Annotated in this window: 41 protein-coding genes, 1 tRNA gene and 3 pseudogenes (1 of these 45 running past the window's edge); 23 read left to right on the forward strand and 22 right to left on the reverse strand. The window is 72.3% G+C overall.

Going from position 1 to position 57,671, the window contains the following annotated elements; translation table 11 throughout:
• Positions 1-273 precede the first annotated feature (273 nt).
• From E4U92_RS35280 to E4U92_RS35290, 3 genes are all read right to left on the reverse strand, one after another.
• Positions 274-1,827 carry a pectate lyase family protein gene (locus tag E4U92_RS35280; protein ID WP_137304539.1) on the reverse strand — a complete coding sequence of 518 codons (1,554 nt, stop codon included), beginning with the start codon at positions 1,825-1,827 and terminating at the stop codon, positions 274-276.
• A gap of 701 nt (positions 1,828-2,528) precedes the next feature.
• Positions 2,529-3,023, reverse strand: coding sequence for a lamin tail domain-containing protein (locus E4U92_RS35285; RefSeq protein ID WP_137304540.1), 495 nt, complete (start codon positions 3,021-3,023; stop codon positions 2,529-2,531).
• A gap of 129 nt (positions 3,024-3,152) precedes the next feature.
• Positions 3,153-3,542 carry a hypothetical protein gene (locus E4U92_RS35290; RefSeq protein WP_137304541.1) on the reverse strand — a complete coding sequence of 130 codons (390 nt, stop codon included), beginning with the start codon at positions 3,540-3,542 and terminating at the stop codon, positions 3,153-3,155.
• 233 nt (positions 3,543-3,775) lie between these two features.
• On the opposite strand from E4U92_RS35290, the pseudogene E4U92_RS36965 reads away from it, so the two are divergent.
• A pseudogene (locus E4U92_RS36965) lies at positions 3,776-4,878 on the forward strand (hypothetical protein).
• A gap of 106 nt (positions 4,879-4,984) precedes the next feature.
• On the opposite strand, the gene E4U92_RS35300 reads toward E4U92_RS36965, so the two are convergent.
• The 5 genes from E4U92_RS35300 to kdpF all read right to left on the reverse strand — a co-directional run bounded on the left by E4U92_RS35300 (position 4,985) and on the right by kdpF (position 10,391).
• Entirely contained in the window at positions 4,985-5,347 is a 363-nt protein-coding gene (locus tag E4U92_RS35300; RefSeq protein WP_338326465.1) for an AQJ64_40280 family protein, read from the reverse strand.
• Between the two features lie 442 nt (positions 5,348-5,789).
• Positions 5,790-6,458 carry a potassium-transporting ATPase subunit C gene (locus tag E4U92_RS35305; RefSeq protein ID WP_137304542.1) on the reverse strand — a complete coding sequence of 223 codons (669 nt, stop codon included), beginning with the start codon at positions 6,456-6,458 and terminating at the stop codon, positions 5,790-5,792.
• Positions 6,459-6,463: 5 nt separating this feature from the next.
• Positions 6,464-8,599, reverse strand: a complete 2,136-nt coding sequence (gene kdpB / locus E4U92_RS35310; RefSeq protein WP_137304543.1) for a potassium-transporting ATPase subunit KdpB — start codon at positions 8,597-8,599, stop codon at positions 6,464-6,466.
• 32 nt (positions 8,600-8,631) lie between these two features.
• Positions 8,632-10,293 (reverse strand): potassium-transporting ATPase subunit KdpA, encoded by a 1,662-nt coding sequence (kdpA, locus tag E4U92_RS35315; protein ID WP_137304544.1) that lies wholly within the window; start codon positions 10,291-10,293, stop codon positions 8,632-8,634.
• Between the two features lie 8 nt (positions 10,294-10,301).
• Positions 10,302-10,391 (reverse strand): K(+)-transporting ATPase subunit F, encoded by a 90-nt coding sequence (kdpF, locus tag E4U92_RS35320; protein ID WP_067241407.1) that lies wholly within the window; start codon positions 10,389-10,391, stop codon positions 10,302-10,304.
• A 433-nt stretch (positions 10,392-10,824) separates the two neighbouring features.
• On the opposite strand from kdpF, the gene E4U92_RS35325 reads away from it, so the two are divergent.
• Positions 10,825-11,568, forward strand: a complete 744-nt coding sequence (locus tag E4U92_RS35325; RefSeq protein WP_137304545.1) for a VOC family protein — start codon at positions 10,825-10,827, stop codon at positions 11,566-11,568.
• 45 nt (positions 11,569-11,613) lie between these two features.
• Here the strand turns inward: E4U92_RS35325 and E4U92_RS35330 are convergent, their stop codons facing one another.
• A complete protein-coding gene (locus E4U92_RS35330; protein WP_241681801.1) occupies positions 11,614-12,720 on the reverse strand; it encodes an ABC transporter permease in 1,107 nt (368 codons plus the stop codon).
• A 381-nt stretch (positions 12,721-13,101) separates the two neighbouring features.
• Between E4U92_RS35330 and E4U92_RS35340 the strand changes: the two genes are divergently transcribed.
• Together E4U92_RS35340 and E4U92_RS35345 are read left to right on the forward strand one after the other, a co-directional pair.
• The gene (locus E4U92_RS35340) at positions 13,102-14,742 is read left to right on the forward strand and encodes an alkaline phosphatase D family protein (RefSeq protein WP_137304547.1); all 1,641 of its coding nucleotides are present in this window, start codon (positions 13,102-13,104) and stop codon (positions 14,740-14,742) included.
• 202 nt (positions 14,743-14,944) lie between these two features.
• Complete coding sequence (locus E4U92_RS35345; RefSeq protein WP_137304548.1) at positions 14,945-15,679, forward strand: D-Ala-D-Ala carboxypeptidase family metallohydrolase; 735 nt, start codon at positions 14,945-14,947, stop codon at positions 15,677-15,679.
• Between the two features lie 79 nt (positions 15,680-15,758).
• Here the strand turns inward: E4U92_RS35345 and E4U92_RS35350 are convergent, their stop codons facing one another.
• Complete coding sequence (locus tag E4U92_RS35350) at positions 15,759-16,040, reverse strand: amphi-Trp domain-containing protein (RefSeq protein ID WP_137304549.1); 282 nt, start codon at positions 16,038-16,040, stop codon at positions 15,759-15,761.
• 417 nt (positions 16,041-16,457) lie between these two features.
• Here E4U92_RS35350 and E4U92_RS35355 point away from each other — a divergent pair.
• Positions 16,458-17,687, forward strand: a pseudogene (locus tag E4U92_RS35355) (DUF2252 domain-containing protein).
• A gap of 170 nt (positions 17,688-17,857) precedes the next feature.
• Positions 17,858-18,817, forward strand: a complete 960-nt coding sequence (locus E4U92_RS35360; RefSeq protein ID WP_241681802.1) for a hypothetical protein — start codon at positions 17,858-17,860, stop codon at positions 18,815-18,817.
• Positions 18,818-19,138: 321 nt separating this feature from the next.
• On the opposite strand, the gene E4U92_RS35365 is transcribed toward E4U92_RS35360, so the two are convergent.
• Positions 19,139-19,744, reverse strand: a complete 606-nt coding sequence (locus E4U92_RS35365; RefSeq protein WP_137304550.1) for a hypothetical protein — start codon at positions 19,742-19,744, stop codon at positions 19,139-19,141.
• Between the two features lie 463 nt (positions 19,745-20,207).
• Between E4U92_RS35365 and E4U92_RS35370 the strand changes: the two genes are divergently transcribed.
• Positions 20,208-20,282 (forward strand) — tRNA-Arg (locus tag E4U92_RS35370).
• Between the two features lie 127 nt (positions 20,283-20,409).
• Here E4U92_RS35370 and E4U92_RS36970 read toward each other — a convergent pair.
• The 4 genes and pseudogenes from E4U92_RS36970 to E4U92_RS35395 all read right to left on the reverse strand — a co-directional run.
• A pseudogene (locus tag E4U92_RS36970) lies at positions 20,410-20,655 on the reverse strand (transcriptional regulator); the annotation flags it as partial.
• Positions 20,656-20,936: 281 nt separating this feature from the next.
• Positions 20,937-21,281 carry a VOC family protein gene (locus tag E4U92_RS35380; protein WP_137304551.1) on the reverse strand — a complete coding sequence of 115 codons (345 nt, stop codon included), beginning with the start codon at positions 21,279-21,281 and terminating at the stop codon, positions 20,937-20,939.
• A 232-nt stretch (positions 21,282-21,513) separates the two neighbouring features.
• Positions 21,514-21,669 carry a DUF6131 family protein gene (locus E4U92_RS35385; protein WP_099054574.1) on the reverse strand — a complete coding sequence of 52 codons (156 nt, stop codon included), beginning with the start codon at positions 21,667-21,669 and terminating at the stop codon, positions 21,514-21,516.
• A gap of 564 nt (positions 21,670-22,233) precedes the next feature.
• A complete protein-coding gene (locus E4U92_RS35395) occupies positions 22,234-22,821 on the reverse strand; it encodes a TetR family transcriptional regulator (RefSeq protein WP_137304553.1) in 588 nt (195 codons plus the stop codon).
• 115 nt (positions 22,822-22,936) lie between these two features.
• Here E4U92_RS35395 and E4U92_RS35400 point away from each other — a divergent pair, with 115 nt between their 5' ends.
• On the forward strand, positions 22,937-23,794 hold the full coding sequence (locus tag E4U92_RS35400; protein WP_137304554.1) for a class I SAM-dependent methyltransferase: 858 nt from the start codon (positions 22,937-22,939) through the stop codon (positions 23,792-23,794).
• A 350-nt stretch (positions 23,795-24,144) separates the two neighbouring features.
• Here E4U92_RS35400 and E4U92_RS35405 read toward each other — a convergent pair whose 3' ends face one another.
• The 3 genes from E4U92_RS35405 to E4U92_RS35415 form a co-directional block, all read right to left on the reverse strand.
• Entirely contained in the window at positions 24,145-24,552 is a 408-nt protein-coding gene (locus E4U92_RS35405) for a TipAS antibiotic-recognition domain-containing protein (RefSeq protein ID WP_137304555.1), read from the reverse strand.
• Between the two features lie 419 nt (positions 24,553-24,971).
• On the reverse strand, positions 24,972-25,385 hold the full coding sequence (locus E4U92_RS35410; RefSeq protein WP_137304556.1) for a hypothetical protein: 414 nt from the start codon (positions 25,383-25,385) through the stop codon (positions 24,972-24,974).
• 169 nt (positions 25,386-25,554) lie between these two features.
• The gene (locus E4U92_RS35415; RefSeq protein WP_137304557.1) at positions 25,555-26,451 is read right to left on the reverse strand and encodes an AraC family transcriptional regulator; all 897 of its coding nucleotides are present in this window, start codon (positions 26,449-26,451) and stop codon (positions 25,555-25,557) included.
• Positions 26,452-26,666: 215 nt separating this feature from the next.
• Between E4U92_RS35415 and E4U92_RS37110 the strand changes: the two genes are divergently transcribed.
• Positions 26,667-26,792 (forward strand): hypothetical protein, encoded by a 126-nt coding sequence (locus E4U92_RS37110; protein ID WP_277754773.1) that lies wholly within the window; start codon positions 26,667-26,669, stop codon positions 26,790-26,792.
• 118 nt (positions 26,793-26,910) lie between these two features.
• Here E4U92_RS37110 and E4U92_RS35420 read toward each other — a convergent pair whose 3' ends face one another.
• Positions 26,911-29,163, reverse strand: coding sequence for a SpoIIE family protein phosphatase (locus E4U92_RS35420; RefSeq protein WP_241681803.1), 2,253 nt, complete (start codon positions 29,161-29,163; stop codon positions 26,911-26,913).
• A gap of 7 nt (positions 29,164-29,170) precedes the next feature.
• The gene (locus E4U92_RS35425; RefSeq protein WP_168725283.1) at positions 29,171-29,572 is read right to left on the reverse strand and encodes an STAS domain-containing protein; all 402 of its coding nucleotides are present in this window, start codon (positions 29,570-29,572) and stop codon (positions 29,171-29,173) included.
• A gap of 175 nt (positions 29,573-29,747) precedes the next feature.
• On the opposite strand from E4U92_RS35425, the gene E4U92_RS35430 reads away from it, so the two are divergent.
• Complete coding sequence (locus tag E4U92_RS35430) at positions 29,748-30,143, forward strand: thiol-disulfide oxidoreductase DCC family protein (protein WP_137304559.1); 396 nt, start codon at positions 29,748-29,750, stop codon at positions 30,141-30,143.
• Here E4U92_RS35430 and E4U92_RS37190 read toward each other — a convergent pair.
• Positions 30,127-30,759, reverse strand: a complete 633-nt coding sequence (locus tag E4U92_RS37190) for a hypothetical protein (protein ID WP_338326466.1) — start codon at positions 30,757-30,759, stop codon at positions 30,127-30,129. The two genes, E4U92_RS35430 and E4U92_RS37190, sit on opposite strands and share 17 nt — an antisense overlap.
• A 970-nt stretch (positions 30,760-31,729) precedes the next feature.
• On the opposite strand from E4U92_RS37190, the gene E4U92_RS35440 reads away from it, so the two are divergent.
• From E4U92_RS35440 to E4U92_RS35455, 4 genes are read left to right on the forward strand one after another with little or no spacing between them, the layout of a single operon-like run.
• Complete coding sequence (locus E4U92_RS35440) at positions 31,730-32,515, forward strand: type VII secretion system-associated protein (protein ID WP_137304574.1); 786 nt, start codon at positions 31,730-31,732, stop codon at positions 32,513-32,515.
• On the forward strand, positions 32,512-33,819 hold the full coding sequence (locus E4U92_RS35445; RefSeq protein ID WP_137304561.1) for a ricin-type beta-trefoil lectin domain protein: 1,308 nt from the start codon (positions 32,512-32,514) through the stop codon (positions 33,817-33,819). The genes E4U92_RS35440 and E4U92_RS35445 overlap by 4 nt, the downstream gene beginning before the upstream one ends.
• A 2-nt stretch (positions 33,820-33,821) precedes the next feature.
• Positions 33,822-37,139: a right-handed parallel beta-helix repeat-containing protein gene (locus E4U92_RS35450; protein ID WP_137304562.1), complete on the forward strand. Its 3,318-nt coding sequence runs from the start codon at positions 33,822-33,824 to the stop codon at positions 37,137-37,139.
• Positions 37,136-38,386: a S8 family serine peptidase gene (locus tag E4U92_RS35455; RefSeq protein ID WP_174864153.1), complete on the forward strand. Its 1,251-nt coding sequence runs from the start codon at positions 37,136-37,138 to the stop codon at positions 38,384-38,386. Before E4U92_RS35450 ends, E4U92_RS35455 begins: the two co-directional genes overlap by 4 nt.
• 277 nt (positions 38,387-38,663) lie before the next feature.
• On the opposite strand, the gene eccCa is transcribed toward E4U92_RS35455, so the two are convergent.
• Positions 38,664-42,656, reverse strand: a complete 3,993-nt coding sequence (gene eccCa / locus E4U92_RS35460) for a type VII secretion protein EccCa (RefSeq protein WP_137304576.1) — start codon at positions 42,654-42,656, stop codon at positions 38,664-38,666.
• A gap of 456 nt (positions 42,657-43,112) precedes the next feature.
• Between eccCa and eccD the strand changes: the two genes are divergently transcribed.
• The 9 genes from eccD to E4U92_RS36975 all read left to right on the forward strand — a co-directional run.
• Positions 43,113-44,513: a type VII secretion integral membrane protein EccD gene (gene eccD, locus E4U92_RS35465; RefSeq protein WP_137304563.1), complete on the forward strand. Its 1,401-nt coding sequence runs from the start codon at positions 43,113-43,115 to the stop codon at positions 44,511-44,513.
• A 44-nt stretch (positions 44,514-44,557) separates the two neighbouring features.
• Entirely contained in the window at positions 44,558-46,171 is a 1,614-nt protein-coding gene (gene eccB, locus E4U92_RS35470) for a type VII secretion protein EccB (RefSeq protein WP_137304564.1), read from the forward strand.
• A 542-nt stretch (positions 46,172-46,713) separates the two neighbouring features.
• Positions 46,714-47,049, forward strand: coding sequence for a hypothetical protein (locus E4U92_RS35475; protein ID WP_137304565.1), 336 nt, complete (start codon positions 46,714-46,716; stop codon positions 47,047-47,049).
• Positions 47,050-47,137: 88 nt separating this feature from the next.
• Positions 47,138-47,446 (forward strand): WXG100 family type VII secretion target, encoded by a 309-nt coding sequence (locus E4U92_RS35480; RefSeq protein ID WP_137304566.1) that lies wholly within the window; start codon positions 47,138-47,140, stop codon positions 47,444-47,446.
• Positions 47,447-47,563: 117 nt separating this feature from the next.
• A complete protein-coding gene (locus tag E4U92_RS35485; protein ID WP_137304567.1) occupies positions 47,564-48,034 on the forward strand; it encodes a type VII secretion system-associated protein in 471 nt (156 codons plus the stop codon).
• A gap of 97 nt (positions 48,035-48,131) precedes the next feature.
• The gene (locus E4U92_RS35490) at positions 48,132-51,797 is read left to right on the forward strand and encodes an AAWKG family protein (protein ID WP_241681804.1); all 3,666 of its coding nucleotides are present in this window, start codon (positions 48,132-48,134) and stop codon (positions 51,795-51,797) included.
• A 160-nt stretch (positions 51,798-51,957) separates the two neighbouring features.
• A complete protein-coding gene (locus E4U92_RS35495; protein ID WP_137304568.1) occupies positions 51,958-52,413 on the forward strand; it encodes a YbaB/EbfC family nucleoid-associated protein in 456 nt (151 codons plus the stop codon).
• A 3-nt stretch (positions 52,414-52,416) separates the two neighbouring features.
• A complete protein-coding gene (locus E4U92_RS35500) occupies positions 52,417-52,794 on the forward strand; it encodes a hypothetical protein (protein ID WP_137304569.1) in 378 nt (125 codons plus the stop codon).
• 81 nt (positions 52,795-52,875) lie between these two features.
• Positions 52,876-57,671: part of a WXG100-like domain-containing protein coding region (locus E4U92_RS36975; protein WP_241681805.1), annotated on the forward strand (this coding region is incomplete at its 3' end). The annotated region continues 8,051 nt past the right edge of the window; the window shows 4,796 of its 12,847 annotated nt.

Raw genomic sequence — 57,671 nt, forward strand, 5'->3', positions numbered from 1 at the left:
ACAACGACACAAACCAACCAACGCCAACCGCCGACCACACACAGCCGACCGCCGACCACACAACAAACCCGCGAGAACCGGCCCACCCACCCGACCACCCCCACACCCCACACAATAAACCGGCCCCCCGGTATCAACAACGGTCCAACACCGACATCACGTTGGTCCCTCCCCCTGCCGCCCTTCCTCCCCAGCTCAGCAGGCACCAGCCCTCTAAAAAACTCACCCCGCTACCCGCCACATCCGAGCAGCGAGGTGAGCTCAACCCCCGGTCTAGCCCGCGTAGGTCTCCAACTCCGCGATCCTCGGCGTCCCCGAAGCCCCCGTGATCTGGAAGGTGAGCTTCTTCAGCGAGGTGGTGGGGAAGCTGATCGCCCCCGTGCTGCTCCCGGAGGCCAGGACAGCGCCCGTGTCGGCGTTGACCAGCTTCCAGGCGGTGACGGCGCTGCCCGCGGCCTCCCGGACGACCGCCCTGGACACCGTCGTCGCGGCATCCCACTTCACGGATACGGATCCGGTCGCACCGGCCGGCGACCAGTACGTGCCCAGGTCACCGTCGCGTACGTTGCCGTAACTCGTGCCGCTCGCCTTGGAGGAGCCGTCGGCGCCCGCCGTCAGGCTGAGGTTGGTACCGGTGGGGCCCGTCGGCGTAGGCGTCGGGTCCGTCGGAGTGGGTGCTGGAGTGGGGGTCGTGGGGTCGGGTGACTGGGCGGAGCAGCTCCCGTCCGACACTCGCAGGCCCTTGTTCGCGCCGGCCGTCTGACTCACGATCCCCGGCACGCAGGACGCCTCGTCGAGCGCGTAGGAGTAGGGGATGCTGACGCTGGTGTTCGACTGCGGATTCGGGCCCGCCGGGTTGTTGTCGGCGGCGCGCTCGGACCACGTCACGTTGTCGAAGATGTTGCCGTTGACCTGCCAGGAGCCGGCCTCGTCCGTGTAGAACGTGCCGAGCACGTCCCTGGAGTCCTCGAAGTAGTTGTTGTCCACCCTCGCCTTCGCTCCGGCCCGGGAGTTGATGCCGGACTTGGTGAGGTTCACGTAGTGGTTGTTGTAGATGTGGGCGATGCCGCCGCGCAGGAGGGGCGCGCGGGAGTCGATGTTCTCGTACAGGTTGTGGTGGAAGGTGACGTAGCCGTTGGAGCGGTCCGTCTCGCTGGAGCCGATCAGGCCGCCGCGGCCGGAGTTGCGCAGCACGCTGTAGGACAGCGTCACGTACTGCGTGTTGTCCTTCATGTCGAAGAGGCCGTCGAAGCCCTCCGCCTCGCCGCCGGACGCCTCCAGGGTGGCGTGGTCCACCCAGACGTTGCGGACGTCGCTCTCCATACCGATGGCGTCACCGCCGTTGGAGGTGGGCGAGCCGGACTTCTTGACGTTGCGGACGGTCACGTTCTGGATCACGATGTTGCTGGACTCCCGTATGTGGATGCCCAGTTGGTCGAAGACGGCGCCGCTGCCGACGCCGACGATCGTGACGTTGCTGACCTGCTTCAGCTCGATCTTGTCGGCGGCCGTGGAGCAGCTGCCGCCCGACACCTTGCTCGTGTTGCCGTGGTTGATGGTGCCCTCTACCTGGATGATGATCGGGGTGGTGCTGCTGGCCCGGCTGCACAGGGCCTGGTGTATGGCGGTGCCCGTGGTGGCGCGCACCGTCTGTCCGCCCGCCCCGCCGGTGGTTCCGCCGTTCTGGGACGCGTAGCCGGTGGCGCCGCTCGCTGCGGCCGCTGCCGTCGATGCCGATGCCGATGCCGACAACGCCGCTCCGGTCGCCGCTGCCAGAGCCAGGGTGGCCGTGGCCGCCGAGAGTCGTATCGCGACTGGTCGTCTCATCCTCGCCTCGCTTGTCGTCGTCGCATGGCGGCGGTCGCCGCGCATGCCGGGTCGTTCGATCTGAGCGGGCCGCCGGTGGCCGGTCTTGGGAGGGGGGCCGGTCGTACGCCGGGAAGGGCGAGCGCGGCGCGACGCGGTACGGCCCTGGGTGGGTGCGGGTCCTCATGAGGAATCCGCGCGCAAGGCATCCATGCCCGTACTCGACCATCAAGCGGTTTCTTTGGATTCCTCTTCTTCCGGTTCCTCAGCGCTTGGTGGGCATGGAGAGAACCGAGTCGCGCGTGGGCTGGTCAGCCAGGATGCCGTTTCCCCACTGGGTTGTGTGAGGTACAGACATACTGAAAGCGCTTTCTATCAACCGCCAACGCGAGGATAGGGCGACGTTCAGAAGGAGACAAGGGTTCGCGCACGAGTCGTCGGCGCCCTTGGGCACACCTTGCACTTGAGGGGGCGACTCCCCCCACGGATCACCGCGGGTTCCGGTGCGGGTACGCGTGCCCGGAGCTCGGCCAAGTGGCTGCGCGTCGCGCGGTTGCCGTCAGGCGCAAGTCAAGCGGTGTTTACGGGGCGGGCGACGGGCGGACCGCCGTCGAGGACGGTCGGTCGAGCAGAGGCGAGAGCGGGGACCGGCGGCGTGGGGCGGGTCCGCCGCGCCTCCGAGGCTGGGCAGCACCGGGTGCCGCCCAGCCTGGGGCCGGCGGTCAGCCGTGGTAGTTGATGTAGCCGTTGCCGTCGCGGTCGTTGGCGGACTTCGTGTAGGAGTGCACGTCCGCGCGGGCGCCGCCGGGCTTGAGCAGGTAGATGGTGTCCTTGTCGTTGTTCCAGATGAAGTTGCAGTTCTGGCGGTAGACGACGTTGCCGGCGTCGGAGTTGGTGCCGCGACCGCCACGGAGCTTCACGTAGTCACCGGGCTCGAGCCGGTGGGTGGAGGTGAAGGTGAACTTGTTGCCGGTGGCGTCCTTGACGACATACCCCTTGAGGTCGACGGTCGCCGTGCGCGAGTAATTCTTGATCGTCAGGTACTCGTCCTTGGTGTTGCCCCCCGAGCAACGGTTGGAGTCCCGGCCCGGCGCGTCGTACTGGACGCCCTTGATCTTCAGCGCGGACGAGTACTCGGCCGCCTGGGCCGGAGCCGCGGTGACGGCGGCGAGCGCGCCGGCCGCCGCGGCGACCGTCAGGATGTGGCGTATGTGCATGGGTGAAGTACCCCCCTGTGTGGTGCGGTTGGAGCGGTGGGGAGCCTACCTAAGTCATCGCACTTCATGACGACCGGGTGACCAAATCGTGAAGGAAGGGAAAAGGCGCAGGTACGTTGAGCCCTGCCCTCAGGAACTGCTCCCGTCGCGCGGCTCCGTGCGGTAGTCGAAGTAGGCCCACGCGAAGATGCAGAGCAGCGCCACGACACCCACGGTCGGGAACTGGACGGCTACGGGCGCGTTCCGGGTGAAGTACGCGGCGAATCCCGTCACCAGTGCGCCGCACATCATCACCATGCGGCTGGTGAGGTGTTGCAGCGGAGCGTTGCTCCGGCGCTCGGAGAACAGGCCCCTCGCCGCTGCTTTCGCCGGGCGCGCGACGCCCCTGCGCTTCTTCGACCGGTACTCCAACGCGTAGCCGATCAGCAGGTACAGCACGAAGATCGCGGCGATCCATCCCCAGTCGGACGGGTCGTCCTTGTGGCCGTACGCCAGCGAGCTTGCCAGCCCCGCGTTCATGCATGGCCCCCTTTCGTTTGAGGAGCCGGATGCCCCGACTTGGGGTTCACATGTCGGAAACGGCAGGGGGAGCAAGGGACTTCAGGCCGACGACGGTGCTGGGTGATTCCCCCCGGCCAGCGGCCATGGCGACGGTGTGACAGTGCGACGGCGCGCTTCGACGGGACGAGAAAATAGGTTGGTCGGCGGTCGGCGCGGTTGCGACGATGCCACTCTTTGATCCCGGAGGATGCTTGTTCGTTTTCGTGTGTGTCGGCTGTGGCGCCGAGTTGACCACCTCGCTGTCCCAGGTTGCGCTGCCGGTGCACGCCCGCCAGAAGTACGGGAGCGGGGTGCAGCTTCCGGTTCTCATAAAGTCCGGGACGTTCGCCGTCGACCCGGACCCCTGGGGCGGTCCGTGGCGGCTGTGGAAGGACCTCGGTCCAGGTGAGGCGGAGGCACGCGGCATCTACGCGCCGGTCCACGCCGTGTCCGACGGTGCCCCCGGGGCGAGCCTCATCGCACCCGGCGATGTGCGCGGGACCCGGCTCGTGCCCGAGAGGCTCGGCGGAAACTGCTGCGGCCTCGACGGGCGCGACGGACCCAACCTGGGGTGCGAGGCGTGCGGCCGTCCCGTGGCAACGAGGATCGACGACTGCTCGCTCTGGCAGGCGGTGCGGCTCGAGGCGGAGGCGGTGCGCCGCGTCCCCGTCGACGGTGGCCGCGCCGTGCCCCTCTCCTGGGCGGGGCTGGCTGCGTCGAGGGAGAGAACACCTCCGTTCGAGCCAATCGCCACGTGGGGAGGGCGGTGGGGGACGAGTCACTTCTGGTCGTGGAGCCCCCGGTGGGAGGCGGCAGCCGGACATGCGCTCGCCCATCTCCTGGTCGCCTCCCAAGGGCAGCCGGTGACGGTCCCGAGCGGTCTGACCGCGGACGTCTTCCAGCCCGCGCTCGACGCCCTGCTCCCGCCGGGCGCCCCGGTGCGGCTGACCGGTCTGGCTGGACCGGGGTGGCCTTCGCCGAGTGCGGGTGCCGACATCCTCCTCGTGCCGGTCCATCCCCAGACGGGTCAGATGTGGGCACCGGGCGGGTCGGCCGGATCGGCCCGGCTGGTGCCTCTGCCGTGGGGGGTGTGGTCGTGGCTGGTGTCTCCCCAGCCGCAGTTGCCCGTTCCCGCGTCAGGCCACCTGCCGAGGTGCTCCGCGACGACCCTCTCCCTCCGCTCCCCCGGCGTCCGTTCCGGGCGGACTGGGGAACGTTCGAGCACACCCTGGTTCGGCTGCCCGCGGTGCGCAGCGCGTGGCTGCGTACGATCGTCCAAGACCTCAACCACGGCGGCTGGTTGCGCATGTTCTAGAGGTCTGACGTCGACAGGACCAGGGCTTTGCACTCGCCTCTACGGTCGCCTCCAACGCTCCCCCGCTCCCCGCCCCCTCACGCAGGCGCAGGAGACCGAGGGTGCGTCACCTGCTCCCGCCGTACGCTTCACGAAGCGCCGGCTGGACTTCCGGACCCATCACCAGCGTGTGCGGGCTGCCCGGAAGCGTGGGCAGCGCCGCCCAGTGCGTGACGGCCTCAGCGCTGCCCCCTCCGGGCGGGAAGCGGATCACACCGTCGGAGTCGACGAAGCAGTTGTAGTGGGTGCTGCCGTCCGCCGCGATGTGCCGGTCGGTGAAGTACATGGCGAGCACCAGCCAGAACTCGGCGCCGGGAGCATCGCCGTCAGGGGTCTCAGGAGGGTAGAAGCCGTGCGTCGCGGCCGCCACCGGAAGGCCGGAACGGGGAAGTCTCTCGCGTGCGTCCACCCACTCGACCGCAGCCTGCAAACCCAACTCTCCTTCATCCCTCTGTGTGTGCCCTGTTCGCCCTGTGCGGCTTGTACGTGCACAGACGCGCGGCGACTTCCCGGGGTTGCCTGTTCCGCCCGTGGCCCCGACGGTGCCGGGCCTCAGCGACGGGTCGTGGGCGGGGCCCGGGGTGGACGTCCGCTCTCCCCGCACCTCCGTCCGGCGGAGGAAGGCCCAGCACGGGCGGGCTCCCGCCCCGGCTCGGGGGGTCACGGGACGGGAGCCCTGTATCTCCTTCTGCCGGACCCGGACGGACGGATGCACCGGGCGCTGCACGGCCGTCACGGCTGGGCCCGCTCGCGCCCCGGCTCCGGCTCACCTCCCGCCCCCGCCGCGGCCCCGGCTCAGGTCGTGGCAGCAAGAGGTGATGGACGAGGGGAGAGCCCCCGTCCGTCACCTCCCGTGTCCGGTCCGTCGGTCGTCAGTGCTCGGCCACCAGGTTCTTCAGGGCGATGTTGAGTTGAAGTACGTTCACCCGGGGCTCCCCCAGGAAGCCGAGAGTGCGGCCCTCGGTGTGGTCCGTGACCAGCTTCTCCACCTGGGGGACGGACAGGCCGTTGCGGGCGGCGACCCGGTGGACCTGGAGCCTCGCGTACTGCGGGGAGATGTCGGGGTCGAGCCCGGAGCCGGAGGACGTGACCGCGTCGGCGGGGACGTCGGAGGCCCGGACCGGGTGGCCGGGCACCGAGTTGTCCCTGACGACGGCGGCCTTGGCGTCCCTCACCTGCCGCACGAGGACCGTGTTGTCGGCGGCGAGGTTGGTCGCGCCGGACAGCAGCAGCGCGTACCGGGTGTTGAGGGTGTTGGCGCCGAGCCCGTTGGCCGGGCGGCCCTGGAACCACTTCAGGTCCGGACTGGGGCTCTGCTGTCCCTCCTTCAGCGGCAGGTCGTACCGCTGGCCGATCAGCGAGGAGCCGACGACCCTGCCGTCCGCCTTCACCTCGGAGCCGTTCGCCCGGCCCGGGAACAGCGCCTGGGCCACGCCGGTGACGGCGAGCGGGTAGAGGACGCCGGTCAGCAGGGTCAGCGCGAGCAGGGCACGCAGGCCCGCTCCGAGCAGCCGGGCGGTGTGGGTCACTGAGTTGTTCATGGCGTTCAGCCGATTCCGGGGATGAGGGAGATGAGCATGTCGATGACCTTGATGCCGACGAAGGGGGCGACGAGCCCGCCGACGCCGTAGAGGGTGAGGTTGCGCCGCAGCAACCTGTCGGCGCTCAGGGGCTTGTAGCGCACGCCCTTGAGGGAGAGCGGGACCAGCGCGACGATGATGAGCGCGTTGAAGACGACCGCGGAGAGGATCGCGGAGTCCGGTGAGGACAGGCCCATGATGTTGAGCTTGTCCAGGCCCGGGTAGACGGCCGCGAACAGCGCCGGGATGATCGCGAAGTACTTCGCGACGTCGTTGGCGATGGAGAACGTCGTCAACGCACCGCGTGTGATGAGCAGTTGCTTGCCGATCTCGACGATCTCGATCAGCTTGGTCGGGTCGGAGTCGAGGTCGACCATGTTGCCGGCCTCCTTGGCGGCCGACGTGCCGGTGTTCATGGCCACGCCGACGTCCGCCTGCGCGAGGGCCGGGGCGTCGTTGGTGCCGTCGCCGGTCATCGCGACCAGCTTGCCGCCCGCCTGCTCCCGCTTGATCAGCGCCATCTTGTCCTCGGGGGTGGCCTCGGCGAGGAAGTCGTCGACGCCGGCCTCCTCGGCGATCGCCTTCGCCGTCAGCGGGTTGTCGCCCGTGATCATGATGGTTCGGATGCCCATGCGGCGCAGCTCCGCGAACCGCTCGCGCATGCCGTCCTTGACGACGTCCTTGAGGTGGATGACCCCGAGGACGCGGGCGCCCCGGTCGTCCTTGGCGGCGATCAGCAGCGGTGTGCCGCCCGCCTGCGCGATGGCGTCGGAGAGGGAGTACGCGTCGTCCGTGACGGTGCCGCCCTCCTGCCGGACCCAGGCGGCGACCGCTCCGGTCGCGCCCTTGCGGATGCTGCGCCCGTCGACGTCGACACCCGACATGCGGGTCTGGGCGGTGAAGCCGATCCACTCGGCGTGCACCAACTCGGCGTGCGCCAACTCGGCGTGCGCCAACTCGCCCTGGTGCCGCTCCCGCAGCCCGTGGTGTTGCTTGGCGAGGACGACGACGGAGCGGCCCTCGGGCGTCTCGTCGGCCAGCGACGAGAGCTGCGCGGCGTCGGCGACCTCCGCCTCGGAGGTGCCGTGGACCGGCAGGAACGCGGCCGCCTGGCGGTTGCCCAGGGTGATGGTGCCGGTCTTGTCGAGCAGCAGGGTGGAGACGTCACCGGCGGCCTCGACGGCCCGGCCGGACAGGGCGAGGACGTTGCGCTGGACGAGCCGGTCCATGCCCGCGATGCCGATCGCGGAGAGCAGCGCGCCGATCGTCGTCGGGATGAGGCACACCAGCAGGGCCACCAGCACGACCATCGTCAGGTGGGTGCCGGCGTAGGTGGCGAACGGCGGCAGCGTGGCGCACGCCAGCAGGAAGACGATCGTCAGTGAGGCCAGCAGGATGTTGAGCGCGATCTCGTTGGGTGTCTTCTGCCGGGCCGCGCCCTCGACGAGGCTGATCATCCGGTCGATGAAGGTCTCGCCGGGCTTGGTCGTGATCCTGATGACGATCCGGTCGGACAGGACCTTGGTGCCGCCCGTGACGGCGCAGCGGTCGCCTCCGGACTCGCGGATGACGGGGGCCGACTCGCCGGTGATGGCCGACTCGTCGACGGAAGCCACGCCCTCGACGACGTCGCCGTCGCCGGGGATGACGTCGCCGGCCTCGCAGACGACGAGGTCGCCGATCGTCAGCTCGGTGCCGGGCACGTGTTCCTCGCGGGTGCCGTCCGCGCGGAGCCGGCGTGCCACCGTGTCGGACTTGGCCCGGCGCAGGGTGTCCGCCTGGGCCTTGCCGCGGCCCTCGGCGACGGCTTCCGCCAGGTTGGCGAAGACGACGGTCAGCCACAGCCAGGCGCTGATCGCCCAGCCGAACCAGTCCCCGGGGTCTTCGAAGGAGAAGGCGGTGGTCAGGAGGGAGCCGATCCACACCACGAACATGACCGGGGACTTGACCATCACCCGCGGGTCGAGCTTGCGGCAGGCGTCCGGCAGCGACCTCACCAGCAGGCAGGGGTCGAACAGGCCTGCGCCGACGCGTCGTTCGGCGGGCTCGGCCACGGTGGGCGCTTCGCCGTGCGGCGCCCGGGGCTCAGTGGCTGTGGACATGGAGTCCTCTGACTTCTGTGTGCGGGTGGTCATCACGCCAGCCCTTCGGCCAGCGGGCCCAGCGCGAGGGCCGGGAAGTACGTCAGACCGGTGATGATCAGGATGGCGCCCACCAGCAGTCCGGCGAACAACGGCTTCTCGGTGCGCAGGGTGCCCGCGGACTCGGGGACCGGCCGCTGTGCGGCGAGCGAGCCGGCCAGGGCCAGCACGAACACCATGGGCAGGAAGCGGCCGAACAGCATGGCGAGCCCGGTCATGGTGTTGTACCAGTCGGTGTTCGCGTTCAGGCCGGCGAAGGCCGAGCCGTTGTTGTTGGCCGCCGAGGTGAAGGCGTACAGCACTTCGGAGAACCCGTGGGCGCCGGGGTTGAGCATCGAGTGCCCGGGGGTCGGCAGCGCCATGGAGGCCGCCGTGAACACCAGCACCAGCGCCGGGGTGACCAGGAGGTACGCGGCGGCCAGCTTCATCTCCCGCGCGCCGATCTTCTTGCCCAGGTACTCGGGCGTACGGCCGACCATCAGGCCGGCGATGAACACGGCGATCACCGCCATGACCAGCATGCCGTACAGGCCGGAGCCGACACCGCCGGGCGCGATCTCGCCCAGCATCATGCCGAGCAGGGTGATGCCCCCGCCCAGGCCGGTGAAGGAGGAGTGGAAGGAGTCCACCGCGCCGGTCGACGTCAGGGTCGTGCTGACCGCGAAGATCGACGAGCCCCCGACACCGAAGCGGACCTCCTTGCCCTCCATCGCGCCGCCGGCCGCCTGGAGCGCGGGGCCGTGGTGGGCGAACTCGGTCCACATCATCAGGGCGACGAAGCCGAGCCAGATGGTGGCCATGGTGGCGAGGATGGCGTAGCCCTGCCGCACCGAGCCGACCATGACGCCGAACGTGCGGGTCAGGGAGAACGGGATGACGAGGATCAGGAAGACCTCGAAGAGGTTGGTGAACGGGGTGGGGTTCTCGAAGGGGTGGGCGGAGTTGGCGTTGAAGTAGCCGCCGCCGTTCGTGCCCAGTTCCTTGATGGCCTCCTGCGAGGCGACCGCCCCGCCGTTGAGCTGCTGGGAGCCGCCCATGAACTGGCCGACCTCGTGGATGCCGGAGAAGTTCTGCAGGGCACCGCAGGCGACCAGGGCCACCGCCGCTACGGCGGCGACGGGTAGCAGGATGCGCAGGGTGCCGCGCACCAGGTCGGACCAGAAGTTGCCGAGTTCACCGGTGCGCGAGCGGGTGAACCCCCGTACGAGGGCGACCGCGACGGCCATGCCGACCGCCGCGGAGACGAAGTTCTGCACGGCGAGCCCGGCGGTCTGCACGACATGACCCATGGTCTGTTCGCCGTAGTACGACTGCCAGTTGGTGTTGGTCACGAAGGAGACGGCCGTGTTGAACGACTGCGCCGGGTCGACGGAGGCGAAGTGCAGCGAGCCGGGCAGGACGCCCTGCAGGCGCTGCAGCAGGTAGAGGAAGAGGACGCCCGCGGCCGAGAAGGCGAGGACCCCGCGCAGGTAGGCGGGCCAGGTCATCTCGGAGTCGGGGTCGGCGCCTATGCCCCGGTAGATCCACTTCTCCACGCGCAGATGCCGCTTCGAGGAGTAGACCCGGGCCATGGAGGAGCCGAGGGGGACGTGGGCGAGCGCCAGCGCGCCCACGAGGGCGAGCAACTGGAGCACGCCGGCCGGAACGGGACCCATGGCTGTGCTCAGAACCTCTCCGGGAAGAACAGGGCGAGGACGAGATAGCCCAGCAGGGCGACGGCCACGACCAGGCCGACGAGGTTTTCGGCGGTCACAGCTTCGTCACCCCCCGGGCGACGAGTGCCACCAGCGCGAACGCGGCGAGCACGGTGATGACGAAGGCCGGATCGGCCATCGCTGACTCCTGGAATCGAGTGCGGTGAAGAGCGGACGAGGGAAGCCAACCTCCTCCCACGCCCCGTGGCGCTGTCCGTTGACGGCTCCCTTACGGCGACGACCACGGCTTTGACGGGTCCCTTACGGCCCCGCCCACCAGGGCGTGGGCGGCTGTACGTCTGGTGCCCTCGCCTGTTCGGAGCGGCCCGCCCCGGCGCGTCGGGCCCGCGCGGCATCGGGGCTGCGCGCCCGTCCGAAGCGCGCAATATTGGGCTGCGATCGCGTCCTGCCCGCCCCTAGGATCCCCGTGCGCGGCGCCGGCCCGGCGCCCTGCCGACAGCGGGCACCCGACGGACCAGGATGCGTGACGCCATGAGCAGCCGACTCTTCGCTCTCTCCTTCGACGCGCAGGAGCCCGAACGCCTGGCGCGGTTCTGGGCAGGCCTGCTGAACCTGGAGGCGACCGGCGCACCGCACGACGAGACGGCCGACGAGGCGTACGACGGCGTGCTGCTGCTGTCCGGGAACGACGCCGGATACCGCCTCGGATTCCGGTCCTCCCCGGCGCGCAAGACCGACCAGAACCGGCTGCACTTCGACCTCACCAGCTCCTCCCCGGACGACCAGCGGGAGCTCGTGGCGAAGGCGCTCGACCTCGGCGGGCGGCACTGCGACGTCGGCCAGGGGCCGGACGCGTCCCACGTGGTGCTCGCCGACCCCGAGGGCAACGAGTTCTGCGTCATCGAGCCGGGCAATTCCTTCCTCGCCGGTTGCGGCCGCATCGGGGCGCTCGCCTGCGACGGTTCGCGGGCCGTGGGGTACTTCTGGAGCGAGGCGCTGGGCTGGCCGCTGGTATGGGACCAGGACGAGGAGACCGCCGTCCAGTCACCGGACGGCGGCACGAAGATCACCTGGGGCGGCCCGCCCCTCATGCCGGACCCCGGCCGGGACCTGCACCTCGACCTCACGCCGGACGACGACCAGGAGGCCGAGGTGGAGCGCCTGGTAGCCCTCGGGGCGAAGCGTCTGGACGTGGCTCGTGGAGGGGACGGCGCGGTCCTGCTGGCCGACCCCGACGGCAACACCTTCCGCGTGCTCGCGCGCCGGCGGCGCTGACGCGGTGACGGTGGCGGCGGCCGGGCCGGCCGGGCATGCCCTCCCTCAGGCTTCCGCCGCCGTGCCCGCGTCCGGCGTGTCCTGAGCGGGCTCCTTCTCCCGCCCGCCCGGGTGGCGGTGGCGCCAGGTCCAGAACACCGCGCACGAGACCAGCGCCCAGCCGGCCAGCACGAGGAAGGGGAAGGCGTGCTGGTGCCCGGCGAAGTACACCGCGGTGTGCTGGGCGTTGACGGAGGCGCCGGGAGGCAGCCAGCGCCCGATGACTCCGAGCGCGGACGGCAGCAGGGGCCACGAGACGGCGCCGCCGGAGGAGGGGTTGCCGAGCAGGACCATCACCCCCCAGGTCGGGAGCATGGCCCACCGCCCCACCAGGGTGTTGAACATGGTGAAGGTCATCCCGCTGGCGAACATGGTGAGCGCCAGGATCGACCAGGACTCCGCGAAGGGCAGGTCGAGCGCGCCCAGCAGCCAGTCCACGGTCGCGGCGATGGCGAAGGCACCGAGCACGGCGTACGCGAGCGTGAAGGCGATCCGCTCCAGGGGCGTGAGGGACCGCGCGTGCACACTGAGCTGGATGGCCCCGACGAAGCCGATGATGACCGCGGCGAGCGAGATGTAGAAGATGGCCAGGCCGCGGGGGTCGCCGGTCTGCAGCGGGTTGACGTCGTGGACCGTCACCCTCACGCCCACCTGGGCACCCACCTGCGGTGCCGCCTGCTCCAGCAGCTCGGCGACGGACGCGCCGGACGCGGAGGACACGTCGAGGACCACGTCCTGGCCCCTGTCACGGAGCTCGAAGACGGCGAAGACGGTCTGGTTCTCGACCGCGTTCAGGGCGGCGGCGCGGGAGGGGTAGGTGTGCGCCCGCACCGAGGAGCCGAGGCTCTTGCCCAGCGCGTCGAGGAACGCACGGCCGCGGGCCTGGTCGTACTCCCCGACCACGGCTGTCGGCAGGTTGCGGGGCGTGGGGTTGGCCATGGCGTAGGTGTAGGAGCCGGCGAACAGTCCGGCCGCCGCGGCCAGGATCACCACCAGCACGCACGCGGGCCAGAAGGGTGAGTTCCGGAACCGCTGCCAGGCACCGTCGTCGCGTTGCTGCGCTCCCGGCCGGCTGCCGCCGCTGCCGGGTGGTGCCGCCGGGTCGGTGCTCACGTCTGGGCTCCTTCGGACCTGGCCGGCACGGGACGCGACCTGCCACTCCCCTTCCCCGGACATTCGAGCAGCCGCCCCGTGAGTCCGCAAACGGTGTGCGGCGTGCGGTGGCGGGAGGCGGGGAGGTGCGGGGGACGCGGCCCTGGACCGTCCGGCCGGGGGGCGGGAGCGCCTGCGGGCGGACGGCCCGGCCCGATCCGGCCCGGCCCGATCCGGCCCGATCCGGCCCGGCCCGATCCGGCCCGATCCGGCCCGGCCCGGCCCGCGACGGAAGACATCATTCCGCCACGGGAAAGTCATGGCCCTGCCAAGTCGAGGCCCCTCTGCGGTAGCCACGGACCGGTCAACTGCCCCTGCGTCCACCACGACAGGGGAGACCGGATGACACCCGCAGCACGCCCGTCCCAGCACGCGCCCGAACTACGGGACGCGGCCCGGCACTTCGACCGGCGCCGCTTCCTCACGGTCACCGGCGCCGCCGCCGCGCTCGCGTTCGCCGTGAACCTGCCCGCCGCCGGCACGGCCGCCGCCGCCGAGTACGACGCCCGGAAGATCTCCGACAACCCCTTCACCCTGGGCGTGGCCTCCGGCGACCCGCTGCCCGGCTCGGTGCTGCTGTGGACGCGGCTGGCCCCCCAGCCGTACCAGCCCGACGGCGGTCTGCCCGCGCAGCGCGTCACCGTGCACTGGGAGGTGGCCCACGACGCGGCCTTCCGCCGGATCGTCCGGCGCGGCGCCGCCGTCGCCCACCCGGAGTTCAGCCACACCGTCCACGTCGAGGTGTCCCACCTGCCGGCGGACCGCGTCTACTTCTACCGGTTCCGGGCCGGTGCCTGGCTGAGCCCCACCGGCCGCACCCGCACCGCACCGCCGCCCGGGGCCCGGCCCGCCGCGCTCACCCTGGGCGCCGTCTCCTGCCAGGCCTACACCGACGGCTACTACACGGCCTACCGCCACCTCGCCGAGGACGACGTGGACGTCGTCTTCCACCTGGGCGACTACCTGTACGAGTACGCCGTCGACGCCACCGGCAACCACCGCAAGTACACCGACCGCACGCTGCCGGCGCACTTCGCCCGCGAGACGGTGACGCTGGAGGACTACCGGCTGCGCTACGCCCTGTTCAAGTCCGACCCGGACCTGATGGCCGCGCACGCCGCGCACCCCTTCGTGGTCACCTGGGACGACCACGAGACGGAGAACAACTACGCCGACGACGTCCCGGAGGACAACGGCTCCTCCGAGGAGTTCCTGCTGCGCCGCGCCTCGGCCTACCGCGCCTACTGGGAGAACCAGCCGCTGCGCCGACCGCAGCTTCCCACCGGGTCCGACATGCGGCTCTACCGCCGCCTGCACTGGGGCCGGCTCGCCCAGTTCGACGTGCTGGACACCCGCCAGTACCGCTCGGACCAGGCCTACGGCGACGGCTGGCAGTACCCCGGTCCCGAGTCCGAGGACCCGGCACGCACCCTCACCGGCGCCACGCAGGAACGGTGGCTCATCGACGGCTGGCGCCGTTCGCGGGCGCTGTGGAACGTCGTACCGCAGCAGGTGACCTTCTCCCGGCGGTACAACACCACCGCGTCGCCGTCCAAGGTCTCCATGGACTCCTGGGACGGCTACCCGGCCTCCCGCGAACGGATCCTGGCGGGGGCCGAGGCGGTCGGCGTGGAGAACCTCATGGTCCTCACCGGTGACGTGCACGTGCACTACGCCTTCGACATCAAGCGCGACTTCGCCGACCCCGGCTCCCGGACCGTGGGCACGGAGATCGTCACGACGTCGGTCACGAGCGGCCGCGACGGCGCGGAGCGGCCGGCCAACTGGGCCACCTACCTGGCCGCCAACCCCCACCTGAAGTTCTACGACGGCCGGCGCGGCTACGTGAACGTCACGCTGGGACAGCAGGAGGCCCGCGCGGACTTCAGGACCGTCCCGTACGTGACCAGGCCGGGGGCGCCGGTGACGACCGCGGCGTCCTTCGTCACCCAGGCAGGAGCGCCGGGCCTGCGGCCCGCCTGACCCGGATCGCCCCCGGGCGCAACGCCCCGGAGCACCATCCCCGACGCCGGCGCCGGCCGGTCCGTGCGTCGGCGTCGGGGACAGTGCCGCCGTTCACCGCCCCGCCACGGCAACGCCGTTGACGCGCGTAGCACTTGGGCTCAAGCTGGGGGCCGATCACCGCCGCAGGAGCGGGGATCGCACCGACGAACCGGAGGTCCGGATGTTCCGACGGATCGCACGCTTCTTCGCCGCTTTTGTCATGATCGCGTCAGGTGTGGTGGTCGGTATGGGCGCCACCGCGGGCGCCGCCCACGCCGACGAGTGCTACACGTGGAGCCGCACCCTGTCCCAGGGCGCCTCCGGCAACGACGTCACCCAGCTCCAGATCCGCGTCGCGGGCTGGGTCACGTCCGGCGAACGCCTCTCCTACGACGGCCAGTTCGGCGCCCGTACAACCGCCGCCGTGCGCAAGTTCCAGTCGGCGTACGGCCTCACCGCCGACGGGATCGCGGGACCGGCGACGTTCAGCAAGCTCTACGCCCTCCAGGACGCGGACTGCACGCCGGTCCACTTCTCCTACGCCGAGCTCAACCGCTGCAACTCCGACTGGTCGGGCGGCGCCGTGTCGGCGGCCACCGCCAAGGCGAACGCGCTGAAGACCATGTGGAAGCTGGAGGCGATGCGTCACGCGCTGGGCGACGTCCCGCTGACGATCTCCAGCGGCTTCCGCTCCTACGCCTGCAACAGCGCCGTCGGCGGGGCGTCCGGCAGCCGCCACCTGTACGGCGACGCGGCCGACCTGACCGGCTCACCGTCCTTCTGCCGCCTCGCCCAGGAGGCCCGCACCCACGGCTTCTCGGAGATCCTCGGCCCGGGCTACCCCGACCACAACGACCACACCCACGTCGCCCTCGACCCCTCCCCCTACTGGTCCGCCCCGAACTGCGGCATCTGACCGACGCCGCCGGAGCCGGGCCCGCGAAGGTGCGGCGCCCGGCTGTCAGGTCCTCCCGGCGCGCCGCACACCGTGACGGTCAGTCGCCGTCGGCGGTCCCGTCCTGCGCCTGTTCCTGCACCTGTGCCTGCGCCTGGGGCGTGCGCCAGGACAGTTCGACCTCCAGGTCGATCTCGCCGTCCTCCAGCTCGACCTCGATCTCGGTGTGCAGCTCGTCCGGGATCCGCACGGTCAGCCGGCCGGGGCCGAGCTCCAGTTCGGCCTGACCGCCCCGCCGGACCGCGGCTGCCAGCGCCTCGAGCTGGTCGGCCGCTTCGGCACGGGACAGGGTCCGCTTCTGTTCGAATTCGAGATCGCTCACGGCAGCCTCCCGGGACCGTCGGTCGGGAACAGCGGGCGTGTCCCATTGTGACCCCGCTTCCCGGCACCGGCCCGCCGGAGCGGCTCCCGCCGCCCGCTACTGGAGCGCCCGGAGTGGCGGCTCCGGCCAGGCGTGGGACGCTGGACGCGACACTCGTGCACAGGCACGTGGTCGGCGACAGGCCCCTGGCCGCCGAGGCCCGGCACGGGGACGGCCCTGCCGGCCGCGGCACCGCGCCTCGCCCGAGGCCCACCGCCACAGGAGCCACCCGTGTCCACGACCTCCGCATCCCCCGGCGAGCCCACCGCAGGGCCCCCCGCCTCCCAGGACTCGCCCCGCACGGGACTCGCGGCGCGCGAACGCCTCCCGCTGGCCCGCCACGGCGAGTGGACCGCCTCCCCCAGGCGACGTGACCTCGTGGAGATCCTCCAGGAGGAGGCCGAGCCGCGGATCCCCGAGCTGATGCCGATCCGCTACGGCCGGATGACCGGCTCCCTGTCCGCCTTCTATCGCGGCACCCCCGCCGTGATGGCCGCCGACCTGGCCGGTCTGCCGGACTCCGGCCTGACCGTTCAGCTCTCGGGGGACGCGCACCTGTCCAACTTCGGGCTGTTCGCCTCACCGGAGCGGCGGCTGGTCTTCGATCTGGACGACTTCGACGAGACCCTGCCGGGCCCCTTCGAGTGGGACGTCAAACGCCTCGCGTCCAGCATCGCGGTGGCCGCCGCCGACAACGGCGCCTCCTAGGAAGCCGCGGCAGCCGCCGCGACCGAGGCCGCCCGGGGCTACCGCACGCACATGGGCGAGCTCGCCGCCGCCACCGAACTCACGGTCTGGTACGAGCACATCGCGGCCGACGACCTGCTGCAGGAGGTCGGCAACTCGTTGCAGCGGGCCCGGCTCCACCGCAGCCTGGACCGGGCACGGGAGACGGACAGCAGCAAGGCCATCGCCAAGCTCACCGCACCCGGCGAGGACGGCCGGCCCCGGTTCGTCCACGACCCGCCGCTGGTGGAGCCGGTCCCGGAAGACGACCGTGCCACGGTGGAGCACGTCTTCGAGGACTACCGCGCCACCCTGCCCCCGGCACAGGCCAGGCTGCTGGACCGCTTCCGGTTCGTGGACGCGGCCCGCAAGGTCGTCGGGATCGGCAGCGTCGGCACCCGTTGCTACCTCCTGCTGCTGGAGGGGCGGGTGGCGGATGACCTCCTGCTGCTGCAGGCCAAGGAGGCCGAGCCCTCCGTCCTGGCTCCGTACGTGCGGGTGCCCGTCGCCCACGAAGGTCGGCGCGTGGTCGAAGGCCAGCGGCTGCTGCAGGCGTTCGGCGACATCTTCCTCGGCTGGTCGACCGGGCCGACCGGACGCCACTTCTACTGGCGCCAGTTGCTCGACATGAAGGGGTCCGCATCCGTGCAGGGCATGTCCGCCAGCCGCATGCGGCAGTACGCGGGGCTCTGCGGGCGCGCGCTGGCCCGCGGCCATGCCCGCTCGGGCCACCGCGCCGCCATCGATGCCTACCTGGGTGACGACGACTCCTTCGACCGGGCCGTCGCCGCGTTCGCCCTCGCCTACACCGAGCAGACCCGCGAGGACTACGCCGCCTTCACCCGGGCCATCGACGAGGGCCGCCTGCCCTCCGCCCCATAGGCGCGGCGCCGGGCCGAGCTGCTTGAAAGATTGTTCGTCATCTTGCGCAAGGCCGGGCGGGCTCCTGCGGGGGCCTTACCCGCCGACTCGAGGTGGCCCCGCGGGTGAAGCCCGTGGCGTACGGGCGAAGCTCGTGGGCCCCGTCCGTGCCCGCTTCCTCCACGACCAGCATGATCGACTTCCCGGCCGAACCGTCGAACGGTGCGCCGTCGAGAGGCTCAAGCCGTGATCAAGAAGTGATTGACAGCGGCACCAGCGCAGCGGACAGTGCTTGTTCGGACGACCGGGGTGGGGACGTGGAACGGCAGCAGTATGCGCAGCAGTGCTCGGAGCTCTTCGCGGTAGGCGGCTACGCCGCGGTGAGGAAGACGGCTCGGGCAGGGATCGAAGAGTGCGGACCGGACCCCGTCCTTCTGCGCTGGCTCGGTCAGGCGCACGCCGCGGAGGACGAGGACGACCACGACCGGGAAGCGGAAGCCGCCTACCGTCAGGGCCTCGCCCTCGCACCGGACGACCTGGGGCTCTTGGTGTCGTACTGGGAGCTCTGCCTGCGCTCGGACTCCTTCGACCACCCGCACCGAGCGCGCCGTGCCGTGACCATGCAGGAGAAGATCGAGCAGCTGGCTCCCCCGGGGTCGCCCGAGCGCCGGCGCGTCGATGACGCTGTCGGCTGGGCCGGCCGGGGTTACTGGGATGACGTGACGGCCGGCGCTGTCCGGGGACAGGTCGAGCAGGAGGTCCTGGCCGAGCAGAGCGTGCTGGTCACCGACGCGCTGCGGCGAGCCGCTCGCGACGGCGTCCGCCCGGACACCGGGGAAGACCTCCGAGCCGCCGAACTGGCTGCGGCGGTCGAGCTGTTGCAGGGTTCCCGCAACGCGCCCCTACGTCTGCTCCTCGCCCACCGCGCCGGCGCCTACGTGGTGACGTTCCTCGCGTCGTTCAGCCTGAACAAGGCGCTGGTGTGGGGCGGGGTCGTGCGTTTCAGCCTGTGGGGCTGGCTGTTGTGGATCCCCCTGCTCGCCGCCGAAGCCAAGCTCCGACAGGCCAAGAGGCTAGGACAGCAGCGCGTCATCGAGCGTATGCAGGCGCGTCACGAGGAGGCGCGGGACCGGACCCCTTCCGCAGGCTGACGGTAGACAATCGCGAAGGGTGCACCGAGGGCGAGCAGAACAGGGCCGTCGCGCCGCTTCGGCCGCTGCCGACGGCCTCCGAAGGCCCTGTAAGACCATCTCCGTTCCGGTCCTTCAGCCAGTGGGCCGACCCTTGCTCGACGACCTCGCGCGCAGCCGTCGGCCCTTCGTGGTGAGCGTCCAGCGGCCAAGTCACCGGTGGCGGCAGCCTCCTCGGCCAGCCGCAGCGAGGACAAGCTCCCCTTGGCATGGATTTCCGACGTGCCCGGCTGCCAGGCGAGGACGGAGTTCTGGGCATCGGTGCTTGCTCGCCGCCCTCGGTCAGGGTCGAAGACCCGCGCGTCGCAGCGTCAGCGTCGACAGGTCGGCGATGACGTCAGGGTCTCCGCGACGCCAGGCGTCGGCCAGGCCGCCCGGCGGCGTGGCAAGTGCGGCCAGCGGTCGCTGCGGCCCGGTGAGCGCACGCAGCGCAAGGAGGTCGGCGCCACCGGGGGCATCGAACAGGCGACGGGTGGTGGCGCTCCGCCGGATCCACCGCAGCCGGGGAACGAGCCACACCATCAGGATCACGGCGGTCGGAAGCACGATCAGGGCGATCGTCGTGAGCGTGGCGACATGGCCCACGGTGTCCTGCAACGACTGTCCGGCATCGGAAAGACTCGTGCCGGCCTCGGCCGCGGACTTGAGTGGCTTCTTCAACGAGTCACCGACGAACGGGACCTTCGAGGCCGCGTTGCCCGCATCGTCGAGACTGGAGGCAAGGCTGTCGCCCGCGTTCTCGGCTTTCCGCCCGGGCTCGGCCAACGTCAGGAGTGCGTCACGGACGACCAGGGCGAACTTCACTGTGCTCGCGATCAGGAGCAGAGCGATCAGATCCGCGATCAGCTGACGACCCCGGCGCGCTGGGCTTTGGGCGTAGATACGCATGGACGTGCTCCTGTTTCCAACGGCGACATGGAGAAAAGCCACCTCCGAACCGGTGGCACGGAGCTCGTGCCTGTGCCCGCGGAGGTGACGGCGAGGATCGGCGGGTGGCTTGACGGTACACGGGACACGCGGACGATATCGGGGCACGCACGCTTCGTGGCGGACGGCTGACCGCTGGTTCCCTTCTAGCCGGGCGGTCGGCCGGAACCTGAGCGGAGGGTTAGGTGCGTCGGCCGGAGCGCCGGCCTTCGCACGAAGGCTTCTGCACCCTCCTCGGACGGCACCTTGCCGCGGGCAGCACCGTGCCGGACGAGCGGGACGTGCTGGCGCTGCCGCCTGGCGCCTACCCCTTTCTCCCGACTCAGTCGAGGTCCACAACAACTTGGTCGTGGGCAAGTACAGCTGGGTCCCCGACGACGAGCATCCTTCTCGGCCGACGGAACGCATACGACGCGGGGCAAGCGGAGCCGTAGCGCAGAGGTCGTCGCGAGCGGTCTCCGCAATCGCGAGGACGTCGGATCGATCCCGGTCGGCTCCGCCGACTTCGGCAGTGTGAGACGCACACTCGGCGGCACACCGTGCGCAGCCGACGCGGCCGTGCGGACTACGCCGACCGCCTCGCCCGCCTCCCGGTTCGGCTCAGCGGGATGGCCGCCAGCAGGCCCGTGCCCAGCGCCGTCAGGCCGGGACCAGCCGTGCGCCAGCTCGCCGGTGGTGTGGGGCCCGCGGGCCGGGGTGCGCAGCAGCCGCAGCCGTACGGGATGCGCGAGTGCGTCAAGGCGTAGCGTCACGGTTTCCGGCAGTACCGGCGGCGTCGGCTCGGCCACCGGGTGCTGCACCACCGGATGCCGCCCCGGCGCGTGGAAGGCCACCAGGTTCCGGCGGCCGTAGGCGCTGGGGATGAGGGTGACTCAGACGGGGTCGGCCGAGGATGTCACCACGGCGACCCGCTCGGCTGGCCCTTACGTCAGGTGCGCACCACCACCGAGGCCATCATGAGCACTGTCACCGGCTCCCACTCCGCAGGGCGCTCCAGTACACCGGACGCATCACCACCCTGTCCCACCCAGCCCACCGGCCGCGTCCTGGCCGACGTACTGGTCCCGTCGAAGAGCGGACATCCATGGCAGAGGCGGTGGTGTTGGAGGTGACCGTCGACGTCGCCCGGAACGCTGCCGGACGGTTCCGGCACTCACTGAGTGGTTGCCTCGGCGAGCGAGAGGCTGTTCCCGTCGGGATCCAGCACGACGACGTGGCGCACGCCGTTGCTGTAGGTCTCGAGAGGTTCGTGGTCGATCCCGTGTGCGGCGAATCGGGCCAGGATGTCATCGAGGGCGTGCACGCCGAGGGTGATCATGGCTCCGCCTACTCGCTCAGCGCGCACGTCTCGATCGTCAATGACAACCCATGCGTTCTCGCCGACCCGCCACAGGTACTCCTCGCCGATGATCTCGTCCGCCGGGCGCCCGAAGAACACCCCGAACCATTCGAGTGCCTTGATCCGGTTACTCACGCACATGATGCTGTACAGGTCCACTCGCATCACTCCCCATAGTCGTTTCAATGGCTGGACCACTCCCGTGGCCCTAACTCATCGGAGGAGATAGCCCGGCTTTCCGAAAGAAATGCGGGACCAAGCGTCGTTGCCGGTATCGCGATGGGCTTGCGAAGTCGGCGGAGCAGGCGGCCGCCGCAGACCTGAGCGGTGGCGTGGGCGCCGCCGGCCCGCACCTACGCGTGGAGGGCCGTCGTACTTGGTACAGGCAAGGTCACCAGTAGTGACGGCGGCCGGCGACCGCGTGTCCCATGGACCCCATGATCCACAGAACCGCGCCGATGACCGCGAGAATGATCCCGATTGTCCACAGGATCGATATGCCGGTGACGAACCCGACGACCAGCAAAATGATGCCGAGGAGGAGCATGACCGCCTCCGGTGGGAAGTAGTGCTGTCTCCACTGTGGACCGGAGCGGCGTGCTGGGGAAGTGCCGTTGTCCATTTATTTCAGGGTTCGGCACCCGCCCTGTGCACGAGAGGGAAGCCCGGAAGCAGCGACAGCACGCGCCGCCGATCGGGGGGCGGCCTGGATCCCGCTAGTCCTCAGCTCCGGCGGCCAGTAGTTGCGACCATGGGAAGGGTTTCCGCAGACCGCCGCGGGGGGCACCGGGCTGGTTCGGGATCGGCTTCGTGGCGCTGCGCAGGAGGCGACCGACCGACGTCGCCTCTCCCCCGTAGCCAACGGGCGGAGGTGGTCCACAAGCCGCCGGTGAAGTCGTAGGCGCGGCCGAGGTGGCTGTCCTCCGTCAGGACACGGGCCGCGGCCTCCACGAGGTCACGGCGCAAGCGGGGTCCCGCTCTGGGGAGGAGATCAGCAGCAGCCGGTCGGCGCCCTCGCACGCTGTGCTGCACGACACGTAGCACCCGCACACCAGCGGCCAGGAGGAACTGAGGGCCTGCGGCCGGTGCCGGCATCCGAGGGTACCGACACTCAGCAGGGCAGGAGCACGGCCAGCAGCCGCTGCGCGGTCGCCGCGGCGTCCGTGGGCTGTCGAGGGCTGCGGGTCATCAGCAGGTGGTGCGTCGTGCCCACGAGGGCGAGCGCGATAGTGGCGACGTCGCTGTCGGCGGGAATGCGACCGGCGCGCTGTTCCGCTTGGAGGTAGGCGGTGACGTGCTGCTGGATCGCATCGAACGCGGGCGCGCCGGACTGCAGGCCCTCGCGGGTGTGCGACGCGGCCGCGGGGCGGGACATCGCCAGGCCCACCACCGCCGGATGCAGGGAGTCCAGCAGGGCTACGACGACCTCCTGGAGGTTCTCCGCGACCGTGGCACGGCCCACCCTGGCCTCCAGCGCCGCGGTCTGGCGGGCGCTGCGGGCGAAGCGGTCCAGGACAAGTTCGGCGACGAACTCGTCGAGGCCGGCGAAGTGCGTGTGCAGCACGCCCTTGGCGCAGTCCGCCTCCGCGGTGACCGCGCGGCTGGTCAGCGCCGCGGCGCCGTCGCGGGCCACCACTCGTTCCGCCGCCGCGAACAGCCGCTCGCGCAGATCCGGAATCGCCACTCCACGAGGTGACACAACAGCCCCTTTCCCTGTACCCGTCGCAAGTATGGGCGTTCGCCCATATCGTTTGGGCACTTGCCCATTCTAGGGTCGGGGCGCCCGTCGCGCGCCGACGAGAGGGAGTTCACCCATGGGGCAGTTCACCAACACCGCGCAGGCCGAGGCATGGAACGGATACGAGGGCGCCCAGTGGGCCCGCAACCAGGGGCGCTGGGACGCCGTCAACGACGGCCTCAACCAGCCGCTACTGGACGCCGCGGCCATCCACGAGTCCGACACCGTCCTGGACGTCGGCTGCGGAGCCGGCCGCACCACCCGCCTCGCCGCCCGTCTCGCCGTGCGCGGCCGGGCGCTCGGCCTTGACCTGTCGGGACCCATGCTGGGCAGGGCCCGGGAGAGCGCCGTACGCGAAGGCGTCGACAACGTGGCCTTCGTCCAGGGCGACGCCCAGGTCCACCCCCTGGACGACGGGGCGTTCGATGCGGTCATCAGCCGGTACGGCATGACGTTCTTCACCGACCCCGTCGCCGCCTTCACCAACCTCCGCCGCGCGCTGCGCCCCAGCGGCCGGCTGGCCTTCATCTGCGCGGCCGAGGCCGAAGCCAACGAGTGGCTCACCGCACTGGCCTCCCTGCAGGACCTCCTGCCGCTCGGCGGCTTCGGCAAGGCCGGCGGCCCAGGCATGTTCTCCCTGACAGATCCCCGCCTCATCCGCGAACTGCTCACCGCGGCCGGATTCCGCGAGGTGGACGTCCAGCGCATCGAGGCGGCGGGGAATTGGGGCGCCGACGCAGCGGACGCCGCAGCGTTCCTCCTGGGCTCCGGCCCCGGACGCCACCTTCTCGACCAGGTGACCTTGCCGGCACAAGACGCCGTGCGCCAGGCGCTGACCGCCGCCCTGCAGCAGCACTACACGGACGACGGGGTGTGGCTGCGCAGCAGTTCCTGGCTGGTCACCGCCGTGCGAGACGATTCAGCACACAGCTGAGCCGTAACACCCGCCATGCACCCCATGAACCCGCGCTCCCGGCAACCCTCACCGGCCGCTGAGCGTGCGGAATTCACTATGAAGCACCGTGCCGCAGGCCCGAACCCGCAGGACTCCGCTACGAGGCGGCCGTCCTCGCCGCGACCATCAGCGAGTGGCTGTCACCCGCGGTCTCATACGGCGGGATCCATGTTCCATGCCGCGGGCAGATCGCCCCGCCGAAGACGCAGGCGAGGTGGTCCTCACGCGTGATGTTCTCGGCATCAGCCCGAGAACCCGGTCTCTGCTCCCTCCCCCCAAGTGCTATGACAGCCCTGTGGCCCGTGCATGTCCTGGCCTGTGCCGCCCGACTACGCCGAAGCTTCGGCTCGTGCGCTGGGGGCGAACCCGCCGCCCTGCTCGGCGAACACCTTGATCGCGGCGCCCAGGAAATCCACCATCCCGGGGTGGTAGGAATTGTGGAACGCCCTCATGGCCTCGTCCTCGGCGTAAAAGAGCGACATGCCGACGTAAGCCTCCTTGGAGGGGGTGTAAAACCGGCATGCGATGTCGAAGTGCCTGCGGACGAGCTCCTGGATCTGTGGGTCCCCGGGCAGGGAGCCGCCGTCCATGAAAGCCGTGATCTCCCGGTACAGGACGTCCCAGTCCTGGTGGACCCGCTCCCTGTCCACATGTTCCCAGTTGTTGGTCCGGGCAAGGCTCTTCGCCTGCTCCTCGGCCAACGACCGGCGACACTCGTCCTCGTAAGTGTTCCCCACGGCTCCGGTTCCCCTCGTTGGTCACCTCTCCGGTGGATCCCCGAGAGGCCGCCGACATGTCGACGTCGACCGGCCGTCGATGATCAACTTCCGGTCCAGGCCGAACGGTGACACACGGCCACCGGGTCGGCAAACCATTTCTTGGGCCCTCCGGCACTCCGTCGAGGTCAGCCGGCGGTGGAAAGGCGCATCTCGAACGGCGAGCCGTCCGTGAGTCGGACGCATGGCACCAATCCCTCGCGACACTCTCACACGTCTTTCCGCCGGCCACGGTCCTCGCGCCGGTGCCAGTGCCGCCGCGCCCGGTACCCGGCCGCCTCCGCCGGAGCCGCCCCGTCACCAGATGCTCGTCGGGGCCTGTCGCCGCTGTCAGGCAGCGCGGGCATCCAGGACGGGCGCGTCGGGCGGGTGTGGAGGGGTCAAGCCGCCCAGCCGCCGGAGGACGCTGCGGTGGACCTGAAGGCGAAGTAGAACTGCGTCCCGTCTCGCACGCCGCTGGCGACCACGGTGTACTGGTTGGCCGGGGCCCAGGTGTAGCCGTTGCAGTACTCGCTGCCGGAACTGGGGTGGAAGCAGACCGCTATATAGGCACCGGCCCTCGGAGAGATGTTGATGTCCGCGCAGCGGCTGGTGGTGGTCAGGCGGGTGCCGTTGGTCGGGTAGTAACCGTAGCCGCTCGGCTTGCTGTAACTGTGCAGGACATCGAAACAGGCCGCCGGCGCCCTCGTCGAGGTGGGCGTCGCGCTGGCCGCCTCCGCGCCCCCGGCGCCGACCCCAGCGGCGAGCAGCAGCGCGCTTCCGGCCAACGCGAGCGTCTTCATGCGGTTCTTCATGTCTTCCTCCCCTGACTGCGGACGGTGCTGCCGGAGCAGAGGGCCGCCGATCTAGCGGTGCGCGGTTCGACCGGGCCTCAAGGCAGCGCCATCATCTTCAGGCCGGCAGAGCGATGCCGTCTTGAAGGAATGCGCACCGCCGACAGCGGGTCACGAGGCGGTGGTGCTGTCAGCGCGGTAGCCCGAAGCTGGTGACCTGGCCGTCCACCCGGTCATTGGTCGGCGGCCCAGCCGGACGGAACGCGCGCGCGGCCATCAGCCGGGACGGCGGCAGTCCGGTCATCCGGCGCACCTCGCGGCTCATGTGCGCCTGGTCGGAGTAGCCGCAGGACAGCGCGGTCAGCGCCGCCGTCCGGCCATGGTGCAACGACCGCAGCGCCCGGCGCAGCCGCAGGACGCGGGCAACGGTCTTGGGCGGCAGCCCGATCTGCTGCCTGAAACGGTTCTCCAACTGCCGCGTCCCCCAGCCGGTACGCGCCGCCAGTCGGTGGATGGGAACGGTGCCGCCCGTGCGGCACAGCTCCTGCCACGCCCACACCACACGCGGCGAGCACCCGGGACCTTCGGCGAACCACCTGCCCAGCGCGGTGTCGAGCAGTTCGAAGCGCCGCGCCCAGTCGGGCAGGTCGGCCAGCGCGCGGGCCAGCCCTTCGACCCGGCTGCCGACCAGGTCGGCCGGGTCGAGGATGGAGTCGGCCCACTCTCCCATCGGAATCCCGAACAGGGTGTACGCCGCCCATGGTGCGAGCACCACCTCCATGCCGTACAGGCTCCCGCTGTGCTCCCCAAACGAAGCCCGGGTGCGGAGAGCGGACAGCAAGGACGTGTACGGCCGGGCGACGGTGGCCGAGTCGCTCCCTAGGCTTCTGGTATCGGTGAGCAGCAGCCGGTGCTCCTCGAACCCGAGCACCAGCGTCACCACGCCGGCCGGTACCTCAAGCCGCCTTCTCGGCTCGTCCAACGTCATGCGGAAGCCCCGGTACTGGAGGACGCCGGGACGCGCCCGCTCATCCGGCAGCTCCCGCGCCGTCTCCCATCCGCGATCGCGATCCACGGCACAGCGCATCACCTCACCCCCGTGCAGGAGGATGCTCGCGAGGTCGTATCCGGCGCTAGCGCGTACCCGGCCGTCTTCGCGAGGCCGGTGACCCACTGCCGGACTGTCAGTTCCCACTGCACGCTCAGCAGCCAGGAGATCCACTACGACACTACGAGGAGGCCTGGGAGTCGGCCTCACCGGCGACCACGGCGCAGACCTGGGTTCAGGCCTTCGCCCTGTGCGTGATCAGCGGACTGGTGTGGGAGCGCAGCCGGGTCATCGGTTCCCTGCTGCGCGAGGACCACGCGCCCGTGCTCCGCGACGGGGCGCCCTACTCCAAGCGGGAGCCGGTATCCCCGGCACCCTGACGTCTACGACACCTGGCGCTGACGTCCGGCGCCGGGGCCGGGGGGTATGTGATGGATACCCCCCGGCCCCGGCGCCCGTCAGTATCGCCCGTCCGGAAGGGTCCCCGCACCGCCGTCCTCACCGACCGGACACGGCCGCCGCTCGCTCCGGGCCGCCCGGAGCGGTCGCGGTCACGACCAGGGCCGCCTGGTCGTCGTCGATGCCCGTGTCGCGGGTGAAGGCGTGCACGGCCTCGACGAGCGTGTCGATGATCCGCTGGGGTTGTCCGTCGTGCCGCGCGGACAGGGCCCGGGCGAGACGTTCCTCGCCGAACTGGCCGCCGTCCGGGTCGCGGACCTCGGTGAGACCGTCGGTGTACAGCACCAGGCTCTCGGCCGGGCGGAGCCGCAGGCGGTGGGTCTCCACGCGCGGGTCCGGCGTGATGCCGAGCAACGAGCCCTCGCAGTCGACGGTGCGTGCGGCGCGGCCGTCGGCGAGGTGCAGGGGGAAGGTGTGCCCCGCCCGGACGAGGGTGACGTCGAGGCCGCCGTCGTCGAGCGGGGTGAGGTGGCCGTAGACGAGGGTGACGAAGCCCGTGCCATGGCTCGGGGGACGGTTGAGGAGAGCCTGGTTGACGGCCTGGACGACCGCGTCGGGCCCCGGCAGCAGGTGGGCGACGGCGCGGGCGGTGTGGCGGACCAGGGCCGTGGTGGTCGCCGCGGTCGCCCCGCGCCCGCACACGTCCCCCAGCATGAACGCCCAGGTGGTGTCGCTGAGCGGGAAGACGTCGTAGAAGTCGCCGCCGACGTCGAGGCCCTCGCCGGCGGGGTGGTAGTACGTCGCCACCCGGGCGCCGGGCACCGGAGGCACCTCCGGCAGGAGCAGGCCCGCCTGCAGGTCGCGGGCGAGGGCGACGCGCTCGGTGTACTGACGGGCGTTCAGCGCCGCGGAGGCGGCGCGGCGCGCGAGTTCCTCGGCCAGCGCGACGGTGTGTCCGTCGAAGGCGTCCCCGCCGGTGGTGAGCAGGGTGAGCGCGCCGAAGGCCTTGCCGCGGTGCAGCAGAGGGACGCACAGGTGGCCGGTGACCTTCAGCTCGCGCCAGGGGCCCGGGCCCGCGGGCGGCCCGCAGGCGACCTCGCTCCGCCCGGAGGCAAGGACCCGCGCCACGACGTCGTCGGAGCCGTCGTGACCCGGTACGTGGGACGCGAGGAGGTCCTCCTCGGCCGGGGTGGGGGCGGCGGTGGCGATGCGGCGGACCCGGCCGCCCGCCACGATGTCGACCGCGCACAGCGGCGCGAGTTTCGGGGAGCACAGCAGGGCCACGCGCTGGAGGGTCTGCGTGTGGTCGAGGTCCGTGCCGAGGCGGGTACTGGCGTCCAGGAGGAAGGCCAGGTCGTCGCGCGCGGCCTGCTCCCTGGCCTCGGCGGCCCTGCGCGCCTCTTCCGCCTGGTGGCGTTCGATGGCGAGGGCAGCGGTGTCGGCGAACACCCGCGCCAGAGCCAGATCGGCCTCCTGCGGGGCGCGCGGGGTGCGGTGGTACATCGCGAACGTGCCGAGCAGCGATCCGTCGCGGGCGAGGATCGGGGTGGACCAGCAGGCGGCGAGCCGGGCACGTTCGGCGAGGTCCCGGAAGTCGCCCCAGAACGGGTCGGTGGCGATGTCGGTGACGATGACGGGCGCGCGACGGTGGGCTGCCGTGCCGCACGAGCCGACCCCTTCGCCGGTGGCTATGCCGTCGATGGCGGCGTTGTAGAACGCGGGCAGGCTGGGCGCGGCGCCGTGGCGCAGGTGCCGGCCGTCGGCGTCGGCGAGCAGCACGGAGACGAGCACCTCCTTCGCGGCGAGGTCCTCGATGGCCCGGGCCATGCCGTCCAGCACCTGTTCCAGGGGGGCCTGCCGGGCGATCTGCTCCAGCAGCACGCGGTGCTCGGCGGCCAGGCGCCGGGCGTGGACGACCTGTGTGGTCTCCACGCCGATGACGCGCACACCGATGACCCGGCCGCCCCCGTCGAACCGGGGCTCGTAGGTGAAGTCGAAGAACGCCTCACGCATGTCGCCGCCGGTGCCGAGGAGGACGCGTTCCTCCCGGCCGACATACCGCTCGCCCGTGTCGTGGACGTGGTCCAGCAGGGCGAGGAAGCCCTGCTCGGCCAGTTCCGGCATGAGCTGCGCCAGGGGCTCTCCCGTACGCGTGCGCGCGTCGCCGCCGATCGCGCTGAAGAAGGCGGCGTTGGCCACCTCCACCACGTGCTCGGGTCCGGCCAGCGAGGCGAACGCCGCCGTGGACTGCCCGAACAGGGCGTGGAGGTCGCGCTCGGCCGTTCCCGCGAAGAGATCACCGACGTCCGGCGAGCCACCGGGTCCGGGCATGTCGCCCGCCGCGTAGGTCATCGCCCCGTCACCTCTCACTTGCCCTGGGCAACGAGGACAGGCCGTCGTCGCTGCCGGCCATCGGCCACGCACCACCGGCACCGACGGCCTCGTCGAGGGTGGCGTGGACCGCGATCGCCCGGTCCAGCCCCGTCAGGGAAAGCACGCGTGCGACGGACGCGGGCACCGCGGCGAGCCGCAGTACACCGCCCCGCGCGGCGAGGTGCTGGTACATCCGCACCAGGCAGCCGATGCCGGAAGAGTCGCAGAACTCCAGCCGTGTGCAGTCGACGACCAGCAGTCCATGGCGTCCTTCGGCGAACACCTGGCCGGCGGCCTCGTCCATCTGCACGGCGCTGTCGTGGTCGAGTGCGCCGCGCAGCGTCAGCACGCACGCCCGCGCCGTCGTACCGACCTGAACCGAGAACACCTCGCCCGCCTCCGCCTCACCACCACCTGGCTGCTGCCCCTGCGACCCTACGGCAATCGCCGTTCACCCAGTTCCGGGCGGCGGCGAGCGCGGGTCTCCCGGCGGCCAGGGGCCCTCTGCCTGCCGATCAGGGGTCCGCGTACCCGGGCGGGCCGGAGTGCGGGACAGTGGGAGGATGCGCACCCGACCGGTACTGGTCTTCGACGGCGACTGTGGCTTCTGCACCACGTCGGTGGATCTCGTGCAGCGACTGGTACGGCCGCGCTGCGAGGTCGTGCCGTGGCAGCACGCGGATCTGGCGTCGCTCGGCGTGGCGGCCGAGCGGGCGAGGTACGAAGCCCTGTGGGTCACGCCCACCGGGCGGGTGTACGGCGGTGCGCAGGCCGTCGCGAAGATCCTGCTGAGCGCGCGCGGCGCCTGGCCCGTCCTGGGTGCGCTGCTGACGCTGCCGCCGGTGCGCTGGGCCGCCCACGGCGTGTACCGGCTCGTGGCCGAGAACCGTGGACGGCTGCCGGGCGGGACACCGGCGTGTGCGGTCCCCGCGACGCGGGCCGTCAGGTGGACCAGATGACCTGGCCGTTGTACACGATGACCACCTTGGCGTCCGCGCGCAGCACGAGCTGCGCCCCCTCGTGGCCGTGGCTCTTCGAGGCCCAGATGGGACGGTCGTCGCCGTTGTGGATGACGAGGTTGCCGTCGCTCTGGAAGATCGCGCGGTGGTTCTGCCCGAAGGTCATGGACGCCCAGATGGGCTTGTCCAGCTCGTTGTAGACGACGAGGTTGCCGTCGGTCTGCATGACCATGCGGATGCGGTTGGTGGTCCAGGCCTGGTTGACCTCGAGGACGCTGACCGCCGAGACGGTCTCGGTGCTCCAGTTCGGCTTCGGAGCCGGCTTGGGTTTCGGCTTCGGCTTGGCGGACCTGGTCGGCGAGCTGCTCGGCTTCGGCGCGGGCGGCACCGGCTGCGGGGCGGCGGCGACCGGCGCCGCGCTCTTCGACGGCTTCTTCGCGCTCGGGGACGCGGTGGGCTTCTCGGCCACGTAGTCGTCCAGGGCGGCGGGGGCCGACTCGGGCTGCAGGACCGTGTCCGCGCCCTGCGCGGCCACCGTCGTGGAGGGCTTGTCACCGTCCTTGTCGTGCGCGCCGCCGGCCAGGGCCAGCGGGACGGCGATCAGTACGGCCCCCACGACCGCGGCTCCCGCCAGGACCGGTTTGCGGGGGCGCCCCGCGTCGACGCCGGTGCCGGACCTGGAGCTCGGGGGGACCGTGGCGACAGCCGCGGCCACGCCGATACGGGTGGCGGGCTCCTGAGACGCGGATGACGTCGTGGCCGTGGCTGCGTTCGCCGTTTCCGGCCCAGGGGGTGCCTCGGGCGCTCGCGTGGTCGCGGCGGGCGCGGACGTGGAGGCGGACGCGGGCTCGGACGTGGACGTGGACGTGCCTGCAGCGGAGCCGGTCGGGGCCGGGGCGGATGCGGCGTCGGGTCCCGCCTCCGGTCCGGGAGCGGCCTCTGCGGTGGAGTCGGTCTCCGAGGCGGGGGCGGCGGGGTCCCCCGTCGGAGCGGCACCGGTCTGCGCGGCGGGCGCAGGAGCCGGGCTCGGTTCCTGCGCGCCCGTCGCGGAGGAACCGGACGGACGTCCGGCCTCCGTCTCGCCGGAGTGACCGGCCTTCTCCGCTCGCGCGCCGGGCGTGTGCTGCTGGGGGGACATGCGGTTACTCCTCCTCGGTGGCGGAGTGCTCGTGGTGGTCGGGGGCCCGCGCGGCGGCGCCGAGCCGGACGAACTCCGTTGCCCCCGGCCGGCCTTCGGCAGCTCCGGCCGCCGAAACAGACGTGGTTCTCTTCGGCCGCGGCATTCCGCTTGAGCCACGGCCGCACCGCGGGGGCCGGTCCGACGCCCAACTTAGCTTCTTTCGCGGCCGATCACCTCGCGCCCGTCCCCGCTGCTCCCGTCGCTTTGTCCCCCGACGCCGCGCTGCTCCCGGATAGTTCTCCACCCGGGCAGGAAACGGGCACGCCAGCGGCCCCTTTCGGACACAACCCGAGCCCCCGCGGGCCGCGTTGGTGTGGCATGCTGGGGCTCCCGGCTGATCGACGCCGGCATGCCGACGTGCCGTTCGGCACCCCAGTAGGCCTACGGCTCAAGAGTTCAGGTGGAGATGTGGCCCCGAGAACGACAAGAGGCCAGAAGAGGCGCCCTGCCCGTGTCACCTGATACCCCCGTCCCGGTCGCCGCTTCCGCTTCCGCTTCCGGGGTGGCCGTCCCGCACACCGGGGCGGCCGTCGACACCTCCGGGGCCACCGACATCCCCGGCATACCCGACGCCGTGCGCGCGGCCGCCCGCCAGGCGCCAGGTCACTGGATCGGCGTGGTGGACCCGGAGTGGGCCGAGCGAGGGGACGTGCCCGAGTGGGCGGTGCTGGGCGAATGGCGGTCCGACGAGCACGGCGAGGCAACGGAGTTCCGCGCCAACCCGACGTACCGTCCCTCCGCCCGGATGCTCGGCTGGCCCGAACCGACCGATCCCGTCGACGCCGCGGCACAACGCGCCGCCACCGGCTACAGCTCGACGGACGAGGCCCTCGCGGCACTCGCCGAGGCCCATGTCACCGTGGTGCGCGGCCCGGACGGCGCACCGCTGACCGGCGTGGGACACGACGGCGAACCCGTGGTGCTGCTGTTCACCTCGCCGGCCCATGAGTTCATGTCCCCGGCACTCCTGCACGACACCCTGACCACACGGGAGTTGGTCGGCTCGCTCAGCGCGCCCGGCACCTTGTTGCTCGTCAACGCGGGCGCCGCCGCTCCCCTGCTCGTCCCGGCGGACAGTGTCCCCGGCTCCGGAACGGGGGACCGGACCGCCCTCGCGGCCGGCTCCCCCGCCCCGCCCCGGCCAGACGGCCCACTCGACCCCGTGTCCCCCACCACCGGGAGAACCTCGTGACGCGATCCGCCCAGCAGCCGCCCGCCTCCTCCGGGGGACGCCCCGAACGCCGTACGGAGGCCGAGGGCGAGACGGAGGCGGGTCCGGGAGCCGTGGCCGGCGTCGGTGCCGAGACGGGCGCGAAGGCCCGGGCCGGCGCGCGGACCGAGACCGGGGCAGCCACCGAACCCGAGGCGGCGGGGACGAAGCCCGCCCGCTCGCCGGAGGCGGCGACGGAGCCGGAACCCGCCGGCGATCCCGTGACAGCGACGGAGCCCGAGCCCCAGCCCGCCGGCAAGCCCAAGGGCGAAGCAGAGGCAGGGGCGGAGGCCGGGTCCGGGTCCCACGCCGAGCCGGAGACCGCCACGGGTTCCGCCGGTCGTGCGCAGGCCGACGGCGAGGCCGAGCCCGGCGCCGCCGCGGCGGCCAAGAGCAGGCTGCCCGCGCTCGTACGGACCATGACGCAGACCGCGATCGACCGGCCCCGGGAAGAGGCCGCGCCGGTCGGGCGGCCGGGGAAGGCCGTGCTGGCCGGAGCAGCCGTCGCGGGCGCCCTGCTGGTCTCCGTCCCGTTCCTGGTGCTCGGCGGGCACCACGACGACGGCGGCGACCGTACGAAGGCGGCGGGCGCCGGAACCGTGCTCGGTGACGACGGTCAGGAGGCGCCGGGCGACTTCGTGGTGGCCTCGCCCGACACCAGCCCCTCCGGCGGGACGGGGAAGACCGTCGCCACGCCGGCACCGCGCGCCTCGGCCGCGCAGCCCGCCACGGGCGGCGGGCAGTCGCACCCGGGCACCGCCGCCCAGGACCACCCGAAGGCACCCGCGAAGGGCAGCGGCGGTGCGAAGGCCGGCGGCAGCAAAAGCACCGACAAGAGCAGCAGCGGGGGCAGTGGCAGCAGCAAGAAGCGGGACACCAAGGCCGCTTCGGGTGTGACCTTCAGTGCGCCCGTGTCCTTCCGCAGCCACCTGTCCGGCCGTTGCATCGACGTGCCGGACGGCGACTTCAGCGACGGCAAGCAGTTGTGGGTGTGGGACTGCAACAACTCCCCGGCGCAGAAGTGGCAGTTCGCCTCGGACGGCACCATCCGCATCGGGGGCAAGTGCCTGGACGTGGCCGGCGCGAACTACAACGACGGCACCCCGATCCAGATCGCCTGGTGCAACGGCAACGCCGCCCAGCAGTTCACGCTGAACGCCAGTCACGACCTGGTCAACACCGTGGTGGGCAAGTGCGTCGACATCAAGGACGTGAATCCCGGCAACGCCGCGCCCCTGCACCTGTGGACCTGCGTCGGCGCCGACAACCAGAAGTGGAGCGTCTGATCGTGTCGCGCCAGGTACTCACGGTCGGTCCGGGAGACCGGGACCGCTACCGGACGATCGGTGAGGCGCTCTCGGCCGCCCGCACCGGCGCCCTCATCAGCATCCGGCCCGGGAGCTACGCGGAGAACCTGGTGATCCACACCCGGGTCACCCTCGCCGCCGCCGAAGGACGGGGCACCGTCGAGATCAGGCCGCGCTCGGGCAGTGTGCTCGCGTTGCGCGCCGACGCCGTGATGCTGGCGGAGCTGACCCTGCGCGGCGCGGACGCGGAGGAGCCGGCGGTGGACGTCCGCCGCGGGCAGGCCGCGCTGGACGGCTGCGAGGTCGTCGGGGCGGCGTGGACCGCGCTGGTCGCCTCGGGCACCGGTTCGCTGGCGCTGCGGGACTGCCGGGTGAGCAACGCGCAGGGTGCGGGCGTCGTGGTCACCTCGACCACCCCCACCACCATGGAGTCCTGCACCTTCGAGCACCTGGGGACCAGCGGTGTGGTGCTCGCCGAGCAGGGCGAGGCGCGCCTGAGGGGCTGCACGGTGCGCGACGCCCGCGGCAACGGACTGCTCGCCAACGGGGAGTCCCGCGGCACGGTCGAGGACTGCGACGTCTCCTCCACCGACAAGCCCTCGCTGGCCCTGGAGCAGAACTGCTCCCTGTCGGTGGTGCGCACCGTGGTGCACGACACCAGCACGGGGGTGCACCTGAGCACGTCCGGCCGGACGACGCTGGAGGACGTCCGGGTCACCGGGGCGTCCGGCAACGGGATCACGCTGGCCGCCGGCACCGACCCGGTGCTGCGCCGGTGCCGCGTCTCGCGCGCCCGCGGCCACGGCGTGCTGGTCACCGACCGGGCCCGTGGCACCTTCGAGGACTGCTGGGTCGACGGCGCGCAGGAGACGGCGCTGCGGGTCGCCGGGGCCGCCTCACCCGCGCTCACGGGTCTCACCGTCCGCGACTGCGAGGGGACCGGGCTGCTCCTGGAGGAGGACTCCGCGCCCGAGCTGGACCGCCTCGAAGTGATCGGCGGAGCGCCGGCGGTGCTGGTGCGCAGCGGTGCGAACCCGCTGGTGCGCCGGGCCCGGCTGGTGGAGCCCGAGGGCGACGGGATAGCGGCCCTGAAGGACGCCCGTGGACGCATCGAGGACTGCGACGTCCTGCGGCCGAAGGGTGCGGGCGTGCGGGCCGCGTCGGGCAGCACCCTGTACCTGGCCGGCGGCGGCGTGTCCGACGCCGTGACCAGCGGTCTGTCCGTCGAGGACGGCGGCAACGTCACGGTGCGCGACTTCCGCGTCGAGGTGTCCGGCGAGGACGGCGTGGTGGTCGCGGCGGGCGGCGAGCTGACCGCCAACCGTACGACGGTGCACGCCCCCCAGGGCCACGGCTTCCTGCTGCGCGAGGGCGCGCTCGCCTCCCTCAGCGGCTGCGAGGTCACCGGCGGCGCCCAGGACGGCTTCCGGGTGGAGTCGACTGCGCCGGTGTCCCTGGTGAACTGTCTTGCCCGGGAGAACGCGGGCGGCGGCCTGGTGCAGACCGCGCCGGGCACCCGGCTGGCCGTGGAGGGCCTCAACAGCACCGGCAACGGCAAGCGGGACGCCTGGGGGACGGGGGCGGCCGAGAACACCGACCCGGCGGGCTCGGGCGCGGCGGACGCGCCCCCGCCGGACCGGGCCGACGGGCCGCTCGGCGCCCTCAACGCGCTGATCGGCCTGGAGAACGTCAAGCAGCAGGTGGGCACCCTGGTCAACCTGACCCAGCTCGCCCAGCGCCGGGAGAAGCTCGGCATGCCCGCCCCGCCGATGAGCCGCCACCTGGTCTTCGCCGGTCCGCCCGGTACCGGCAAGACCACGGTGGCCCGGCTGTACGGGTCGATCCTGGCGGAGCTGGGATCGCTGCGCAGCGGGCACCTGGTGGAGGTGTCCCGGGCCGACCTGGTGGCGCAGGTCGTCGGCGGAACGGCGATCAAGACCACCGAGACCTTCCAACGGGCCCTCGGCGGCGTGCTGTTCATCGACGAGGCGTACACGCTCACCTCCGACAGCAACAACGGGGGCGCGGACTTCGGCCGCGAGGCGGTCGACACCCTGCTCAAGCTGATGGAGGACCACCGCGACGACGTCGTGGTGGTGGCGGCCGGTTACTCGCGCGAGATGGAGTCCTTCCTGGGTTCCAACCCCGGCCTCGCCTCGCGGTTCTCCCGGACGGTGCAGTTCGAGAACTACTCGGTGCCCGAACTGGTCGCGATCATGGAGAACATGTGCGCGCAGCACCAGTACGAGCTGGGCGAGGGCACCGCGCAGGCGCTGGCCGCGCACTTCGAGGCGATGCCCCGGGACGCCGGCTTCGGCAACGGCCGTGCGGCGCGCGGGGTGTTCGAGGAGATGGTGGACCGCCAGGCGGTCCGGCTCGCCTCCCAGCCCCAGGTCAGTGAGCACGACCTGCGGCTGCTGCTGCCGGAGGACGTCTCCGCCACCGCCGCCGCGCAGGCCACCGGGGGCGCGCCGGCGCAGGACGACCCGCTGACCCGCCTCGGCGACATGATCGGCCTGGCGGAGGTCAAGCGGGACGTCGCCGATCTGGTCAACCTCATCACCACGGCCCGCCACCGCGCGGCCGCGGGGCTGCCCGTGCCGTCCCTCAGCCACCACCTGGTCTTCACCGGGCCGCCCGGCACCGGCAAGACCACCGTGGCCCGTCTCTACGGCGAGATCCTCTCCCAGCTCGGCATCCTCGCGCGGGGCCAGCTCGTCGAGGCGGCCCGCGCCGACCTGGTCGGCCGCTACATCGGCCACACCGCGCAGCTCACCCGTGAGGTCTTCGAACGGGCCCGCGGCGGTGTGCTGTTCATCGACGAGGCCTACACCCTCACCCCGCGCGACGGCGGCGCCGACTTCGGCCAGGAGGCGGTGGACACGCTGCTGAAGCTGATGGAGGACCACCGCGACGAGGTGGTGGTGATCGTCGCCGGCTACACCGACGAGATGAAGCGCTTCCTCGCCTCCAACCCGGGTCTGTCCTCGCGCTTCCCGCGCCGGGTCGCCTTCGCCGACTACTCCTCCGAGGAGCTGGTCACCATCGTGCGCACCCAGGCCACCGCCATGGGCTACGAGTGCGGCCCGGGCACGGGCCCGCTGCTGAAGGAGTACTTCGACGCGCTCCCCCGCGACCGCTCCTTCGGCAACGCCCGCCTGGCCCGCCAGGTCGTCGAGTCGATGGTCACCCGCCAGGCGGGACGGCTCAGCGCGCTGGCCGCGCCCACCCTGGACGACCTGCGGTTGCTGCTGCCGGAGGACGTCACCGCGCCGGCCACGAAGGCGGCGCCCCGGTGAGGCCCTCCCTGCGCGCCACGGCCCGCGCCCTGCCCGGCACCGCGCTGACCGCCGCCCTGCTGCTGTCCTCGGCCGGCCCCGCACCGGCTCTGCCCCCGTCGCTGCTCTCGGCGGACGGCAAGGGCCAGCAACTGCCCGGCATGCCCTCCGCGCTCGGTACGGACTCCGGGGACGACTCCTGCACCCCGGCCTCCAAGTCCAGGGCGAAGAAGCAGGACTGGTCGCGCCAGCGCCTCGACCTGGACCGGCTGCACCGGCACACAACGGGGGCGGGCGTGACCGTGGCCCTCGTCGACACGGGAGTCGTCCCCGACGCCACCGGACTCGGTGACCGGGTCACCGCGCGGGGGGCGGCCGCGGTCGACTGCGTCGGGCACGGCACCTTCCTGGCCGGGCTGATCGCCGGGAGCGGCGGCGCCACACCCGGCCTGGCCGGCGTCGCCCCCTCGGCGAGGATCCTCGCCCTGCGGGGCACCGACGAACGCGGCCAGGCGGACGCCGGTCTGGTCGCCGGGGCCGTCCGCGCCGCGACCGAGGCCGGCGCCGACGTGATCGCCGTGGCGGTCGCCCTGCCCCGCCGGGACACCGAACTGACCCGTGCCGTCGCCGACGCGCTCGGCAAGGGCGCAGTCGTGGTCGCCGCCGCCACGCCCGACCCGCCGACCAGGGGCGCCGCCGACGACGTACCGTCACGCACCTACTGGCCGGCCGGTGAGCCGGGGGTGCTGTCGGTCGCCGACATGCTTCCCGACGGCTCCCGCCCCGACAAAGCCCTGCCCACCAGCGGCATCGACCTGGCCGCGCCCGGCGCCGGCGTCGTCTCCGGCGGTCCCCGCGGTGACGGCCACTACCTCGGCGGCGGCGCCTCGGTGGCCGCCGCCTACGCCGCCGGGGCGGCCGCGGCCGTCCGCGCCACCCACCCCGACGACTCCGCCGCGGCGGTCGCCCGGCGTCTGACCGCGACCGCCTACCCCGCCGACATCCCCCAGCTCGACCCGTACGCCGCCGTCACCACCGTCCTCGGCGACGCCCGCGCGGGCCTGCCGGCCGCCAGCGGGTCCCGTCCCGTGGAGCTGCGCGACACGGCCACCGCCGACCGTGCTACGGGCCGCGCCGCCCTCTTCGTGCTGCTGGCCGGTGCCGGTGTGCTGTCGGTGCTGTGGGCGGTGTTCGCCCTGCCGCGGGCTCGTGCGCGCGGGTGGCGCGCGGCGGGACCGGACGGGACGGGCACACCCGACGGGGCGTGAGCCGGCCGCCCGCGTACGTCCCCTGCGCCCTCCGCCCCGCGGGCCGGCGTGGGCAGCGCCCGGCGGGGCCCGACGGGGCGGGCAGGCCGACGGCAGCGCGAGCCGGCCGTACGGGAACGGCCCGGCGCGGAGGTTTCCGCTCCGGGCGCCCGGCCCGCTGTGCACGCCGCACGAGGCCGCACCTGCGGGTGGCGCGCCGGAGACCGACAGGACGGGCCCGCCCGGCCGGTCGTGAGCCGGCCGCGCGGGCCCGTCCTCCTGTCCCCCACCCCGTGGGTCAGACCTGCTGGTCCTGGCCCGTCTCCACGAGCGCGGTCTGCACCAGCCGTTCGCGGCGGCGGGCGATGTGCAGGGCCCGGCCCGGGGGGAGGTTGCGCGGCTTGGCGTTGCCGAACAGACGGCCCTCGGTGGGCGGGCAGGACAGCAGCAGCGCGGGGTTGTTGGCCTCGTCGAGGCGGCGCAGCAGGCCGTCGCCCAGGCCGCGCCCGGCGCCCATCGCGCTGCGGGCGACGACCAGGTGCAGGCCCATCTCGAAGCCGAGCGTGAGGTGCTCGAAGAGCGGCTCGAACGGGCTCTGGAAGGAGTTGCCGGAGACCATGTCGTAGTCGTCGACCAGGATGAACAGGCGCGGGCCCGTCCACCAGTCGCACTGGCGCATCCGGGCGGGCGCGATGTCGGCGCCCGGGATGCGGGTCTTCATGGCACGGGCGGCGCCCTCCACGGTCTCCTTGAGGTTGTCCAGGGAGATCACGTGCCCGATGCGGTACTCCTCGGGGACGGTGTCCACGAGGGTGCGCCGGTAGTCCACCACGATGATCTTCGCCTCGTGGGGGGCGTAGCGGGCGGTGATGCCCTCGCTGACGCGGCGCAGCAGGTTGGTCTTGCCGCTCTCGGTGTCACCGACCACGATCAGGTGCGGGGTGCGGCTGAAGTCGTGCCAGACCGGCTCCAGGGCGTCCTGGTCGATGCCGAGCGGCAGGCGCATGCCGCCGCCCTCGGTGGCCTCCGGTGCGGGCAGTTCCGCGAGCGGCAGCCGGTGCGGCAGCATCCGGATCCGCGGGGCGGGCGCACCGTTCCAGTGCCGGGCTACCTCGGCGACGAGGTGGGCGACGCCGTCGCCGAGGTCGTCGAGGGAGCCGCTGCCGTCGAGGCGGGGCAGGCTGGCCAGGAAGTGCATCTTGGTGTCGGCGGTGATGCCGCGGCCGCCGCTGCGCGGTACCGAGCGGGCCTTGCGGGTGTCGATCTCGGAGTCCATCGGGTCACCCATCCGCAGTTCCAGGCGGGTGGCGGCCTGGTCGCGGACCTGGGCGGACAGCTCGACCCAGCGCGTGGTGGTGATGAGCAGGTGGATGCCGTAGTTCAGGCCGCGGGCGGCGAGTTCGTTGAACTTCGGGATGAGGTCGTCGTAGTCCTGGCGGACGGTGGACCAGCCGTCGATCACCATGAAGACGTCACCGAAGGGCTCGTCGGGGAACTCCCCGGCGGCGCGGCGGCGGCGGTAGGACTGCATGGAGTCCAGGGTGTGGTCGACGAAGAACTGCTCGCGGCGGGCCAGCAGGGTCATCACCTCGGCGACGGCCCGGTGCACGCGCTCGGGGTTGAGGCGTGCCGCGACGCCGCCGACGTGGGGCAGCCCGGCGAGCTGGGAGAGGCCGCCGCCGCCGAAGTCGAGGCAGAAGAACTGGATCTCGGCGGGCGTGTGGGTGAGGGCGAGGGCGCCGATGAGGGTGCGGGCGAGGGTGGACTTGCCGCTCTGCGAGCCGCCGGCGATGGCGACGTGGCCGCCGGCCCCGGACAGGTCCACGACGAGCGGGTCGCGGCGCTGCTCGAAGGGCTTGTCCACCAGGCCGACGGGGACGCGGAGTTTCCCGGTGCCGGACCAGCCCTTGGCGGTGAGGCCGCGTTCGGCGTCGGGGGCGAGGCCGGGCAGCAGCGCGTCGAGCGGGGAGGGTTCGTCCAGCGGCGGCAGCCACACCTGGTGGGCCGCCGGGCCGGAGTCGCGCAGCCGGTCCAGGGCCACGTCGAGGAGGGTCTCCTCGTCGCCGCCGTCCTTGGTGTCCGGCTCCGGTTCGGGCATCGGGTCCAGGGTGCGCGGCACGACCCAGGAACTGGTCCAGGGCACGACCTGGTTGGCGACCCGGGCCTGGGCCACCGCGCCGGTGCGGCGGCGGTAGGTGCCGGAGGAGTAGGCGGCGCGGAAGCGGGTCAGCGCCTCCACGCCGGACTTGAGGTAGCCGCTGCCGGGCTGGGCGGGCAGCTGGTAGGCGTCGGGGACGCCGAGCACGCCGCGGCTCTCCATGGCGGAGAAGGTGCGCAGGCCGATGCGGTACGACAGGTGGCTCTCGAGCTGGTGCATGCGGCCCTCGTCCAGGCGCTGCGAGGCGAGCAGCAGGTGCACCCCGAGGGAGCGGCCGAGGCGGCCGATCATGACGAACAGGTCCATGAACTCGCGGTGCGCGGCTAGCAGTTCGCTGAACTCGTCGACCACGACGAACAGGCTGGGCAGCGGCGTGAGGTCGGCGCCGGCGGCGCGGGCGCGCTCGTACTCCAGGGCGGAGGTGTAGTTGCCGGCGGCGCGCAGCAGCTCCTGGCGGCGCATGAGTTCGCCGTGCAGGGCGTCCTGCATGCGTTCGACGAGGGCGACTTCGTCGGCGAGGTTGGTGATGACGGCGGAGGTGTGCGGGAGTTCCTCCAGGCCGAGGAAGGTGGCGCCGCCCTTGAAGTCGACGAGGACGAAGTTGAGGGTCTCGGAGGAGTTGGTCAGGGCCAGGCCGAGGACGAGGGTGCGCAGGAGTTCGCTCTTGCCGGAGCCGGTGGCGCCGATGAGCATGCCGTGCGGGCCCATGCCGCCCTGCGCGGACTCCTTGATGTCGAGTTCCACGGGGCGGCCGTCGACGCCGACGGCGACGGGCACCCTGAGCCGGGCGGCGCCGGTGTGCCGGGCGAAGTGGGCCTGCGGGTCGTGCCGGTACAGGTCGGGGATGCCGAGCAGGGTGGTCAGTTCGACGTCGGTGTCCAGCGGCTGGGCGATGTCGGTGGCGAGGCTGATGCGCCGCGCGGTCAGCAGCCGGGCCAGCGACTCGGCGCCGAGCACCCCGAGCCGGTCGGGGCGGCCGAGGGGCACGGAGCGCTCCTTGCGGCTGCGGTCGGTGCGCACCAGGCTCACCCGCCGGTCGCCGACGGTCAGGCGCAGCGTGTTGCGGCCGGGCCGCCAGCGCAGCGCGCCGGAGACGTCCAGGACCACCGCGTTGCGGTAGCCGTGCCCCTCCCACCGGTGTCCCTCGGGGACGGCGACGCCGTCCAGGACGACCACGGTGTAGGGCTCGTCGCGGCCGGGCCGGGCGTCGGGGTCGAAGCCGGGGCGTTCGGCGAACTCGGCGCCGAGCAGGTCGTCCAGTTCGGTGAGGTCGGCGGTGATGCGGCGGACCTGGCCGGCGCCGTCCTCCTCGTGCGGGTGCAGGGCGTGCGGCAGCCACTTGACCCACTCCCAGTCCGCGCGTCGCTCGTCGCTCGCGCAGACCGCCAGCCACAGCTCCTCGGGGGCGTGGAACACGGCGAGCTGGCCGAGTGCGGCCCGCACCAGGGCCCGTACGGCGTCGCCGCCGGTGCTCGCGGGTGCGGGGGCGGGCTCGGCCGGGGCGGCGGCGGCCGTCTCCTCGGGGCGCAGCAGGATCCGGGCGGAGGAGCGCAGGTACAGGCCGAGGGGCTGGTCGGGGATGGTGGAGTAGGCGCGGATGAAGCGGCGCAGGGCGTGGGCGCAGAGCGGTTCGAGGTCCTCCACGGGGCGGGTGGAGACGGGCTGCAGGGTGAGGGCGAGCTGCTGTTCGCCGACCGCGAGCCGGACCTCGCCGAAGTCCTCGTCGGCGGGGCGGCGTTCCCACAGCCGGGAGGTGCGGGCCAGGGAGCGCAGCGAGGCGGGGTCGGGGTGGCGCCAGGCCAGGGCGCGCTGCTGTTCCACGATGGTGGCCCGGACGCGTTTGCGTATCTGGGCCAGGTAGCGGAGGTAGTCGCGGCGTTCGCCCCGCAGGCGTTGCTTGCGTTCGCTGGAGCGGCGCATGAGCTGGCCCAGCAGCATGGCGCCGGCGGAGAGCGCCATCACGCCCATCGCGAGGTAGATGAAGACGCCGTTGCTGCCGCCGGGGCGCAGGAACATCAGCATCATCGACACCGACATGAGCGCCATCGGCAGGTACGTCCACACGGCCGAGGTGTCCGGGACCGTTTCGGACAGCACCGGTGGTTCCTGGAGCGTCAGTTGGCCTTCGGGCATCTCCGGACCGCGCCTGCGGGCCGGACGGCGGAACAGCACCACGCTCAAGGGACAGAACCTCCGGGTTCACTGGGCTTTCCGGCCCGCACCGAAATGCCGCTCCCTTCCGGGAACGGGAAAGCGCCGCACCGCGACGGCTCTGGGGTTACCGGGGGCGGTGCAATCCGGTGCGCGTTCGGGGGCGGAAGCAGACGGGTGACTCCCGGGCCGTTCGGCTCCGCTCCGGACGCGGGGTCCGGTCCGCAGCACAATCCGGCGGGCGTCGGCAGTAGTCTGCATTCCTCCGGCACCACCTGTCCACGCGGGACGGGCAGTTACCGGGCACGCGGGTGCAATTCCCCTGCGGACGGCCCGCTGTTCTCGTCCGCATATACCTTACGTAGTCTTCGACCGTTCCCCCTTTCCGCGGGGGACGATTGCCTGACAAGCCCCCCACGGAAGACGAGAGTTCAGCTGATGACCGACAGTGCGGTGGCCGATCTGTGCCGCCTGACCGTACGCGCGCCGAGCGTCTCCGTCGATCTGGCCGTACCCGCCGACGTGCCGGTCGCCGACCTGTTGCCCACGCTCCTGCGCTACGTGGGCGAGGAGGCCGAGGAGTCCGGCCTCGACCACGCCGGCTGGGTGCTCCAGCGCCTGGGCGACGTGCCGTTGGACGAGGAGACCACCCTCGCCCACTGCGGCCTCGTCGACGGCGACGTGCTGTACCTGCGCCCCCACACCGAGGCGCTGCCGGAGGCCCGGCTCGACGACCTGGTGGACGGGATGGCCGACACCGCGGCCCGGCGGCTGCACACCTGGCATCCCGGCGCCGCCCGCGCCCTGCTGGTGGGGACCGCGGTGGCGACCGTGCTGACCTCGCTGCTGCTGGTGTTCTGGCCCGGGGTGAGCTCGTCGGTGCGGCCGGCCTACGCGGGCGTGACCGGGTTGCTGCTGCTCGCCGGCGCGGCCACCGCCAGCCGCGCGGTCGGTGAACGGCTCTCGGCCGGTGCGCTCGGCCTGCTGGTCGCACCGTGTTTGGGGGTGGCCGGCTGGGTGCTGCCCGGCGGCGACGTGACCGGCCCGGACGCCGCCCGGGTCGTGGGCGCGCGGCTGCTCGCGGCGGGCGCCGCGAGCGCCGGCGGCGCCGTCCTCGCGCTGGCCGCCACGGCGGTCGGCGCCCCGGCCCTCACGGCCACCGCCGTCGTCTCGGTGGCCACCGCGCTCGCGGGTGTCCTGATCGGCTACAGCGGCCTGGACGTGCCGGGCACGGTCGCGCTGGTGGCGACGGTGGTCGCGCTCGGCGCGGGCGCGGTGGCGCCTTTCGCGTTCAAGCTGGCCGGGATGCGGATGCCGGCCCTGCCCTCCTCGGCGAGCCAGCTCCAGGAGGGCATCGAGCCGTACGCGGGCGGCGAGGTCGCCGAGCGGACGGTGCTGGCCGGGCGGTGGGTCACCGCGCTGTTCGCGGCCACGGGCGTCGTCGCCGCGGCGGCCCTGGCCGTCCTCGCCCACCATCCCGACCTGCCCGAGGTGCTGGTGTCCCTGGCGCTGAGCCTGCTGCTGCTCCTGCACAGCCGCGGTCTGGTGCACATCGGGCAGCGGCTGACCCTGGCGGTGCCCGGTGTGTGGGGTCTGCTGCTGCTGGCGCGCGCCTGGGCCGTCGACAGCGGTGGCGACACCCGCACGGTGGTCTCGGCCGTCCTGCTCGCCGCGGCGGCCGCCCTCGTGGTGGCCGCCTGGGTGGTGCCCGGCCGCCGGGTGCTGCCGTACTGGGGGCGGGCGGCGGAGGTGGCGCACACCGGGTTCGCGGTGGCCCTGCTGCCGCTGAGCCTGTGGGTGGCGGGCCTGTTCGGCTGGCTGCGCGGACTGTTCGGCTGACGGTGCCGGTCGCCGGTTCATCGAGTACGAGTTGAGGAGAGGCTGTGCAGTCCAAACGCGACCAGGTGCAGGCCCACACGTTCATGATGGGCAGGCTCAGTTCGGGCCTGCTGACGGCCGACCCGGACGCCCCGGAGAGCCCCCTGGGGCGCACCACCCGCGGGGTGGTCTTCGGTGTGCTGGTCACCGTCCTGATCGGCGCGGGCGCCACCGTCTACGGTCTGCTGCGCCCGGGCGGCAACGACGGCTGGCGCGACGGCCCGCACCTGGTCGTCAACCGCGACACCGGCGCCCGCTACCTGTGGACCGGCACCGACGGTGTCCTGCACCCGGTGCGCAACTACGCCTCCGCGCGGCTGATCGGCGGCCCGGACCTGGAGACGAGCGACGTGGGCAGCGCGTCGCTCCGGGGCACTGCGGTCGGTGCCGCGGTCGGCATCCCCGGCGCTCCGGACACCGTGCCGGACGCGGGTCAACTCGACTCCGGTGCCTGGCATATGTGCGTCACCGGACCCGGCGGGGCGCTGCCGAGCACGGCCGGCGGCGCCTCGGACACCGGTGTCGGGAAGCCGGGGGCCACCACGGTGGTCGCCGGGGCGCCCGTCGGCTCCCGCGCCCTGGACGGCGACCGGGCGGCCCTGGTGCGCGGCCCGGACGGCACCGAGTACCTGGTGTGGCGGGGCAGCCGGCTGCCCCTCGACCGCACCTCCGACGCCCGCACCGCCCTCGGTTACGGCTCCGAACAGCCGGTTCCGGTCTCCGCGGCCTTCCTCGACGCGCTGGCCCCCGGCCCCGCCCTGAGCCCGCCGGAGGTGCCCGGACGCGGCGAGGACGGCCCCTCGCTCGGTGGCCGGGCCAGCCGCGTCGGCCAGGTGTTCAAGGTGAGCGTGCCGGGCGGTGACAGCACGTACCACCTGCTCCGCAAGGACGGTCTGGTGCCGCTGACGCGGCTGGGCGCCGCCCTGGTGCTCGGTGACCCGGCCACCCAGAAGGAGGCGTACGCGGGGCGGTCGCCCGAGGTGCGCACGGTCGGCGCGGACGTCCTGCGCGAGCACCGGGCGCAGGACGCGCCCCCGGCGGGCTCCGCCGAGCTGCCGGACGCGCCTCCCGCCGCGCTGTCCGTGCCGCGGGGCAGCGCGCTGTGCGCCCAGGTGGACGGTGCCGACGGCGGCGTCCGGATCAGCTCGGTGCTGGTCCCGCTGACCCAGCTCGCCCCGGTGGCGGTCCCCGAGGGCACCGAGCGGCTGCGGGCCGCGTGCGCGCCGCCCGACGCGGCCGTCGTACGGCCCGGGCACGGCGTCCTGGTGCGGGCGCTGCACGCCAGCGGAGCCGCCCACGCGGGCACCACCTACCTGGTGGCGGACAACGGGGTGAAGTACCGGGTCTCCTCCCGTACGGCACTGTCCGCCCTCGGGTACGGCGCCGGGGACGTCACGTCCGTGCCGGCGCCGTTGCTGGCGGCCTTGCCGACCGGGGCGGACCTGGATCCGGCAGCTGCTTCGGGCGCCACGGAGCCCAAGGTCACGGCCCCGGCGTGCGCCTCCACCGAGGCGAAGGGGGACGGCACGGCGGACAAGGCCGGAGACGCGGAGAAGGCCGACAAGACGGACGGGGCGGACGGGGCGGACGGGGCGGACACAGTCGGCGCCGCGCAGTGAGCCGGACGAGGGACGCGTCCACGCCGGACGGAAAGGAACAGGTCGAGGGCGGGGTCGAATTTCAGCCGATCTGAGCTTCATCGGCGCGCGGCCGGTGACGCCGAGTGCGCGGCCGGACACGGGAATTGATGCCGCTTCAGCTCCTGCGTCCGCCGCCGAACGGCGCGAGGAAAGCGCCGCTCGGAGAAGAAAGCTCAAATCAACCTCAGAATATGCGGCCCGAGAACCGGCGCATTTCTGCGGGCGACGCGGACATTTCGGAAACGGGCCGCCGCGATGACCGTTTGCCGCCCTCGCGTGCCCGGTTCGGGCCCGTATCACGGGGAGCGCCGGAAATCCGGGCGGCCGGGCTCGTCGACGGAACACCCGGATGTCTTCATCTCCAGGAAACCTTCCCGCAACTCCCCCGGTTCGCCGGGTCCTTGGGAAGCAAACCGAAGCTCAAAATCGACCCCGGAGCGCGTTGCGCGGAACGCCGGGTTCTCTTTAGCCTCAGCGGGCGACGTGGCGATCAGCAGTCGCCCGAACGAAGGGAGCGCGACATGGCGGACAGTGCCGCGAGGAAAGCGGATTACGCCAAGGGCTTGGGGGGCGTCTCGTCCCTGGAGTCCGCCCGGAGCCAGGTCGAGAAGATCCAGAACAACGTGGCCGAGCTGGCCGCGCGTTCGGGTGTCGGCGGTGACGAGGGCCAGGCCCTCCTGAAGCTCTTCCGGAGCTGGAACGCCGAGGCGCAGAAGGTCGTCGTCCAGATCAGCAAGATGATCGACGCGCTGCAGGAGAACGTGACCTCCGCCGACCGGCTGGCGAAGGAGAACCAGGACCTCACCGAGGTCCTCAACAGCAAGACCACCCAGGGCGTCTTCGAAGCACTGCTCTGATCCCCCCACCGGCGTCGGCCCCCATGGACGACTCCGGATCCCGCTTGCTTCCCGGGCCCGGGCGCCCGGCCACCCCAGAGGAGACGTCATGGCCGACGGCATCATCGACGTGCGCTACCCCGTGGTCCAGCGGACCATCGAGGACCTGAAGGACCAGACCCAGCAGATCATCAACACCCTCAACACCCTGGAGGACGAGCTCAAGCCGCTCGTCAGCTCCTGGGAGGGCTCCGACCAGCAGATGTACCTGCAGGTCCAGGCGGAGTGGGACCAGGCCACCAAGAACATGGCGACGCTGCTCGGCGACAGCGGCGAGCTGGTGCAGAGCATCCACGACAACCACTCCCGCGACGAGCGCAGGAGCGCCGACAACTGGGGCAACGTCCGCGCCCGGTAGCACCGGACGGGCCCCTCGCCGGCCCGGCAGCCCGCACGCCGGGCGCCGGCCGGCCCCACCGGTCCCCCGAGCACGTGCCGACCACTTGTCCCGTACCTAGCCGCAGGAGGACGTCCCATGGCCGGTGAGAAGGCCGACGTCAAGCACTTCGACCTCAAGCAGATGGAGAACTTCCGGGACAACGAGGTCCAGCCGGTGTACACCGCCGCGAAGAAGCACCGTGAGGACGGCGACGGTGCGCACATCCGGCCGCTCGGCCAGCTCATCGACGGCCACACCACCCCGGGCAACCTCGACCAGAACCAACAGCTCCTGCGCATCGGCAAGATGGCGACCGAGCCGCTGGTGTCGGGCCCGAAGCTGATCGAGGACATCCGGGCGGCGGCCGAGGCGATCGACAAGCTGCTCGGTGACCAGATGGACCTCTTCAAGGAGCTGAAGGAAGCCCTCAGCGACACCATCGAAGAGGCCAACAAGACCAAGGACAAGAACCTCAGCGCGATCGACGCGCAGACGCTGCTCATGACCTTCGAAGAGGTCGACACCCTCACCGCCGGCGGCACCGGCGGCGGCAAGAACGACACCTGACAGCGCGGCGCGCGCCGGCCGGGTCCCAGGACCGCCGGCCGCACGCACCGGACCTCCGGCAGCACATCCGGCCTGACCAGGACGGGCGCCGGGGCGCATGTCACGCACCGACCAGAAAGGGCGCCCGGTGGCCGACCGCTACGATCCCAACTCCGTTGCGAACCTCGACAAGTTCGACAATGCCGGCGATCCGTCGTCCGACACCTGGGCCACCCTGGTCAAGCACATCACCGGCTACCCGGTCCCGGACCGCGCCACGGTCTTCGACACCCTGCGCTCCGACCACGGCGGCAAGCTCTTCCGGATGGACATCAAGGACCGGAGCCTCAGCCTGCTGGTGAAGGACTCCGGGTTCCTGAGGAACAACGGTGAGGACTACGACATCTGGTTCTTCGACCGCGGCAAGAAGACCCAGATCAAGCAGGCCCGGATCGTCTTCGAAGGCCGGGTGAAGGCCGGCGAGGAGATCGTCTTCGCCGCCCCCGGCTCCGACGACGTGCACAACGCCCAGGTCCGTGAGGGCAACGAGTTCACGGACTACAACAAGGACAAGATGAGCACGATCCCGCTCGCCCGGTACATGAACGGGCCGCGGGCCGCGCTCCTCGCCCTCCTCGGCGGCAGCACCCAGGACGCCCGCTTCAGCAACCTGGGCGTGGGCGGCGGCGACGTGGTCGACCTGAACTCCTTCAACACCACCGGCGACTCCTTCGACTACGCCGCCAAGTTCTTCAAGGACCACGCGGTGGTCCTCAAGGACTGGGAGGACCGCTTCGGCCGTGACGACGCCAGTTGGAAGGGCGAGGCCGCGGAGGTATTCCGCAGCCTGCTGAAGAAGATCCGCGAGAACTACGACAACTACGTCGAGACGTTCAACTCCAGCCCGGGCTCGGGCAGCGAGACGGGCACCGGCAACACCGTCTACTCCCGCGCGCTGTCCCTGGGCCGCAAGTACCTGACGGACGCGGCCGACACCCTGCTCAAGGCGTGGCTGGACTGGGCCAAGTCCCCGTACTACGACCCGCACCAGGTGCTGCGCTACGTCCTGGACGACCTGGCCCAGTGGGTGGACGCCAACAACGTCGCCAAGACCGACATCAAGGTCTCGACCTCGCGCTACAGCAGCACCACGTATCACGTGCCGCAGGCCGGCTTCCTCCAGGAGCACCCCGAGTACGGCGACCTGACCGACATCGCCAACTGGGCGAAGGTCGGCGACAAGGCGGTGAAGATCTGGAGCCAGGGCGTCGACGAGTACCTGGGCAAGCCCGCCGCCCAGGTGCAGTCCGCCCTCAACAACCACTTCCTCGACCTGGGCGGGGACTTCAAGGACAACCTGCCCGAGCCGAAGTCGACCAGCACGGCCGCCGACGACTACGAGAAGAAGAAGCTGAAGGAGGAGAAGGACGAGGTCAACCGGCAGAACGAGGAGAACCGCAAGTACCAGGACGAGTTGCGCAAGGAGCAGGAACGCCAGCGGGAGGAGGACCGCAAGTACCAGGAGGACCTGCGCAACGAGCAGAACAAGCAGCGGGAGGAGGACAAGAAGTACCAGGACGACCTGCGCAACGAGCAGAACAAGCAGCGCGACGAGGACAAGAAGTACCAGGACGACCTGCGCGCCCAGCAGCAGCGCGAGCAGGACGAGGCCAAGAAGTACCAGGACGACCTCCGCAAGGAGCAGAACCAGCAGCGCGACGAGGACAAGAAGTACGCGGACGAGCTGCGCGAGGAGCAGCGGCGCGAGCAGGAGGAGGCCAAGCGCGAGGCCGAGGAGCAGCGCAAGGCCGCGCAGGAGAGCCTGGACGGCCTCAACGACCCCGACGCGGTCAAGGAGCAGAACCTCGACGGCCTCGACGGCCTGCTGAACCGCAACCTCCCGGTCACCGAGAGCGTCGGCGACCTGAACGGCGACGGCGACCCGACCATCACCGGCGACGTCCCCCCGGTCACGAGCCTGGCGAACCTCGGCCCGCTCAACACCGGCTCCGGCGACGACGCGGTCACCCAGAGCCTGGGCGGCCTCGGCGGTCTGAACAACGGCGGCGGAACGTCCCTGCGCACCCCGACCGGCGGCAGCACCCAGCTCCAGGACGGCAAGCTCACCACCGGTTTCCCGGACGGCAGCAGCACCTCCTTCGACCCCGGCACGGGCCTGCTCACCACCACCCACCCGGACGGCTCCGTCACCACGACCGACCTCGGCAACGGCGCCGAGGTGACCAACCCCGACGGCTCGGTCACGTCCCTGGGCGACGACGGCAAGCTGACGACGACCTTCCCCGACGGCACGACCCAGACCGTCGACCCCACGACCGGGCAGGCGTCGACGACCGGCCCGGACGGCCGCACCACGACGGCGGACCTGGGCAGCCTCACCGGCCTCAACGGCAGTGACGGGGTGCTGGACACCCCGACCGGGGGCAGCACGCAGCTCACCAGCGGCGGCGACCTGACCACCGACTTCCCCCACGGCGGCCACAGTTCGTTCGACCCGGACACCGGGGTGCTCACCACCACCCAGCCCGACGGCTCGGTCACCACCACCGACCTCGGCAACGGCGCCACCGTCACCAACCCGGACGGCTCGACGACCAGCCTGGGCACCGGCGGCAAGCTGACGACCACCTTCCCCGACGGCACCACCCAGACCGTCGACCCCGCCACCGGGCAGACCACCACGACCCACCCGGACGGCACCACCACCACCGAGGACCTGGGCAGCCTGGGGAACCTCAACGGCCACCACCAGCTCGGCGGCCTCCCCTCCGACCTGACGACCGAATCGCTCGGCGACCTCGGCGGGCTGAACGCCGGCCACTCCGGCCTGGACACCCCGACCGGAGGGTTCACCGCGCTGAACGCCGACGGCGACTTCACCACCCAGTTCGGCGACGGCAGCCACAGCGTCTTCGACCCGGACAACGGGATGCTGACCAGCACGCACGCGGACGGCTCCACCACGACCACCGACCTCACCCACGGCGCGCGGGTCACCAACCCGGACGGCTCCGTCACGACCCTGGACAACGGGCAGCTGACGACCACCTTCCCGGACGGCAGCAAGCAGGTCATCGACCCGGACACCGGCATCGCCACGGTCACCGACCCCCGGGGTCACACCGAGACGGTGGACCTGCACGACCTCAACTCCCCCGACAGCCACGGCTCTTCGGGCTCCCTCGGGGCTCTGGACGACCTGGACCACCTCGGCGGGACCCCCACCACCTCACGGGACGTGCCGTTGTCCGACCTGGTGCTCGGCAGCGGCGGCCTCGGTCTCGGCGGCGGTACGACGGCCGCCACGGCCGGCGGCATCTCCGCTGGCTCCTTCACCACGGACGGCAACGGGGTCGCCCCCCTCTCGGAGAGCGGGGCCGCACCCCTCGCCGCGGCCGCCCAGGCAGGCACCCCGGGCACCCCCGGGACACCCGGCAGCCCCGGCATGCCCATGGGCGGCGGCATGGGCGGCATGGGCGCGGGCGGCGAGCGGGGCAACGGCGAACGGGTCCGCGCCGTCCTCGTCGACGCGGCCGAGGAGAGCGAACGGCGCAACCGGCGGCGGCGCAGCCCGTGGAACCGCCAGGAGGACGACGACACGTTCCTCGCCCCGGCCTCCCGCGTGGCGACCACCGGCGGCGACTCCCCGGAGGAGGAACCGGAGACCGGCCGCCGGGCCACCACCTCCGCCGACTACCTGGAGGAGGACGCGGACGTGTGGGGCACCGAGGAGGGCGGCACACCGGCCGTCATCGGCCGGTGACCGGCCCCCGCGCACCGCACACCGTGCGACCCCGCCCGTCGCGTCCCGACGGCCACCAGGCAAGATCAACGGGTGAGTCGGTGCACCGCCCGAGCCGACCGGCCCAGGACCCGGGCACCGGGCCGCACCCACGGAAGCACGGAAGCAAGGAGGCGCGAGCGTGACGGAACCGCTGGAGAAGCGCCTGGAGAAGGCGATGGCCGAACTCCAGGCCGCCCAGGAGGCGATGGCGCGCACCGAACGCGAGCTGCGCCAGGCGTCGTTCGCGGTGCTCTCCTCCGACCGCGCCGTCCGGGCGACCGTGGGGCCGCAGGGCGAGCTGACCGGGATCGAGTTCCTGGAGAACAAGTACCGCGACATGTCACCGCAGGAGCTGGCCGCCAGCGTCCTGGAGGCGGCCGGCGCGGCCCGCGTCAAGATGAACCGCCACGTGATGAAGGCGATGGCGCCCTTCACCGAACCCAGCAGCGACGTGCCGGAACTGAAAGGCTTCGAGGTCGACTGGGAGCGCATCTTCGGACCCGAGGTGCTGCGCGACGACGACGAGGACACCGCCCGCGGCGCGGGTCACGGCCCGGGCTGGCGGGACGCCCTCGACGAGGACGGGGAGGACTGACCGGTGGGACAGCGCTACTACGTGGACCCGCACCGCATCGAGGCCCTGGCCGGACAGCTCGAGGAGATCGGCTCGCTGGCCCGGAGCATGACCGAGGAGTTCCTCGACGACCTGGCCCCCACGGTCAACTGGCCTGGCACGGACGGGGAGTTCGCCGCGAAGGCGAAGCCGCAGGAACAGAAGGAGCGGCAGACCACCAAGGACACGATGATGTCCATCCGCGACGCCCTGGTCGGCATCACCGACGCCACCCTCAGCCAGGTCCGGATGATGAAGGACACCCGGGACCGCAACATCGACGACATCGAGCAGCGCACCAGCCAGATCGACACCCACGGGCTGAACGGCGACGGGGGCCCGAGCGGGCATGGTCGCCGCTGACCCCAGCGCCCCGGGCCGCTCCCCCGCCACACCGGGAGCGGCCGCCCAGCGCTGCCCGCACGCCCGTCGAGGGGACCACCGATGAGCCTGAAGGCATCGCCCGAGGTCAACGCGATGATCTTCATCCTCACCGGGGAGAAGCTCATCGACGCCGACGAGGACCTGGCGTACGAGAGCCGCAAGCCCTACTCCGGCCTGGGCCGCAAGCTCGACCGGATGTCCTCGCTGATCGAGAAGTCGGTCCACGACATCGCCGAGTCGATGCCGGACGACCTGGCCAAGTCGTACGCCAAGGCGATGGGCGTGCTCATCGACGACGGCGGCAAGAACTACCTGCGGGAGTTCGCCGAACAGCTCGACAAGATCGCCGAGGGCCGCCGCAAGACCTCCATGGACATCATGGAGTCCAAGTGGCAGGTCATCGCCGAGGTCATCCGGCTGCTCATCGAGATCGCCCTCTACCTGGCGATGTCCTTCTTCACCGGCGGCGCCTCGGCCAGCCAGATCATGATGGCCAAGCTGCGCAGCCGGTTCGCGATCCTCACCACGCTCAGCCACCTGCTGCACCGCCTGCACCTCGCCCCCTCCCTGACGGAGGCGTTCGCCGAGGCGTTCACGACCTTCGCGGTGCGGCTGGCGATGATGAACTTCGCCCCGAACGGCCGCCGTCCGGACCGGTTCGACTGGAACGACATCCTCAAGTCCGCCGCGTTCGGCGCCGCCGCGGGCTTCTTCACCAGCGTCTTCGACGACATCGCGAAACGCCTCGTCAAGGGCTACGACCACAACTTCCTGAAGACCGGGTCCGACCTCGACTTCAAGAAGCCCCCGAACCTGCGCAACACCCCGGACATCGACCTCAAGACCACCCCCACCCCCCACCGCGACACCCCCCACGACCGGCCCGGCCCGGGCCCGGCCCCGAACCGTCCCACGCCGCCCGCCCACACCCCGACCACCTTCCGCGACGGCCCCTTGTCCTTCCGGAACAACCCGACCCTGTGGCGCAACAACCACCTGCTGCGGAACAACGCCGACCGGCCGGGGGCCGTGGCCGGCCACTACGGGCTGAAGGGCGTCGCCGACTTCCTCGCGGCGGGCTCCGGCGAGGCGCTCGGGGAGATCCTGATCAAGGGGGCCTTCGACGGTGACTGGTCCACGAGCTGGTCGACCTTCGTGGGCGCGGGCCTCAGCAGCCAGGTCGAGTCCACCCTCATGGGCACGGCCGTCAACAGCAGCGCCGAACTGCGCCACGCGATCGACAAGTTGCGCCTGAACCCACCCACCGTCTCCGGCGGCGACCACGGTTCCGCGGATACCGACGCGCCACGCTCGCGTGACGGCGACAGCCACGGCGACGGTCATGGCGATGGCGATGGCGACCGCGCCACGGGTCCCGGCCGGGACGCCACGGGTGCCGGCGGCCCCGCGCCCCTCAACGGCCGTACGACGAGTAACCCCGCGAGCGTGAACGGCACTTCCTCGCCGTCCGCCGACCTCACGCAGAGCACGCCACCGCCTCCCTACACGGCCGTGGACCCCTCGGCGTACTCCCCCGGCCCACTGCCGATGACCGCCGCCGAGAACGCGCTGTGGCAGCAGGTCCACACCGGCACGCCCGACCTGCGCGAGCAGGCACTGCGCGACATCACCGCCCTGCGCGGCGGACAGCAGCCCCACGGCGCGGAGATCGGGGTCCGCGACGGGCTGCACAGCGCCCTGGCGCAGCTCCCCGAGGTACGTGTCGTACCCGCCGGGAACGGCCCGACCGCCCAGGTCGACGCCGACGGCATCCGCCGGGCACTCGACTCGCTTGGCGTGCCGGTCACGGTGGACGGGCCGCGCTCGGCCGATACCGCCATCCACCCGGACGCCCCCGCCCAGGCCCCCGGCCTCGACGGCCGGACGCAGACGCCCCAGCCCCAGAGCACGCGTGCACCGGACGCCACGCCCGCCGCTCATGACCTCCCCGGCACCGAGGAGGGGCCGCACGGCAACCCCGCCACGGAACCGGCGGACAGCGGCGGCACCACCGACTCGCAGCAGCCCGTCCCCGACACGGCGGCCCCGGCGCCCGGCACCAGCGCCTCCGCACCGCCGAAGGTGACCACGACCAGCTCCGTCGGCGGCAGTTCCGACGCTCCGGCGGCCGGCCCGGTCGACGTCGATGTCGACGTGAAGACCGATTCCGTCCTCCCCGGCACCACCGATGCCACCGATGCCACCGATAGCACCGACACGACCCGGACGCCCTTCACCGTCGTGGTCTCCGAGCTGCCGCCCCCGGCCCCCGGGTCGCCCGAGGCCGCCGCGCTGCTCGACGGCGCCGGCACCGACCGGGCCGTGGTCCTCGGCCCGCCCGCCCCGGCGGACGGCACAGGACGACCGGTGCGCCCGGCCGTCGAGCTCACCCGCGAGGGTCCGGGCCGGCCCGTCCAGGTACGTCAGCTCACCGGCCCTGCGCCCGCCCCCGCAGCGGACACACCCGTACCGGGCACGGACGCCAGCACCGACTTCCCCGGTTCCGACGTGCTGGTGCCGCTCGCCGACGCCCTCGGCGCACCCGTCAGCACCGACCCTTCGCTCCGGCCGACAACCGGCCCCTCGCCCCGGCCGGCCACCGAGAGCGGTCCCACGGTCGGCAGCGGACCGGTCACCGACACGGCTTCGGACCTTGTCCCCGACCCGTCCTCGGCCGGTGAGAAGCCGATCCGCACCGACTCGGCCGCTCCGGACGCGAACCCCCGGACCGACAAGCTGCTTTCGGACGCCCCGCCTCCTGCACGCGACGACCGGGCGACGACGCCGGAGCCCGTCCACGACCACCCCGCCCCGGGCAAGCTCGCCACCCTGTCGCGCACCTGGGCGGAACCCGCCACCGACCTGCACCTGGAGTCCGGCGACGGCTCCACAGGGCGCGACGGAGCCTTGGGCGGCGACCCAGGGGCCCGCAACAGCGACACGCCGCCCCCACAACAGCCTCAACCTCCCACGCTTCCTAACCCCGCCGTCCCAGGACCTACCCCCGCGCCCACCCCTACGCCCGCGCCCGCGCCCGCGCCCGCGCCCGCGCCCGCCAGGATCACCCTGCGCCCGTCGGACAGTACGGCCGACACCGGCACCGGAACGCCCCGCTCCGAGCGGCAGCCGACCGTCACCACCCTCGCCGGGCACACCGTGCCGGTCGCGCAGTTGCGGCGCTGGATGCCGGACGCGGCGCTGCAGCCGCAACCGGGGCGACCCGTGCGGACGTTGACCATCTCGCAGAGCCCGGCCGAGGACGGTACGGCGCACAGTGAAGGCCGCCGCGCGCTGCTCGGACAGGACACGTTCCGCCCGGTGCGGACCACCTCCGCGGCCCCCGCCACGGCACCGGCTGCCACACCGGGCACGCCCCGCGCCGTCTTCACCGGCCCGCCCGCTCCCCTGCCGGGCACGCGGACGGGCACGGCGACCGGCACCGACTCGGATGCCGAGCAGGGCGCCGACTACTTCGCCTCGCACGGCACCCCGCGCACCGTCACGCTCGGCACCGACGACGTCGTACGCCCCACCGTGAAGGTGAGCGGGGTGCAGCTCGGGGAGGTGCTCAGGTCCTGGTTCCAGGACGGCGATGCGGACCGTCCGATCGTGCTGTACTCCTGCGAGACGGGACGGCAGCCGGAGGTGGCGGGCCTGCCGGTGGCACAGCACGTGGCGAACCGCACCGGCCGGCCGGTGTACGCGCCGACCACCGAGGTGGGTACGGCCCGCGACCGCGACGGCGCCGTCCGGGCCGTCCTGACCGAGGGCACGGACGGGCCGGGCCGCTGGCGGCTGTTCACCCCCGAGCCCACCGGCGCCCGCCTGGACGAGCTGGCCCGGGACGCCGGGCTGCACGCCGGTCCGGACCCCGCGGACGCCTTCACCCGTGCCCGTACCCTCCAGCAGATCCGCACCCTGCGCGACGCCCTGGGGCCCGACGCCGAACAGCGGCCCGAGAACCGCGAGTTGCTGGCCGGTCTCGCCCTGGTCGACGGCCTGCGCTGGCTCAGCCGGGACAGCGCCGACCGCTACGGCGACGGACGTATGACCCCCGACCTGCTGCGGCGGATGGTCAACGACTGGAGCGGTACCCCGCAGGGAACGACGGTTCCGGCGGCCGATCCCTCTCCCGAGCAGTACACCGGGTTCCTGCGCGCCGCGGCCGCACTGCGCGCCACCGCGGGCCCCGACGCCACGCTCGACGCCCTGCTGCCCCCGCCGCCGCCCGCGCTGCCGCCCACCACCCTGGTCTCACCGGAGGACGTGCGCGGACTGGCCTACGCGCCCTCGGCCCAGATCACCTGGTCGTTGTCGGACACTCCGCTGCCGCTCTCGGAACTCGGCCTCAGCGCCGAGCACACCGCCGAACTCGCCCGCCGCAGACCCGACCTCGTCCCCGCGCCGAGCCGTCCGGAGAGCCTCGCCGAGGACCTGACCCTCAGCACGACCGGCCTCGCGCCCGGCTCCGCACCCACCCTGCGCGCCGACGGACTGACCTTCGCGCGACTGGACACTCCCGGCGGCGGCAACTGTCTGTTCCGGGCGCTGCTGGACAGCGCCCGCAGCCGGCCGGTGCCGCCCGCGTGGGCCGCGCGCAACGTCGCCGGCCTGCGCGCCCTGCTGCGCGACCGGATCGCGGGCACCGAGCTGGGCACGGCCGCCGCCGCGGCGTTCCCCGACCCGGTGTTCTCCGTGGTCGACGACCTGCGCGTCCGGGCCTTGGCAGGCGTGCGCGACGCCGCCGAGCGGGACCGTCTCACCCGCGAGTGGAACCGCGTCGCGCAAGCGGTCGTCACTCACGGCGACCCCGAACAGTGGCAGCGGCTGCTGCGCGCCGGCGACTACCCGCGGCT

The sequence above is a fragment of the Streptomyces galbus genome (genome assembly GCF_005280195.1).
GTDB lineage: Bacteria > Actinomycetota > Actinomycetes > Streptomycetales > Streptomycetaceae > Streptomyces > Streptomyces galbus.

Excerpts from the sequence above, each read along its gene's own strand:
- E4U92_RS35290 (WP_137304541.1), bottom strand. The coding sequence starts at position 3,542 with ATGAACGCGGGGCTGGCAAGCTCGCTGGCGTACGGCCACAAGGACGAC.
- E4U92_RS35280 (WP_137304539.1), bottom strand. The coding sequence starts at position 1,827 with ATGAGACGACCAGTCGCGATACGACTCTCGGCGGCCACGGCCACCCTG.
- E4U92_RS35400 (WP_137304554.1), top strand. The coding sequence starts at position 22,937 with ATGGGGCAGTTCACCAACACCGCGCAGGCCGAGGCATGGAACGGATAC.
- E4U92_RS35305 (WP_137304542.1), bottom strand. The coding sequence starts at position 6,458 with ATGAACAACTCAGTGACCCACACCGCCCGGCTGCTCGGAGCGGGCCTG.
- kdpA (WP_137304544.1), bottom strand. The coding sequence starts at position 10,293 with ATGGGTCCCGTTCCGGCCGGCGTGCTCCAGTTGCTCGCCCTCGTGGGC.
- E4U92_RS35385 (WP_099054574.1), bottom strand. The coding sequence starts at position 21,669 with ATGCTCCTCCTCGGCATCATTTTGCTGGTCGTCGGGTTCGTCACCGGC.
- E4U92_RS35475 (WP_137304565.1), top strand. The coding sequence starts at position 46,714 with ATGGCGGACAGTGCCGCGAGGAAAGCGGATTACGCCAAGGGCTTGGGG.
- E4U92_RS35340 (WP_137304547.1), top strand. The coding sequence starts at position 13,102 with ATGACACCCGCAGCACGCCCGTCCCAGCACGCGCCCGAACTACGGGAC.
- eccCa (WP_137304576.1), bottom strand. The coding sequence starts at position 42,656 with ATGCCCGAAGGCCAACTGACGCTCCAGGAACCACCGGTGCTGTCCGAA.
- E4U92_RS35285 (WP_137304540.1), bottom strand. The coding sequence starts at position 3,023 with ATGCACATACGCCACATCCTGACGGTCGCCGCGGCGGCCGGCGCGCTC.
- E4U92_RS35345 (WP_137304548.1), top strand. The coding sequence starts at position 14,945 with ATGTTCCGACGGATCGCACGCTTCTTCGCCGCTTTTGTCATGATCGCG.
- E4U92_RS35480 (WP_137304566.1), top strand. The coding sequence starts at position 47,138 with ATGGCCGACGGCATCATCGACGTGCGCTACCCCGTGGTCCAGCGGACC.
- E4U92_RS35325 (WP_137304545.1), top strand. The coding sequence starts at position 10,825 with ATGAGCAGCCGACTCTTCGCTCTCTCCTTCGACGCGCAGGAGCCCGAA.
- E4U92_RS35410 (WP_137304556.1), bottom strand. The coding sequence starts at position 25,385 with ATGAAGAACCGCATGAAGACGCTCGCGTTGGCCGGAAGCGCGCTGCTG.
- kdpB (WP_137304543.1), bottom strand. The coding sequence starts at position 8,599 with ATGTCCACAGCCACTGAGCCCCGGGCGCCGCACGGCGAAGCGCCCACC.
- E4U92_RS35430 (WP_137304559.1), top strand. The coding sequence starts at position 29,748 with ATGCGCACCCGACCGGTACTGGTCTTCGACGGCGACTGTGGCTTCTGC.
- E4U92_RS35485 (WP_137304567.1), top strand. The coding sequence starts at position 47,564 with ATGGCCGGTGAGAAGGCCGACGTCAAGCACTTCGACCTCAAGCAGATG.
- E4U92_RS35420 (WP_241681803.1), bottom strand. The coding sequence starts at position 29,163 with ATGACCTACGCGGCGGGCGACATGCCCGGACCCGGTGGCTCGCCGGAC.
- E4U92_RS35360 (WP_241681802.1), top strand. The coding sequence starts at position 17,858 with ATGATCGACTTCCCGGCCGAACCGTCGAACGGTGCGCCGTCGAGAGGC.
- E4U92_RS35415 (WP_137304557.1), bottom strand. The coding sequence starts at position 26,451 with ATGCGCTGTGCCGTGGATCGCGATCGCGGATGGGAGACGGCGCGGGAG.
- E4U92_RS35490 (WP_241681804.1), top strand. The coding sequence starts at position 48,132 with ATGTCACGCACCGACCAGAAAGGGCGCCCGGTGGCCGACCGCTACGAT.
- E4U92_RS35440 (WP_137304574.1), top strand. The coding sequence starts at position 31,730 with ATGTGGCCCCGAGAACGACAAGAGGCCAGAAGAGGCGCCCTGCCCGTG.
- eccD (WP_137304563.1), top strand. The coding sequence starts at position 43,113 with ATGACCGACAGTGCGGTGGCCGATCTGTGCCGCCTGACCGTACGCGCG.
- E4U92_RS35365 (WP_137304550.1), bottom strand. The coding sequence starts at position 19,744 with ATGCGTATCTACGCCCAAAGCCCAGCGCGCCGGGGTCGTCAGCTGATC.